34 protein-coding genes (2 of these 34 only partly in view) are annotated in these 57,671 nt (G+C 43.7%); 13 read left to right on the top strand and 21 right to left on the bottom strand.

All coding sequences use genetic code 11. The features are described 5' to 3' along the window. From FHW88_RS03095 to FHW88_RS03060, 8 genes are all read left to right on the top strand, one after another. Positions 1-173, top strand: the 3' portion of a protein-coding gene (locus FHW88_RS03095) for a PleD family two-component system response regulator (protein WP_090531434.1). Its footprint begins 205 nt before the window's first position; 173 of the gene's 378 nt are visible here — the last part of the coding sequence; its start codon lies off the left edge, out of view; the stop codon is at positions 171-173. Between the two features lie 72 nt (positions 174-245). After that, entirely contained in the window at positions 246-488 is a 243-nt protein-coding gene (locus FHW88_RS03090; protein WP_176623085.1) for a PqqD family protein, read from the top strand. 2 nt (positions 489-490) lie between these two features. Then, complete coding sequence (locus FHW88_RS03085; protein WP_176623083.1) at positions 491-1,546, top strand: ATP-grasp domain-containing protein; 1,056 nt, start codon at positions 491-493, stop codon at positions 1,544-1,546. A 9-nt stretch (positions 1,547-1,555) separates the two neighbouring features. Next, positions 1,556-2,911, top strand: a complete 1,356-nt coding sequence (locus FHW88_RS03080) for a diaminopimelate decarboxylase (protein WP_176623081.1) — start codon at positions 1,556-1,558, stop codon at positions 2,909-2,911. Then, complete coding sequence (locus FHW88_RS30310) at positions 2,908-5,064, top strand: urea transporter (RefSeq protein WP_176623079.1); 2,157 nt, start codon at positions 2,908-2,910, stop codon at positions 5,062-5,064. The genes FHW88_RS03080 and FHW88_RS30310 overlap by 4 nt, the downstream gene beginning before the upstream one ends. Beyond that, positions 5,046-6,224, top strand: a complete 1,179-nt coding sequence (locus FHW88_RS03070; RefSeq protein WP_090531423.1) for a tetratricopeptide repeat protein — start codon at positions 5,046-5,048, stop codon at positions 6,222-6,224. Before FHW88_RS30310 ends, FHW88_RS03070 begins: the two co-directional genes overlap by 19 nt. Then, complete coding sequence (locus FHW88_RS03065) at positions 6,212-6,832, top strand: tetratricopeptide repeat protein (protein WP_090531421.1); 621 nt, start codon at positions 6,212-6,214, stop codon at positions 6,830-6,832. Before FHW88_RS03070 ends, FHW88_RS03065 begins: the two co-directional genes overlap by 13 nt. Before the next feature lie 246 nt (positions 6,833-7,078). Further along, complete coding sequence (locus FHW88_RS03060; RefSeq protein WP_175490047.1) at positions 7,079-7,984, top strand: PepSY-like domain-containing protein; 906 nt, start codon at positions 7,079-7,081, stop codon at positions 7,982-7,984. 94 nt (positions 7,985-8,078) lie between these two features. On the opposite strand, the gene FHW88_RS03055 is transcribed toward FHW88_RS03060, so the two are convergent. The 13 genes from FHW88_RS03055 to FHW88_RS02995 form a co-directional block, all read right to left on the bottom strand. Then, positions 8,079-11,648, bottom strand: coding sequence for a family 43 glycosylhydrolase (locus tag FHW88_RS03055; protein WP_176623077.1), 3,570 nt, complete (start codon positions 11,646-11,648; stop codon positions 8,079-8,081). A gap of 21 nt (positions 11,649-11,669) precedes the next feature. Continuing rightward, positions 11,670-13,967 carry a S9 family peptidase gene (locus FHW88_RS03050; RefSeq protein WP_176623075.1) on the bottom strand — a complete coding sequence of 766 codons (2,298 nt, stop codon included), beginning with the start codon at positions 13,965-13,967 and terminating at the stop codon, positions 11,670-11,672. Positions 13,968-14,566: 599 nt separating this feature from the next. Next, the gene (locus FHW88_RS03045) at positions 14,567-15,970 is read right to left on the bottom strand and encodes an aminopeptidase P family protein (RefSeq protein WP_176623073.1); all 1,404 of its coding nucleotides are present in this window, start codon (positions 15,968-15,970) and stop codon (positions 14,567-14,569) included. Between the two features lie 90 nt (positions 15,971-16,060). Next, positions 16,061-17,545 (bottom strand): aldehyde dehydrogenase (NADP(+)), encoded by a 1,485-nt coding sequence (locus FHW88_RS03040; RefSeq protein WP_176623071.1) that lies wholly within the window; start codon positions 17,543-17,545, stop codon positions 16,061-16,063. A gap of 196 nt (positions 17,546-17,741) precedes the next feature. Further along, positions 17,742-19,964 (bottom strand): putative Ig domain-containing protein, encoded by a 2,223-nt coding sequence (locus FHW88_RS03035; RefSeq protein WP_176623069.1) that lies wholly within the window; start codon positions 19,962-19,964, stop codon positions 17,742-17,744. A 27-nt stretch (positions 19,965-19,991) separates the two neighbouring features. Then, a complete protein-coding gene (locus FHW88_RS03030) occupies positions 19,992-21,425 on the bottom strand; it encodes an APC family permease (protein ID WP_176623067.1) in 1,434 nt (477 codons plus the stop codon). A gap of 189 nt (positions 21,426-21,614) precedes the next feature. Beyond that, complete coding sequence (locus FHW88_RS03025; RefSeq protein ID WP_317171308.1) at positions 21,615-23,414, bottom strand: DUF885 family protein; 1,800 nt, start codon at positions 23,412-23,414, stop codon at positions 21,615-21,617. A gap of 39 nt (positions 23,415-23,453) precedes the next feature. Continuing rightward, positions 23,454-24,356, bottom strand: coding sequence for an AraC family transcriptional regulator (locus FHW88_RS03020; protein WP_176623065.1), 903 nt, complete (start codon positions 24,354-24,356; stop codon positions 23,454-23,456). 426 nt (positions 24,357-24,782) lie between these two features. Next, the gene (locus FHW88_RS03015) at positions 24,783-26,135 is read right to left on the bottom strand and encodes an NAD(P)/FAD-dependent oxidoreductase (protein ID WP_176623063.1); all 1,353 of its coding nucleotides are present in this window, start codon (positions 26,133-26,135) and stop codon (positions 24,783-24,785) included. Positions 26,136-26,237: 102 nt separating this feature from the next. Next, positions 26,238-27,239, bottom strand: coding sequence for a 4-hydroxyproline epimerase (locus tag FHW88_RS03010; protein WP_176623061.1), 1,002 nt, complete (start codon positions 27,237-27,239; stop codon positions 26,238-26,240). A gap of 6 nt (positions 27,240-27,245) precedes the next feature. Next, entirely contained in the window at positions 27,246-28,184 is a 939-nt protein-coding gene (locus tag FHW88_RS03005; RefSeq protein ID WP_176623059.1) for a dihydrodipicolinate synthase family protein, read from the bottom strand. Positions 28,185-28,306: 122 nt separating this feature from the next. Continuing rightward, positions 28,307-29,698, bottom strand: coding sequence for a SusD/RagB family nutrient-binding outer membrane lipoprotein (locus tag FHW88_RS03000; protein ID WP_176623057.1), 1,392 nt, complete (start codon positions 29,696-29,698; stop codon positions 28,307-28,309). 25 nt (positions 29,699-29,723) lie between these two features. After that, positions 29,724-32,750 (bottom strand): SusC/RagA family TonB-linked outer membrane protein, encoded by a 3,027-nt coding sequence (locus tag FHW88_RS02995; protein ID WP_176623055.1) that lies wholly within the window; start codon positions 32,748-32,750, stop codon positions 29,724-29,726. 347 nt (positions 32,751-33,097) lie between these two features. On the opposite strand from FHW88_RS02995, the gene FHW88_RS02990 reads away from it, so the two are divergent. The 5 genes from FHW88_RS02990 to FHW88_RS02970 all read left to right on the top strand — a co-directional run bounded on the left by FHW88_RS02990 (position 33,098) and on the right by FHW88_RS02970 (position 39,959). After that, positions 33,098-35,467, top strand: a complete 2,370-nt coding sequence (locus FHW88_RS02990; protein WP_176623053.1) for a glycoside hydrolase family 127 protein — start codon at positions 33,098-33,100, stop codon at positions 35,465-35,467. 27 nt (positions 35,468-35,494) lie between these two features. Beyond that, positions 35,495-37,897, top strand: coding sequence for a glycoside hydrolase family 127 protein (locus tag FHW88_RS02985; protein WP_176623051.1), 2,403 nt, complete (start codon positions 35,495-35,497; stop codon positions 37,895-37,897). Positions 37,898-38,051: 154 nt separating this feature from the next. Further along, the gene (locus FHW88_RS02980; RefSeq protein WP_090532015.1) at positions 38,052-38,231 is read left to right on the top strand and encodes a histone H1; all 180 of its coding nucleotides are present in this window, start codon (positions 38,052-38,054) and stop codon (positions 38,229-38,231) included. Positions 38,232-38,513: 282 nt separating this feature from the next. Continuing rightward, a complete protein-coding gene (locus tag FHW88_RS02975; RefSeq protein ID WP_176623049.1) occupies positions 38,514-39,095 on the top strand; it encodes a cupin domain-containing protein in 582 nt (193 codons plus the stop codon). A gap of 21 nt (positions 39,096-39,116) precedes the next feature. Beyond that, the gene (locus FHW88_RS02970; RefSeq protein WP_176623047.1) at positions 39,117-39,959 is read left to right on the top strand and encodes a hypothetical protein; all 843 of its coding nucleotides are present in this window, start codon (positions 39,117-39,119) and stop codon (positions 39,957-39,959) included. Between the two features lie 82 nt (positions 39,960-40,041). Here the strand turns inward: FHW88_RS02970 and FHW88_RS02965 are convergent, their stop codons facing one another. The 8 genes from FHW88_RS02965 to idi all read right to left on the bottom strand — a co-directional run. Further along, complete coding sequence (locus FHW88_RS02965) at positions 40,042-41,880, bottom strand: glycoside hydrolase family 35 protein (RefSeq protein ID WP_176623045.1); 1,839 nt, start codon at positions 41,878-41,880, stop codon at positions 40,042-40,044. 49 nt (positions 41,881-41,929) lie between these two features. Then, positions 41,930-44,362: a glycoside hydrolase family 2 TIM barrel-domain containing protein gene (locus FHW88_RS02960; protein ID WP_176623043.1), complete on the bottom strand. Its 2,433-nt coding sequence runs from the start codon at positions 44,360-44,362 to the stop codon at positions 41,930-41,932. A gap of 22 nt (positions 44,363-44,384) precedes the next feature. Then, positions 44,385-45,920, bottom strand: a complete 1,536-nt coding sequence (locus FHW88_RS02955) for a glycoside hydrolase (protein WP_176623041.1) — start codon at positions 45,918-45,920, stop codon at positions 44,385-44,387. A 54-nt stretch (positions 45,921-45,974) separates the two neighbouring features. Further along, positions 45,975-47,477 carry an RICIN domain-containing protein gene (locus FHW88_RS02950; RefSeq protein ID WP_176623039.1) on the bottom strand — a complete coding sequence of 501 codons (1,503 nt, stop codon included), beginning with the start codon at positions 47,475-47,477 and terminating at the stop codon, positions 45,975-45,977. Between the two features lie 68 nt (positions 47,478-47,545). Next, entirely contained in the window at positions 47,546-49,249 is a 1,704-nt protein-coding gene (locus tag FHW88_RS02945) for a RagB/SusD family nutrient uptake outer membrane protein (protein ID WP_090531381.1), read from the bottom strand. Positions 49,250-49,263: 14 nt separating this feature from the next. Beyond that, entirely contained in the window at positions 49,264-52,446 is a 3,183-nt protein-coding gene (locus FHW88_RS02940) for a SusC/RagA family TonB-linked outer membrane protein (protein WP_218117121.1), read from the bottom strand. Positions 52,447-52,915: 469 nt separating this feature from the next. Continuing rightward, complete coding sequence (locus FHW88_RS02935; protein WP_176623037.1) at positions 52,916-57,103, bottom strand: two-component regulator propeller domain-containing protein; 4,188 nt, start codon at positions 57,101-57,103, stop codon at positions 52,916-52,918. Between the two features lie 173 nt (positions 57,104-57,276). Next, positions 57,277-57,671, bottom strand: the 3' portion of a protein-coding gene (idi, locus tag FHW88_RS02930; RefSeq protein ID WP_317171306.1) for an isopentenyl-diphosphate Delta-isomerase. It continues 148 nt past the right edge of the window; only the last 395 of its 543 coding nucleotides appear in the window; its start codon lies beyond the right edge, outside the window; the stop codon is at positions 57,277-57,279.

Genomic DNA, 57,671 nt, shown 5'->3' with positions numbered 1-57,671 from the left:
TTTGCCGGGACTTTAAGGATGATAAGCAGCTATGCAACGTACCTATCATTATTGTAACCGCTTTTAAAACAAAAAAAGCACAGGCCGACTCCTATAAATGCGATGCCTTGTTTGTAAAACCGCTGGATATGGAAGTGCTTGCATCAAGGATAGAATACCTGATGGCATCCTGAAGCTGGTTTTGTAAACTCATATAAACCTGCTAAGTTTAGCTTTTATTAATTAAACAACTCTGCACTTATAAAATGAAACTCAAGAGCAACATAGCCACCAGCGAAAACGGGTTTATTTTTAACCCTGCCACCGGCGATTCATTTTCCGGTAACGGTATGGCGGCAAAACTGCTTGAGGCTATGAAAAGCGGCAAAACCGAAGATGATATCAAGCAGGATATTCTGAGCAGGTATGAAGTGAGCGAAAGCCAGCTTAACTTGGATTGGGATAATTGGATGCTGCAGCTAAAAGAAGCAAACCTGCTCGAAATTTAAGGATGATGCCAAACAAGTACGCTAATTTATGTATTGCCGTCACCGGGCTTAATGCCAATGACAATCCGGGTCCTGGGATGGCGGTCATCCGTTCTTTAAAAGAGTGTTTTGGAGATGGCTTGCGCATAATTGGCCTATCGTATGAGTCGCTGGAGCCCGGGATTTATCTGCGGGGGTGGGTAAATAAAACTTACCAGGTCCCCTATCCAACCGAAGGTACGGCAGCCCTCGTTGAACGTTTGACATATATCAACGAACAGGACAAACTTGATCTCATTATCCCCAACTTTGATTCGGAGCTGTTCAATTTTATAAAGATAGCGCCTCAATTGCAGCAAATGGGCATAGCAACTTATCTCCCAACACACCAGCAACTGGCGTTAAGAGATAAGGTGAACCTAAAAAATTTCGGCACAAAAAATGGCTTTTATGTGCCTGCCGATCATAAGCTTTACACTACCGACGATATTAAAAAAGCGGCTGATGAGTTCAACTTTCCTATGGTAATAAAAGGTAAGTTTTATGATGCTTATGTTGTATATACGATGGATCAGGCATTGAAAGCCTTTCATCAATTATATGCAGCCTGGGGCATACCGGTAATAGCTCAGCAATACATTAAGGGCAACGAAATCAACATTGCGGCACTTGGCGACGGTAATGGCAACAACATCGGCTTGGTGGCTATGCGCAAGCTTTATATTACCGATAAAGGGAAGGCCTGGGCGGGCGTTACCATTAAAGATGATAAGCTTACCCAACTGGCCGACAACTTTGCCCGCGTAAGCAACTGGAAAGGCGGTTACGAAATGGAGGTCATGAGCAATGCCGACGGACATTTATACATATTGGAAATTAACCCCCGGTTTCCGGCATGGGTTTATTTAACTGCCGCCGCCGGCCAAAACCAGCCTGCGGCATTGGCCAAAATAGCGATGGGTGAAACCGTTGAGCCCTATGCCGATTACCAGGCCGGCAAACTGTTTGTCCGCTATTCGTGGGACCATATTGCCGACATCGCCGATTTTCAGCAGATCTCGGCGTTTGGCGAATTATAATTTATAACGATGGAAAAGCTGCCATACGAGAAACCATATATAAAAAAACTACAGGCCGGTGCCCTTAATAAATTCGGCTCCCGCACCGGTGTGCAGCCCGTTAAAAGCATCGATGGCGTTTCGGTTAAAAGCCTGATCGAAAACTACGGTTCGCCGGTGTTTGTATTGTCCGAAAAACAAATCCGCAAAAACTACCGGGCAGCATACCGCGCTTTTAGCACCCGCTACCCAAAGGTACAATTTGCATGGAGCTATAAAACCAATTACCTCAATGCTGTTTGTCAGATTTTTCACCAGGAAGGCAGTTGGGCGGAGGTTGTTTCGGGCTTTGAATACCGTAAAGCATTGGGCAATGGCGTACCGGGCAACAAGATCATTTTTAACGGACCGGGCAAATCTCTCAACGATCTGCAGTTGGCCATCGAGCATGATTCGCTGATCCATATTGATCATTTTGATGAGCTTAACCTGCTGCTTACCTTAAGTAAAAACATGGCCAATAAGCCACGTGTGGCCATCCGTATAAATATGGATACCGGCGTTTACCCACTTTGGGACCGCTTTGGTTTTAACTATGAAAATGGAGAAGCCTGGTCGGCGGTTACAAAGATCACAGGCTCGGGAAGTCTGCAATTGGTGGGCCTGCATTGCCATATCGGTACCTATATGCTCTCTGCCGATGCTTATGGTATAGCAGCTAATAAACTGGCCGAACTGGCTGTTCGCTGCCAGACCGAACTTAATCATAAAATAGAATATCTTGACCTGGGAGGCGGTTTCCCCTCAACTAATACACTAAAAGGTGCTTACCTGCCGGGGAATGATACCGTGCCGACGGTTGACGACTTTGCTGAAGTCATAACTTCGGCTTTGCTCAATTTTGGCTTTGCCAATGATGACCTGCCGCTGCTGATATTGGAAAGCGGGCGCGTTTTAATAGATGATGCCGGTTACCTGCTGGGCACTGTTATTGCCAACAAACGTTTAGCCAATGGCAAAGGCGCCACCATTGTTGATTTTGGGGTCAATATCCTGTTCACATCTTTTTGGTATGAACACCAGGTAAGCCCTGCTCAGGATTTTGCTGCACATACCGAAAACATGGTGATATATGGGCCGCTTTGCATGAACATTGATGTGATCAGGGAAAGCATTAACCTGCCACTGCTAAATCCCGGCGACCAGGTTGTAGTACACAAGGTTGGCGCTTATAACATGACCCAATGGATGCAGTTCATTACCCTGAGGCCTGCTGTTGTTTTGATAGATGAAAAGTTGCGCACCCACCTCATTCGCCAAAACGAAACATTGGAATATACTGCCGAACCAGAGTTAGTACCCGCTCATTTAAATAACAACAAGTGAAGCAAATTCCGGCATTTATAAAAACCATTATCAATTCTTATTCAGTGCTGTTTTTTTCGCAGAACCGGGTATTGGGGATTATTTTGCTGCTGGTATCTTTCTTCAACCCGGTGTCTGGCTTTGCAGGGTTGAGTTGTGTCATTTTCTCTTTGCTGATAATAAAACTGTTAAAACAGGATAACGAAGATTACCTGGCCGGAATCTACAGCTTTAACTGTTTATTATTAGGGATAGCATTTGGTACTTTTTTCCAGGTTAACGTCATGTTTGTGACCTGGCTGGCGGTTGCCTGTTGCCTTGTAGTGCTTGCTACTATTATTATGTCAAAGCGCATGAGTAAACCGGGTTTACCTATACTTTCACTGCCATTTATCCTGGTTTTCTGGCTTGTACTGCTGGCATCCAACAGCATCTTCAACACTGGATTATCACAAAAAAGCAGCTCCCTGCTCGAAGAAATTTACACTGGCCCGGGTAACCTGGCCGGCGCCGAAGGTTATCTTGCCACAACGTTACCAAAACTGATGAGCTTATTTTTCCGTTCATTGAGCGCAATTCTATTTCAGCATAATATCATAACCGGAATGCTTATTGCTATAGGGATACTTGTGCATTCGCGCATTGCATTCAGCCTGCTTATCATTAGCTTTTTAACGGCCTGCGGGTTTAACAACATCACAAATACCTACCCAGAGGGTATCAGCTATTACCACCTTGGTGCCAATTTAATGATGGCTTCAATGGCCATCAGCAGCTTTTTCACCATCCCATCGTTACGCTCTTACCTGCTGGCAATTCTTTGCATCCCCTTGGGTTTCATACTCATTAATGCCCTTACCACACTCATGGCCCTGCATGCGTTGCCTATATTTTCGTTACCGTTTTGTGTGCTTAATATCAGCCTGCTTTATTTTTTAAAGCTAACCGGTCATCACCCCAAATTGCAGTTAACCATAGCACAGCATTACTCGCCCGAAAAAAATCTTTATCATGTTTTAAACCTGCAAAACAGGCTGAACGATCTGAAATACATGAGGCTCAATTTGCCGTTTATGGGCTATTGGACGGTTTCGCAGGGTTATAATGGTAGCATTACCCACAAAGGCGAATGGGGCCAGGCGCTTGATTTTGTGATTACGGATGATGAACAAAAAACATTTCAGCATCCCGGTACCCTTCCTGAACATTTTTATTGTTTCAATAAGCCGGTACTGGCCTGCGGCGACGGCATTGTAGAACAGGTTGTAAACCATGTAGAAGATAACGACATAGGCGAGGAAAACCTGAAGGAAAACTGGGGGAACACCGTAGTGATACGCCACGCCGAAGGGCTTTATTCCAAACTCTCGCACCTCAAAAAAAACTCTGTAAAAGTTAAACCCGGCGATATCGTAAAACAAGGTGATCTGCTGGGTTTCTGCGGTAATTCGGGTCGGTCGCCCGAGCCGCATTTGCATTTCCAGTTGCAGGCTACGCCTTATATAGGATCTAAAACACTGCCTTATCCGCTCGCCTATTATTTTACCAAAAAAGCTGATCAAACCATCTTTGTAAGCTACAATATCCCAAATGAAAACGAATTAATAAGCAACCCCGAAATCAATACGCCACTCAAAAAAGCATTCGACCTGCAACCGGGCTTCGTATCTAAATTAGTTAACGGAAACGGCTCAACCGAAGAATGGGAAGTTTTTAAAGATGAATTAGGACAGTCATACATCTACTGCAAAACAACAGGTGCCGTTGCTTATTTTATTAACAATGGAACTATGTTTTACTTCACCAGCTTTTATGGCGATAAAACGTCGCTCCTCCACTATTTTTACCTTGCCGCATATAAAGTTATTTTTAACGATGCCGGGTATAGCCCGGCTAATGATGAGTTCCCGGTACCGCTTACCCATAACAAAACATTGCTTTGGCTGCAGGATTTTATTGCGCCTTTTTACCGGTTCATCAGCATAAAATATAAAAGCGGGATACAGTTAAAAAAAACAGGGTTAAACATTGTATCCAAACAATACCAGGAAATTGCAGGTAGAACATTGTCCCTTACAGAGGCAACCATTTTTGTAGATCATAGCAGCCTGCAAGCCCTCATTATAAATACAAACGGTCAGCATATTGAAGCACAATGGAGTACAGAAAATTAACCATACTTTTTGCCTTGCTATTTGCTGCTCTTGTAACCCGTGCACAAGATAATAAACTTGCCACGGCCGATAGTACCGCCGAACAATTGTACAATGCCGGCAACTGGAAACAACTTATCAGGTTTGTAAATCAATCGGTTGCTAAAAGTGTAGACTCTCCTACCTTGCGCTTTAAGGCCGGGTATGCTTATATGCTTACCGGTAACTATAAAGCGGCCATCTATCAGTTTAACCGGGTTTTACTTAAAGAGCCCCAAAATGTCACTGCATATTTGTATGCTTACTACTGCAACACCTATATCAACAACAATAACACCGCGTTTTACAATGCATCGCATTTAGACACAGCAACCCTGCGTGCTATCAAGTTATCACCCTTTGGTTTAACTGATGCGGTTTTAGAAAGCGGCATAAAATTGCCGAATAACCACGAACGCGACAACGGCTTTTTTGAACGCGCGGGTATCGGTTTAAGATTATCGTGGCGTTTGCAGTTGGATCAATCATTTATGTTTTTCAAACAGAATATATTCAGATCGGGCTATATTGATTACATTAACCAAACAGGCAAAACCGACCGCCAGTTTGAATATTATGCTAAAGCGAAATATTCTTTGACTAAAAACATCAATTTACTTGGCGCGTACCATTATTTACACACCAGCTACCGGAGCAATATTTACCAAAGTAACCTTGGGCTGTTAGGAATAAAATATGATACCCGCTACATTGATTTGCAGGGCGATGTTAATTTGGGCAAACTCATTAATAAAACCTTAAAACAATATGATGCCAAAGTGGATTTTTATCCACTGGGAAACTTGAATTTATACACCACAAGCAGGGCATCGGTACTGAATTTAAGCGGAGTAACGCATTTCATTTATAGCCAGTCGGTGGGATTTAAAGTGTTAAACAAAACGTGGCTGGAAACAGCCGCTACTTTTGGCAACCAGGATGATTACCTGGATGCAGACGGGCTTTATGTGTATAACGCCATCGATCCTACAAAATTTAAATGCGGTGAAAGCGTTTTTTATCAGTTAGGTAACCATGCCTTATTGAATTTAAATTACTTTTATGAAAAGAAAACAGACATTTACCGTGCTGTTAACTATAACCAAAACTCTGTTACGTTAGGTATAACATGGAAATTTTAAAGAAGACCTTTATTCCCATTTTTTTATTTGTATTTGCAGCACAATTGCAGGCACAGACAAATGTGGTGCTTCAAAAAGCTTTTCACAACAGTTATACCAATGAATTAAACAAAAACTACGTTGCTGCCATTGCCGATATTTACCCCTACTATTCGGAAAATAATTATGAGATAGCCATCAGGCTGGGTTGGCTTCATTACCTCAATAAAAACTACACTGCTTCGCAAACCTATTATCAAAAAGCAGTTAACCTGAAGCCCGGCGCTATTGAGGCTAAGTTTGGCTATATAAAGCCGCTCTCCTTTTTGCAAAACTGGGATAAAGTGCTGGAACAATATCTTGCTATCCTGAAAATAGACCCTCAAAACACACAGGCCAATTATTGGGCCGGCGTAATTTATTATAACCGTAAGCAATACGAACCCGCTATTAAGCTTTTCAGGGTAGTAGTAACGCTTTATCCTTTTGATTATGACGGCAACCATATGCTGGCCTGGTCGATGCTTATGGCTGGAAAAAAATCGGAAGCAAAACCTTTTTTTGAAAAAGCGCTGATCATCAAACCTGCTGATGCTTCCAGCACCGATGGCTTAGCCAGATGTAATTAGCCCGGTTTAAATTTTTCGTAGAGACGCATCACATGCGTCTCCGACAGCAAATTTGCGCATTAAATACCTTCATGCGCAAGACGCATGTGATGCGTCTCTACAACAAAAAACATATTCTTCATACGTCGATTTAAATCACTCATTTGTCGACACATTTCCCGACGGCCCGATTTTCCAAATTAATTTTAATTAAACCTGTCCGAAAAAAGGCAGCGCTAATTATCAATTTAAATTAATTCTATGAAAATGAAATCATTTTACGCCTCACTATTGATGGTCGGCACAATAATCGGCCTGGCATCATGTAAAAAGGAAAACGCTTCAAAATCAGCTTCGGCCGGCAGCGTTTCGTCATCAGCCGTCACATCAACCGGCGCCATCGCTATTAGCCTTGCGTCGTCCGGAACTACTACCGACAGCGTTTATATGGTTGGCTGCTATGGCAAGCATGATACCAAAGACTCCGTTGCTTTTAGCACATTACCTACAGCTATCGGCACTTACCTTACAGCTAATTACAGCGGTTATACATTCAAAAAAGCATACTCCATTACTGATAGTACTAAAACAGTTATCAACTACATTGTAGTTATCAAATATAACAGCGCTTTGGTTGGCCTCAAATTCACTGCTGCTGGTACGTTTGTAAGCATCCTTGAGCAACGCGAAGGTGTTGACCTTAAAGGACCAGGATGGCACTTAGGCGGATTCTTTGATAATCGTGACAGTAAACACCGCGATACCATTGCTATTTCGGCCCTTCCTGCTGCTGTAAGCAGCTATTTTTCAACAACCTATCCAACAGATACTTTGTTGCATGCCTCTATCGCACCTGATAACGTATACATTTTGATAAGCCAGAACGGGGTACTTTACTCAACAACGGTAACCGCGGCAGGCAAACTTGTAAAACGTATTCAGATAGAAAAACACGATTTAAAACATGCTGTAGTAGCTGAAGCTAACTTACCGGCTGCTATTACCACTTATCTTACTGCTACTTATCCGGGCTACGTATTTGATAAAGCATTTTCTGAAAGCCCCGGCGGAACCCTGCAAGGTTACGTTGTGTTGATTACATCAAACAATACCAAATACGCTTTAATTTTTAATGCGTCTGGTACATTTGTCAGAGTCCTGCCTATCCACTAAACAATCAAGATTATAGCGCTGTTGGTAAGCCATGTTTTTAATTAAACATGGCTTACTTGCTTAGTTTCAGAGCTCCAAACAGTGGATCACATATTTATTTCCTGCTGATGAGCTTAAAATTAGAGAATTTAACATATGAACGGTATGGCCCGTAGGTGCTATGGTAAAGGCCGATTTGCAGATCAGCACCGTTTAAATCAGGCCTTAATACCGGACTTCCGGGCAGATCAGTCCAATGTATGCCGTCACTACTGCTCCTGATGTAAAACACATCACCCGATTTTTGGATCTGCAGATAACGGTTATAATTCCAGCCGGTTTGGGTATTGGTTTGCATCCGGTCGCCGGCTTTAAAATTGGTGAGCATGTTGCCGCAATTCCAGGCCGGGAAAATACTGTTCTGAATGAGGTTTTCGCTGCCTTCAGTACCGGGTTGTTTTGCTTTATGTACCATCAAGCCCATATCACTGTTACCGGCTATCTTTTTTTCCTTAAGACCACTTACTTCAGTTACTTCCACCTCGGCCACAAAATCGCCCAAAACATTACGGTATAAAAATGGTCCATAAGGCAGGTTACCGTCCCAGTTAGAGCCTTTTGATTCCAGGGTTAACACGCTGTCACCGGTAAATACTTTATTCTCCGGCTTATCTCCACCTATCAAACCATCCCACATAGTGCCGGTTGTGCCATTAGTTACAAAGTCATTGTTGAATGCAAACCCATCCGCAACAACATTAAATAAGGTCGAAGTTGTACTTACAGGCAATGCCGCGGTTTTTGGGCTTACATTACCATAATTGTCTTTAACTTTAAAAGAGTAGCTATAATTTTTACCGGCTGCAAGCCCATAACTCACATAATGCGGATCGGCCTGCCAACCGCTTGATTTGCTGCTGTCTGCCTCGTTAATAAAATCATACTGAAGATTTGATTTTACAGAAGCATATTCCGGCGCCTCCATTTCAACCATACCGGGCGTCACAGCCTTCGGAATAGTTTTGAACGCAAGTGAACCCGCTACAGGCGCATGATAGTTCTGTTTCCAGCCGAGGCATAACTGCTTAATTTCGGCTGGTGATAAACCATGTTTAAAAAACACGAGATTAGATACTGCACCATTAAAACCATCGCCCAGTACAAGATCACCGGCAAGCCTGCCTGTATTTGCCTTTGCTGAAATCAAGGCACCATCTACATATAATTTAGCGGCATTTCCGCTAATAGTTTTTATGACGTAATGCCATTGGCCTGCGTTTAAATATTTACCGGCAGGGACAAGAACCTCCGTTGAAGATTGTAATTTCAATATCGAACCCTTTTGCGTTGATCCCTTTTGGTAAATACTTAATGCTATGCTGTAACTTTCTTTACTATTGACAGCAACACCATTATTAAAAACAAGCCGGCCTTTGCCATTAAAGCTAACTGCTATTTTCCCTTTTATATCTCTTACTTCTGCGCCTTGCCCACCAGCAGCTTGGAAAGCTCCGCCTGCATCACCGTTATTTGTCCATTTTTGAAGCGGCCCGTAATTTAGTTTGCAAGCATCGAGGTAAACAGCGATATCTGACTTTGCAGGATGTAAAGCCCATCGCTTTATCACACTATCTGCAAGCGGTCGATTGTAAATTTTAACTGATGAAATACCGCCCGAAAAATAGGCCGAGCGGTTTGTTTTAGCACCAATAATGAACTTATCTGCCAACTGCAAAAACAGCATCTTGTTTTCTGTATTGTTCAGCTCGCCATCCACAAATAGCTTTTCAAATGAGCCATCAAAAGTAACAACCACCTGATGCCATTTTCCGGCGGCAGGCATGCTTTTGTATTGAAAGTCAGAAACGCCAAAATGTTGTACGGCACCGGCTGTTTTATTGCTTCCGTAGCCAAAAGTAGCGGTGCGATGATCCGATTCGCCGTTTGTCCAGCTTAATACCGGGTTTTCGTCTTCGATCTGGTCGGTGTAAACCTCATACGATACAGTATAGCTGTTATTACCCGCAAGTGAACGGGGTACGGTCACCGTTGATTCGAGTGATTGCGTACCATTAAACACCAAAGCTTTTTTTCCCGCAATAATATCGATAACCGGAGGTTTACCAGTTGCAGTAAAATTACCACCCAACACACCTTTATTAGCCCACTGAGATACTGCTTCGCCGGCCTGAAAATTATCGGCATTTAGGTTTACCAATAAGCCTTCTCTCTCCTTTGGAGCTACCGCTTTTGATATTTCTTTTTTATCGGCAGAAGTAACGTCTCCGGTTACTACCCGTTCGCCGTAAATTTTCACGTTCCAAATTGCTTTGTATAACCCCGGATATTCCGTCCCGGTAATTGTTAAGCGGATAAAGCGGGCCTGGGCATTTCCTAAATCTACCATCGGCGAACCATGCTGTTTGTTCTCCCTCCTGTCGGCAAACAACTTCCAGGTTTTACCATCTACCGATGATTCTACCAGGTATTGATAGTACCATGTTGCATATTCAAATTGAGTTAATACCTGCTGTACTGTTTTCACCGAGCCCAGATCAATAGTTAACCATGCCGGCTGGCGACTGTTATCCGCGGGCTTCCATAAGGTGCCGTTATTGTTATCAACCGCAAATAAGGGTTTATAATTCTCGTTGTAAAAAGATGAAGCTGTCACCTTTTTTTGATAAGCTTCGTTGGGAGCATTAATGGTACTTTTTCCTAATAGCCCAACTCCAAGATGGGTAGGAACAATCTTTTCAATATTGCCTTCGGCATCAAACACGATCTTATCCGCGCAAACCTGCCGGTGATAGCCCCCGTTGGAGTGCGGGTTATTATGGCGATGATACACCATATAAAAATCATCCCCAACCTGCACTACCGACTCATGGCCCGGTCCGTGAATAGTTCCATCAGCATTGGTACTCAGCACTGGGCTGTTTTTGCCGAACTCAAATGGCCCCATCGGCCCGGTTTTGCTAATGGCGTATTGTACCCGATAAGTAGAATCCTCACAAAGACCGGATGAATAGGTAAAGTAGTAGATGCCCTTGCGTTTAAACATAAAAGGCGCTTCAAAAAAATCTTTGGCAATAGTATTGGGAATCTTTGCCGTTTTGGCAAAGGTGTGCATATCCGGGTTTAACAAACCTACGCCGCAACCATGATCAGGATAGATGCCCCAGGTACCCCAAAACATATAGATCTTTCCGTCATCATCTTTAAAGGTTTGTCCATCCAGCGTAATCACCCCGGGGATAAAGTAATTGGGGATCATTGATTTGCCATCGGGCAGTAAGGGCGTCCACGGCCCGGTAGGGCTTGCTGACGATGCGCCATAAATGTCAACCGGCTGGCAGTAGTACATGTAATACTTGCCATCGTTACCATTGATAACATCCGGGGCCCAATAGTAATTGGAGGTTGGCCAGTTCATATCATGCATGGTCCAGTTCACAAAATCTTTGGATGTCCAAACCTGTGATGGGCCGTGCCCGCCGCCGTTGCCATCGGTGGTAGCATAAATGTAGTAGGTATCGCCAAACTTGCGAACGGTTGGGTCGGCAAAGTAGCCGGGAATAATGGGATTGCCATTACCCGGCTCTGTTGCCGATTGTTGCTGTGCAGAACTGTTTAAAACAGCCAGACACAAGGAAAAGAAAACTATCAACTGAAATTTTCGCATTGTGTTACCTACCCAGCAAAATTAATTATGTGCTAACTCATCGGTGTTTCTTGCAGGCGGCTCTGTATTAAGCAGGTGCTTTACAAAAAAGTCGCGTTTCTTTTTACGGCCGTAAGGGCCGCCATCGCTATGACCCATGCCCGGCACCACCAGCAGGTCGAACATTTTATTGTTTTTGATCAACGCATCCGCAAAACGGAAGGTTGACTCAGGCGGAACATTATTATCAGCTTCACCTACTATCAGCATCAAATCGCCCTGCAATTTACCGGCGTTAGTGATGTTTGATTGCTGCTCATAATGCGGCCCAACAGGGTAGCCCATCCACTGCTCGTTCCACCATTGTTTATCTATTCGATTATCATGACAGCCACAGGCAGATACCGCAGCTTTATAAAATTCAGGGTGGAACAGCAATGCCCCTGCCGAATTTTGCCCGCCTGCAGATGTGCCGTAAACGCCTATCCTGCTGATATCAACCTGCGGATATTTAGCAGCAAGCGCCTGCATCCATAAAATACGGTCGGCGAAACCGGCATCAGCGAGGTTATGCCAGCATACATCATGAAAAGCCTTTGAGCGGTTGGCCGTACCCATGCCATCCATTTGTACCACAATAAAACCCAGTTGGGCTATGCTTTGCATCTCATTCACAGCGGAAAAACTTTTAGGCACAAATGAGTCCTGCGGGCCGGCATAAATATTTTCAATTACCGGGTAGCTTTTATTGGGATCCATATTGGCCGGACGATATACCACGCCCCAGATATCGGTTTTGCCATCCCTCGCCTTGGCGACAAACACTTCAGGAAGTTTAACACCTGTGGCCAAAAGACCGGTCAAATCGGCATGTTCAAGCTCCATAACCGTTTTCAGGTCGGCTGTGTTTTTTATTACAATGCGGGGAGCTATATTAACTTCCGAATACGTATCGATGTAATATTTTCTATCGGGCGAAAAGCTTAGGCTATGGTTGCCTTTTTCGGGCGTAAGGTCAACAAGATTTTTACCATCAAAGCCAATACGGTAATAGTGCATGAAGTAAGGGTCTTCACCGGTATTTTTACCGCTTCCTTTAAACCAGATCTGCCTTTTCTTAACATCAACGCTATCAATATCGCGTATTACCCAATCGCCTTTGGTCACCAATTTTTCTTTACCACTCAATTCATCAACCAGGTAAATATGACGCCATCCATCTTTCTCGGTGATCCACACTATCTCATGCGTTTTGGAGGCGTAATAAGTAAAGATTCTTTGCTCGTAAATAAAAGTGTTTGTTTTTTCATCAATGATGTTTCGGGTTTTATCGGTGGTAACATCTACCTCAATAACCCTGAAACGCTGGTGGCCCCGATCTGCTTTTTCATAGGTAAAATAACGGCTGTCGCCATCGTGCCAATGCAATCGCGGCGCACCAAAAAAGTCGATCTTTTCAGCATCGGTTTTTATCGCGCTTTTATCAGCGATGTTAAATATATATTGCTGATACGAGGTAAATTCATCGCCCGGCTGATCATACTCATGTGATTTCAATACCGCCCGCGTGGTACCGGGTACCGAACTAAGCAAGTAATAAACTTCTTTTGTTTTCTTAGGGTCAATGCGATAACCAACAATGTGCTTACTATCCGGCGACCATGTAAGCTCGCCGTAAGGTTTATCTAAATTACCATCGGTGGTTAACTTGATCTCCGTTGAGTTTTTTAACGATTTAATGATGATGTTTCCGCCTTTTACAAAAGCAGCCCATTGTTTGTCGGGCGATACAGAATCGGCGCTAACACCTTCCCAACGGTAATGGCGTTCCTGTAGTGGTTTCTCGTTATCATAACTTTGATGTACCGTATCGATAGTTTTAATGCATTGCAATGTGCCCAAATCACACTTGAGCCAGGTACCGCCTGTTTTAAATGTTGCCTGCTTTTTATCGGCACTAAAAAACATATCTTCAATACGGAAGCCGCCATCTTTCACAGGTTTGCCTGTTGCTTTGCTTACCTCATTACTTAACTGACTGCTTTCAAAAATGGTTTTCTTTGTTCCCTTTTCAGGATCAACCAAAATATAAGCTGTTTGGTTGTTAGCAGTTTTTTTACCGTACCAGAATTCATTCCCCCCAGCCTGCCAGTTGGGCCTGACGCCGGTGATAATCGGAATCTTCTTTAAGGCTGAATCAAGGGCATCGGCTGTTTTATAATTTTGCAGCACTTCTGCGTGAGTGGGGTAATACGGAGTAGCTTTTTGCTGGGCCTTGGCTGATTGACCTGCAGCTGCTAAAAAAACTGTTAACAGTAAATATTGGTGGTATCTTGTCATAAGTTATAGTGTTGCGTAAAGTTACCTAACACCACCAGTTTATATTTACATAAATTAACACATCATAGCAGGCATTTAACAAATCGGCCCGCATCTTTTTGATACGGGCCGACTTGCCTGGCAAATGTCTTATGAAATTTCACGCAAGTCCAAGCGTGCTTCGCTTGAATTATAAAATCAGGAAGTGTCTACGCCAGAGCGGCAAGGCAGTCGAGGGGGTTAACAGGGTTAACAGAAATTCAATTTTTAATATATAAACAACTAATAATCAATTAATTAAACAAGATACAGGGTTACGTATGAATCCACTATTCAGTTAAAGCTAAGTGGCCGTTAGCTCAAGAAATTAAACGAACAAAGGATTTAAAAAATCATCTCTTTAGAACAATAACCCATGATTGGACGCGAGTAAAGAATTAAACGCCGTATCGACTCACCCTGACTTCGCTGCGCTCGTCACCCCTCTCTACGCAAGCGTAAAGAGGGGGTTTTACTCTTCTTTCCTTTACCCTCTTTCCGCCAAAGGCGAAGAGAGGGTTGGTCCAGCATAGCGCAGACCGGGTGAGTCAACTATGCGCCATATCACTCTTATTTATCCGCTATCCTCTCAAAGCCTCAATCTCCTGACGAGTTTTAGGCAAATATTTACCTAATAACTGGCTACCTGTATCGGTTATTAAAAAGTTATCCTCGATACGGATGCCGCCGAAATCACGATAGGTATTCAACACATCGTAATTAATAAACTCAGCGAATTTCTTTTCGGCCTGCCAGCGGTCTATCAGTTCCGGAATAATATAGATACCCGGCTCAACAGTAAGCACATAACCAGCTTCCAGTTCGCGGCCTAACCTCAATGATTTTAGACCGAAGACAGCAGTTTCTTTTTTCAAGGCATCGGTATAGCCAACATATTGCTCACCTAAATCTTCCATATCATGGGTATCCATGCCCAGCATGTGGCCTAAGCCGCATTGAAAAAACATGGCGTGTGCTCCGGCTGCAACCGCCTCGGCCGGGTCACCTTTCATCAGGTTTACCGCTTTCAGGCCTTCGGCCAGTTTCTGGCAGGCTTGCAGGTGTACATCTTTGTAGCGTACGCCGGGTTTCAGCATACTAATAGCATGATCCATCGAGTTCAAAACCACATCATACAACTCCCTTTGACGGGTGCTAAACTGCTTGCCTACCGGGAAGGTACGGGTCAAATCACCGCCGTAGTGCATGGCGTTTTCGGCGCCGATATCGCTCAGTACCATATCGCCCTCTTCCAGGATATTGCCGTAATAGCGCGTGTGCAGTGTTTGACCATGTTTGGTGATGATTGCCGGATAACCTAAGCGCGAATCATTGGCAATGGCCACTTCATGCGCTTTGGCTACCAGTTCGTATTCCCTGATACCCGGACGGGCATATTTCATTACCGCCAGTTCCATATCAACGCTTATGGATACGGCTTTCTCTATCTCGGCAACCTCCAACGGAGTTTTGATAACCCTTTGGGCTATAACCGCTTTTACCAGTTGCAATGAAACGCCACCAGCCACATCTTCCAGACTGGTGTTTAACCAATCGGCCAGTTTGATTTTATTTTCGGGGCGATAAGGCGGCAGGATATGAACCTGGCGGCTACCGGTTACCGCCTTGTGGATATAATGCTTTACATCGGCATAAGGCCTTGTTTGCGAAACGCCAACCAGCTCGGCCATCTCACTTACAGATGGTAAGGTGCCTGTCCAAACGATATCATCAATGGTAAGGTCGTTTCCAAATATCACTTCCTCACCGGTATCGGTGTCAATGATAGCTGCCAAACCTGCTACATCAAGTCCGAAATAATATAAAAAACTGCTATCCTGCCTAAACAGGTAGCTATTGTCTTTATAGTTCATGCTGCTATCCTCGTTCCCTAACAAAACGATGATACCGTTGGCGCCCATACTCTGTTTTAAAACATTGCGGCGCTGTACGTAAACCTGCTGATCAAAAAGTTGAAGTTTCATAATGCAAAATTAAACATGCCGGCTCTGTTGAGGAACCGGCATGTGCAAGTATAATTTATATTTGATTATCTGATGATGATTAACGGCTCACTATTTCTTCCATTCGCCGTCAAACAAACGCCAAATATTTGCTGGATTGGCCTGTTGCAAAGCTAAAGGCAACAAAGCATCCGGGCAGTTTTGGTAGCAAACCGGGCGTACCCAGCGTTTAGCTGCATTAACACCTACCGCTGTAAAACGACTATCGGTAGTGGCCGGAAACGGGCCGCCATGCACCATACTGGCACAAACCTCAACACCAGTCGGCACACCGTTGAACAATACCCTGCCTGCTATGGTCGGCAATAATTGCAACAGGTTGGAATGGCCCGCAAAATCCTCGTCGGTACCCATTACTGTAGTAGTGAGTTGTCCCGATACCGATTTTAAAACTTTGATTAGTTCCTGCTCGTCTTTACAGCTTACCATTAATGAGTATGGGCCAAACACCTCTTCATGTAACAGGTGGTTTTCAAGGAAAGTTTCGGCACTTACCAGGGCGATGGTTGGTTGAGCTTCAATGTCAACAGCTTCGGTAGCTGATTTAACAACGCTGCTTACGCCACTTTGCTCCAAAGCTGCGTGGCTCTTTTTTTCATAAGCCGAATGGATGCCGGCATGCAACATTTTGGCCGGTTTAATAGCTTCAATACCATTACCCAAAAGTTTATAGAAATTATCAAGGCCTTCACCTTCAATAGCAAGCATTAAGCCCGGATTGGTACAAAACTGACCAACACCTAAAGTAATGGAACCTGCATATTGTGCAGCCAGGTCGGCTGCGTTTTTGTTTAAAGTATCCGGTAAAAATATAACCGGGTTGATACTGCCCATTTCTGAAAATACAGGGATAGGCTTTTTACGCTCAGACGAATATTGCAGCAGGGCTAAACCGCCAACAGTTGAACCGGTGAAGCCAACTGCAGCGGTATCATCTGCCTGAACCAATGCTTTACCGCTTTCAAAGGATGTACCATGTACATGTTGAAAAACATGCTCAGGCATATTGCTACTTACAATAGCTTTTTTGATAGCCTGATAAACCATTTCAGAAGTTTCGGCATGGGCAGGGTGTGCTTTTACTACTACCGAACAGCCTGCACCCAAAGCACTTGCAGTATCGCCACCTGCGGTTGAATACGCAAATGGGAAATTGCTTGCGCCAAAAACAACTACCGGCCCCAGTGGAACAAGCATTTTGCGGAGATCCGGGCGAGGTAACGGTTTCCTGTCGGGCAAAGCGGTATCGATACTGGCCTCAACCCAGCTGCCTTCGCGCAGCATCCCTGCAAACATGCGCAGCTGACCGGTGGTACGGGCACGCTCGCCGGTTAAACGGGGTAAAGGAAGGTTAGTTTCTTCAGCTGCTTTATGCAACAGGGCATCGCCTACTGCTTCTATTTCATCAGCAATAGCTTCTAAAAACAGGGCCTTTTGTTCGGCGCTTGTTTTTTGGTAAGCCTCAAACGCGCTTTGCGATTGCTGCATAATGATATTTATTTCTTCGGTGCTTTCCTCTTTAAAGTTGTTAGCCATAGCAGATATTTTGATAAAAAATGAACGGCTTACGCCATTAATATGCAAGAGCAAATATATTTAACCTTTTATGATACGCACTGAAGATTCCTAACCAGTTATAGCAGGATTTTATCTTATTTAAACAGCGCAATCTTAAAACAGATTAAAAAACGGTCAAGATATCTTATACCCAACAGGCAAATAACAGTCTTGTTTACATCAATTTATAAAACCTTACCCCATGCGGCGGGATGTTACAGGAAACCGAAGAGGCATTTTTTGCCAGATCTTTTTGCTGCCAGATATCACGTACTGTTTTGGCCTTACCCAGTTTTATACTTTTAAACTGCAGATTATACTTCGCGTATTTTTCACCAAGATTAAAAATCCCTATCGCTTTACTGCCACCTGCCAATTGTTTAACCCAAACCTGGATTTGCTTATCATTGATCATCCGCTCGGCCTGCTTGCCTGCTACATCCTGATCAATCGCAATTACTTCACGGTTTTTTAACAGGTTGAGGGTAAAATCATCAAGCTTATCCATATCACAACCGATAAGCAGCGGGGCCGATAAAAGGCTCCATAAGCTCATATGTGTGTATTGCTCATAAAGCGTTAGATTGGTTTGGTGAAGATTTTCGCCCCAGCCTACCCTGCCTAAAATAAGCATATCCGGGTCGTTCCAGCCTCCGGGGCCGGCATAGGCGGCATTATTGGTTTGGCTGAAACCGATCCCATACAAACTTTCCCAGGTATCGGTTATATCTTCGGTTGTGCGCCACAGGTTACCATTCATTTTTGCGCCCCACTTCCAAACATCTTTGATACCGTACTGGCAAATGCTGTAAATAATATCCCGTGGTTGCTTTGCCAGTTCATAGCGCATGACCATGTATGGCTTTTGCTGGGCGAACAGCGTTGTGTCGCCTGCCGTTTGGTCGGAATAGCTGCACAGGTCGTACTTCAAATAATCAACGCCCCAGTTAAAATAGGTAGCTGCATCCTGCCCTTCATGCCCTAACGAGCCCAGGTATCCGCCACAGGTCTTAGCCCCCGGCGATGAATAAATACCAAACTTTAATCCTTGCTGATGCAGGTGCGCACCAAGGGCTTTCATGTCCGGAAACTTTTCGTTCGCTGCTATTTCTCCATCTTGTTGCCTTGCGGGTGCCTGCCAGCCATCATCCACGTTAATATAATTCCAGCCGTAATCGGTGAGGCCTTTATCAACCATGGCTTTGGCCGAAAGCCTTACTTTTTCGTCGCTTACGTTTAATCCCCAGCAATTCCAACTGTTCCAGCCCATGGGCGGCGTAAGCGCTAATAGCTTACCCGACTTAATGGTAAGGACTCTTTCATCTTTTCCTAAAGTATTACTAACGGAAACAGATATTTTGTAATCTCCCGCTTTAGGAGCTTCCCCTGTTATAATGCCTGTTTTATGATCAAGGACTAAACCATCTGGCAAATTCTTAACCGCATATTTCAGCGGCTTTTGCCCGCTTGCTGCAATTTTGTAAAGTACAGGTGAACCGGGATGAACTCCTAAAACCACTGCTCCGTTGATCATCGGTTTAAACGATGCTTTAGGAGTAAGCAAATACGGCGCTATCTCCGAAAATGATTTGGTCTCGCCCGATGCTGTTTCGGTAAATTCGTAAAGCAGTTTAATGCCTTCCCGGTGCGGGAAGGTAAGCGTATAAGTTTCTTTGCCCAGGGATGGAAGGTTAGCAGCGATTGTTTTTTCGGCGATTGTCTTTTCGGTCACTTCGTCAACTATCCTGTAATGAAACTTACCACTGATATTACTTTTAAAGCTATTGCCTACAGTTAATTTCCGGACAGACTGCGCGTTGGATAGAAAGCTGATATCGGTTTGGGTAAAAACGATGCCGTCAAATTTCTCCAACATATCAATATAAGGGCTTCCCATAAAAATACCGCCCGAGCCACCGCCATCATACACTTTTATGGCGATGATATTTTCCGCGTCCCATTTAATGGCCGGATCATTTGCGGCTACGCAATAATTGCGCACGGCAGGCCATTTGCTTATATAACCTGCCCTATCTTCAGGAAAAGCGCCTGTTTTACCGATGAGTTTGCCGTTAAAATAAGTTTCATCAACGTCATTAACATGTGCAAGAAATACCCGCAAGCTATCGCCCCAAACTGCTTGCTTTTTTAATGACGATGGAATAAGTACATGGATGCGGTACCAGGCAAAGCCATGATAATCCGGGTAGCCCTGCTCCTGCCATACATCGCCAACTTTGATGCTTTTCCACTGCGTATCGTTGAAAGCTGCGTCTTTCCAGGCAGCATCATTCCCGGTAGAGAATTTTGCAGTGCTCAGCTTTATAAAATTTTCGTTTTGAGCGAAAGCTGCTATGGCGATAGTCATAAGCCATAGCAGCAATAAGATCTTTTTCATGAATTGAGATAATGGAATGTCCCCGGTCTATAAACTTTCAACCGGGAGTTCAGCAACCTTGCGTTGCTTGCTGCCGCCTATCAGGTAATATACCGGGATGCCTGTTAAAGTAATGATCAAACCTGGGTAAGTATAAGCAGGTTTATATTTAATAAGTAACAGACAAAAAGCAATGCCCATAATGATATAAATAACCGGCAGTACCGGGTAACCAAAGGCTTTATAAGGTCGCTCGGCATTGGGCATTTTTTTGCGGAGGATAAAGATCCCGATGATGGTAAGCACATAAAAAACTACTACCACAAACGAGATCATATCCAGTAGATCGCCATATTTACCACTCAGGCTCCAAAGACATGCAAACACACATTGCAACCACAAACCAAAACCCGGTACCGAATTTTTATTCAGCGTTCCTACTTTTTTAAAGAAGAGCCTGTCTTTAGCCATCGAATAATAAACCCTCGCACCCGACATGATAAGCCCGTTATTACAGCCAAAGGTTGATACCATGATGAGCAAAGCAATGATCACCGTGCCCGAACTGCCAAAAATATGCTGTGATGCAACTACACCCACCCTATCTTTATCGGCACTGGCAATATCATGCAGGGAAAGTACGCCGGTATACATTACATTGGTTAATATGTAAATCACCGTCACGATCAAGGTACCCAGCGCCAGACTTAAACCGATATTCCTTTTAGGGTTTTTAATCTCACCGGCAATAAAAGTTACGTTATTCCAGGAATCGCTGCTGAATATGGAGCCAACCATAGCCGATGCTATCGCGCCTAAAGCCGCAATAGTAGTATAAGATGCTATCGTACCATCACTGCTGAGATGGTGCATACTCCAGGCGTTTTTCCAATTCTCATTCCATACCGAAGTTTTTAAAGCAAATAAGCCAAAAACAATTAAACCCAGCAAGCTCAGCAGCTTGGCCATGGTGAAAATAGTCTGCACAATTTTGCCGCTGTTTACGCCGCGTGTGTTGATGTAAGTTAAAAACACGATCACCAAAATTGAAAGCAGTTGCGCCGGCGATATGGTAACGAAACCCAGATCAATAGCAACAAGGCTTTCACTTAATTGGGGGATGAGGTAAGCTGTAAACTTAGCGAAGGCCACGCCCACGGCCGCTATGGTAGCCGTTTGTATTACTGTAAAAAAGCTCCATCCGTATAAAAAGCCCACCAAAGGACTGTAAGCTTCCTTCAGGTAAACATATTGGCCTCCCGCCCTTGGAAACATGGCGCTCAGTTCGCCATAACTTAAGGCAGCAGTAAGGGTCATAAAACCGGTGATTAGCCACACAAACAGCAGCCAGCCTGCGCTGCCCACATTGCGGGTAATATCCGCGCTCACAATAAAAATACCGGAGCCAATCATACTGCCCGCCACCAGCATGGTGGCATCCATCAACCGCAACGAAGGCTTAAAAGAAGTGCTGTTCTCCATAAAAATGTTTTATATAAAAGCTTAAAGCAGATAGCTTTGCTTTTCAGTGCTATTTAATATTAGATTTTATTTAGTGCCATATTAATCATGTAATGACGGATAGTCATTAGTCGAAAGTCTTAAGTTCTAAGTCAAAAAGGATGAACTTAACTTTTCACTTAAGACTTAGTACTATTAACTTAACAACAGTTACTTACTCCCGAAATCATAGAACTTCCAGCTTGTTATAAAATCTTTAGTTAATGCCTGATTGGTTAACGTTGCCCTAAGCATTTCAACCGGGATCAGGTTTTCTTTGATGGCGGCATCGTGGAATTGCTTATAGGTCATTTTTCCACTGTCAACCAGTTCTTTCCTCAATTCTGTCAACTGCAAACCACCTAACAGGTATGCCACCTGGTAAAGCGGACTATAGCCTCCCTCAAATGAGCGTCTAACTTCACCCTCGGCGTTGGCTTTTTCATGACCTACACGGTCAACCAAAAAGTCGATACATTGCTGTGGAGTCCAGTTACCTAAATGATAGTTAAGTGAAAATATGATGCGGGCGCAACGGTGCATACGCCAGAACAGCATACCTACACGTTCTTCAGGTGTTTTGGCAAAGCCTTTATCGTAGAGTAAAAGTTCCCAGTACAAAGCCCAGCCTTCAACCGCGAATGGGGTACCGAAATCCTGACGATAAGCTTTGTAACGGCTGTTCATAAAATATTGCAGGTTATGACCGGGAATCAATTCGTGCTGCACCGTCCCCCTTGAAAAGTAAGGGTTGTTGCCGCGCATGCTCATCAGTCGGTCTTCATACTGCATGGTATTGGTTGGGTACGAGATGCTGATTTCCTTGCCACCGGTAAAAAATGGGTTAACCAATTGCCTTTGCGGCGACATCATTACCATGCCCCAGGTTTCCTCGGCCAGTGGCGGTATCGTGATCAGGTCGCGCTCTTTGATAAAGCTTAGCGCATCGTTATATAATTTAACAATCAGTTCGGGCTGATGACCTACCGGCACGTAGCTGTTTTTTACTTTCTCCAACGCTTTTTTCCAGTCGCTGCCAAAACCCATTTCCTGCGATGCCTTCAGCATTTCCTTATCGCACCAGGCAAACTCTTTGTTGGCAAGCTTGATAAGCTCTTCGGGCGTGTAAGGGATCATTTCGGCTTGCAGCTGATTGATCAACTCTTCCCTGCCGATGGGCACACCTTTTATACCGCTGCTATCGCTTTTCTGGCTGGTGTTCAACTTTCCTTTGCTTATAGCCAGCTCACTGTACCTGTTCAGCGCATTATCAAGGGCTTTATAAGGTTCAGGTACCCACCAGGTAAATGAAGGGTCGTATTTATTATAGAACCCAAAAAAGTCCTTTAAACGACCTTTTAAACCAACTAATGCAGCTTTGGTAACTTTTGCTACAGGCATATCTACCGACGGAAGCTTACGATATGCCGTCGTATCTGCTTTAAGTTCTTTCAGGATCTTGTTCAGGTCGCCAGCAACTTTTTCGCCATCAACAAACGTTCCGCGGCGGCGCTTTTGTTCAAGCGCGTAAATCTCATCGGCAAATGAAATGTATTTAGCAGCCTGGCTATACAGGCCTTCTTCTTTCTTCAGATCTTTCAGATCAAAGTTGATGCGTTTCTTCAACAGGATATAATCAACCTTGCCGTAAATACTCAGGGCATTAAAGTCGGTTTGCTCCAGCTGTTTCAGATAATCATTGTCAACCTCAATTAATCTTTTACGTTGTTCTGGCGAGTTAATGACATCCTGTTTGTATTGTTCTTCGGCACGATCATTAACGTTATACGGCGAATAAAAGTCATGGATAGCGTTCATATCCTGCCCGTATCTGATAGTGGTACCCGCTACTTCGCTGCTTTGCTCATACAAATTGCCGGCAGGAGCGGTCTGCGCTTTAACGGTTAGGGTACCAATAGTAAGGGCGTAAAGAGCCAAACCTTTTATGGTTGTTTTAGTATTAATTAGCACGATATATTTTGGTTTGAGGTAAGAAAATTAAAGTAGCTATTAGCTTGCAGCCCTGTTCAGGCTTATCAGATTGTTGTTGTATGAGTCGAGATAGCCACGTGGCGAATTACCTATTACGCATTTGAATACCCGGTTAAAGTTAGTAATACTCTTGAAACCGCACTTGTAAGCTACGGTGTTAATACTTTCAAATTTATGGGCAATCAATTTTTTGCAGGCCTCGTTGATCCTGATCTCGTTCAGGAACGAAATAAAAGTATGACCGGTATGCTTTTTGAAATATCTGCAAAACGACTCCGGCGTCATATAGGCCACCTTAGCAACGTCCTCAAGCGTAATAGGCTCACTATAGTGCTGCATAATGTAATTATAGATATTACCAATCCTGATCCCTTCATTTTCGGTTATCCCCGGCAGGTTGCCATAGGTTGATAAAGGATCCAATTTGCTTTTGATATTGGTAAGCCCTTTAAGCAGATGAAAAAACTGGATCAACTGGTCGGGGCCGGAAGCTTTTTGCAATGCGATCATGATCTGCGATATTTTGTCAACAACAGAATGCGGTAATTTAAAACCCTGTTGATGCTGCTGCATAAATATGAGGCTCGGTTTAAGCTCAGGTAAATTAAACAGCGGTGCCAAAGCCCCTTCCGGGTTAAAAAATATTGTAAGCGCCTCTATCTGCTTGTTGGCATTGGGCGCAAAATATTCGGGGTTACTTTTAAACACATGCGGCAGGTTGGCGCCTATTAAAAACAAATCGCCTGCAGAGTAATCATGCATATTATTTCCTGCAATCAAAGTCCCCTCACCCTGCTGGATCCAGGTAAGCTGAATTTCTTTATGACGATGCAGGTATGGGTAATGATAAGGCAAACAAACCTTTTCTGCAATCACACTTTTATCGTGCGGAACCGGGATAGTAAATTGTAAAACTTTCATCTGCTACTTGATTATCACTTGTTGAATTTACAATTACTTAACTTAATTTGCCAACAATTGAAGTTAAAAGGATAAAATACGGGCAATATTTGATAATTTATGGTTGATACAGGTGCCTAAATTGACCGAAAAACCCTTCTTTATCCAACAAACATGAAGTAAATTAAATGTTATATAAACAATTAAAATCAAAATTATAGGCACCACAGCCACTATTTGGCCGAATAAAATATTTTTAATTGTACAGAATACAACTATTGTATATTTTACACTTACCATGCATTTTACGCAGAAAACCCATTTTCAACCTGTTTTTTATGATGCAGGTAATAAAACAAACTCCTGTTAACGCAAAAAAACCGTTCATCAGGGGTGAATGAGCGGTTCCGTTTTCCGGCATGCCGGAAGGGTAGTCAATTGTTTAAATTAAGATCTTTCAGGAGCAAATTCTTTAATATCAATAGAGGTTGGTTTGCCCGATATAATTTCACTTGCCAACAAACCGGTTGCTGCGCCCAGACTAAGCCCCATCATACCATGACCGGTAGCCACGGTAAGGTTGCTATATTGTTTGCTCCTGCCGATGTATGGCAATCCGTCTGCAGATGAAGGCCGGAAGCCGAACCAGATATCCTTTTGTTCAGGAACAGCAGGTTTTAAACCCGGGAAGTATTTTGGCACGGATTCTACAATACCTTTTACACGGTTCATGTTGATACGATCGTTGATCTTGTCAAGCTCCATAGTACCACCATAGCGTAAACCACCATTCATTGGCGTAATGGCAACCCTTGCTTCGGCCAGCAATGCAGGGATGTGCATGGTGTCGCTATCATCTTTTACATTGAATGAATATCCTTTACCCGGCATCAGCAAGATTTTTAAACCTAACAATCTGCCAATAGCCGGCGACCATGAACCACCAGCAATAATGTATTCATCAGCAGTAAACTCTTCATTGCCTGCCAATACCCTGCTCACTTTACCGCCTTTAGTTTCAATTTTTGTAACCTCTTTATTGGTAAGCAATTTTACACCGGCAGCTTTCAGGTACCTGATCAATGCGGCCATCAGCTTATTTGGCGAAAGGTGTGCATCGCAACGGTAATGTACCGCGCCCAACACGTCAAGCTCAAGCTTTGGCTGTAGCCTTTTACAATCATCAACACTAAGCACCGCCATATCCAAACCTAATTCCCTGCCTTTTTCGGCCATGTGCGCCTCTTCTTCGCCTGCCTTTTCGGTTTTGTAAAACATCAGGATACCTTTTTCAACCAGGTCAAAATCAAAGCCTGGCTCTTTGCTCAGATCTTCATAAAGCTTTTTACTGAGCAGGGAAAGCTCCGTTAAAGGAACAGCCGATTTTTCAACGTGCGCGGCATTCGCTTTCTTTAAAAATTTTAGTCCCCATGAAATCAGTTCGGGGTTTAAGGATGGCTTTACGTAAAACGGGCTTTTGCTGTTAAACATCCATTTAATCCCCTGCGAAACCATCCCCGGCGTTGCCAGCGGGATAAAATGGCTTGGCACTATCATGCCCGCATTGCCATATGAGCAGCTATCGGTCATATCACCTTTATCCAGCACAGTAACCTCATGCCCGGCTTTTTGTAAATAATAAGCCGAACTAAGCCCTACTATCCCACCTCCTATTATCAGCACTTTTGCCATTTTTATTTTAAGCTGAAAGCTTAGGGCGGAAAGCCGAAAGCTTGTTAATAATTCTTTTTTAAACGTCCCATCAGGGTCTCTCGCAGAGGACCCTGATGCATACGCCATGCAGATTCGCCGTTCCGAGCATTTATTAGATATTTAGAATGCGGAAACCTCAGGGCCCTCTACGAGAGACCCTGAGGGAACATGAACCTTTTATTTACTACTTCAAATTACCTGGAAACCGTGAGCATATGGATCATCATCGTCTATCTTGATGGTGTTGTAACCGTAAACTTTAGCCCAACCCTCAACGCTTGGAATAATGGCGTCGATATCATTGATCTTAACCAGATCCTCAACCCTGCCTGTAAATTTACTGCCGATGATACTTTCGTGAACAAAAGACTCACCCACTTTCAACTTACCTTTGGCAAACCACTGCGCCATACGGGCCGAAGTACCGGTTCCGCAAGGCGACCTGTCGATAGCTTTATCACCGTAAAACACGGCGTTACGTGCAGTAGCATCTTCAGATAGTGTAGCACCCGCCCAAAGGATATGTGTACAGGTATTAATTGTAGGATCCTGTGGGTGTACAAACTGGTACTTTTCGTTAATCCGTTTGCGCAACACCTGGCTCCAGGCTATCAGCTGACCTGCTGTGTAATTCTCTATCCCCTTAAAATTAGGCTGAGGATCAACAATGGCGTAATAGTTACCGCCATATGAAACGTCGATAGTAAGTGTGCCAAGGTCAGGACATTCAACCTCTAAATCAGTCGCGGCAAGATATGCGGCAACATTCCTTAACTTTACAGAGGTTACTTTTTTGCCCTCCTGTTTATACTCGATCAATACAAGACCGGCAGGAGCTTCCATGCGCACAATACCCGGAGTTTTAGGCTGGATCAACCCTTCCTCAATGGCTATTGTTATGGTGCCGATGGTTCCATGACCGCACATGGGTAAACAACCGCTGGTTTCGATAAACAAAACAGCAACATCGTTTTCCGGGTCATGTGGTGGATACAGGATACTTCCCGACATCATATCATGACCGCGGGGTTCAAACATCAGGCCGGTCCTGATCCAATCATACTCTTTTAAAAAGTGCTGACGTTTCTGGCTCATGTTGTCGCCTTTAAGCGCAGGACCACCGCCTGCAACCAGCCTTACCGGATTGCCGCAGGTATGGGCATCAACACAAAAGAAAGTTTTACTTGCCATATGTTATTATAACGCTACCTCAGTCAATTTACCCCAGCTGCCTACAGGCAATTCTGGCCTTGCAACAAGCGCGTCGTTTATGATTTTCTGAACTTTTTCGCGCTCAGCACCAATTAATGGTAAGCGTGGCGCACGTACATTTTCGGTACCTATACCGGTTGCAACCTCAGCCAGTTTAATGTATTGTACCAATTTAGGATGGATATCCAGCTCAAGTACCGGCAAAAACCAACGGTAAATAGCCAAAGCCTCGTCGTAACGTTTTGCTTTAACCAAACGGTAAATAGCCACGGTTTCTTTAGGGAAGGCATCAACCAAACCGGCAACCCAGCCATCTGCACCCATCACAAGGCTTTCCATAGCCAGCGGATCAACACCGGTAAAGATCTTGAACCTTTCACCAAAACGGTTGATCATGCGGGTAACGTTTGATATATCACGGGTTGATTCTTTTACTGCCTGGATATTATCATAAGCAGCAAGCTGTTCAAACATATCTAAAGTAACCTCAACCTTATAATCAACAGGGTTATTGTAGATCATGATTGGCAATTCGGTACTTTTTGCAATAGTAGTAAGGTAAGCCACCGTTTCGCGGGCTTCACTATTATAACGCATTGGCGGCAATAACATCAGGCCATCCGCACCTTTATCAAACGCTTTTTGTGCATATGCAACAGCAGCTTTGGTAGTTTGCTCGGCAATGTTCAGTACAACAGGTACTTTTCCTTTTACAAACTCAACAGTATGGGTAAGCAGCGCGAATTTTTCATCATCGCTTAAAACGCTTGCTTCGCCTAATGAGCCGCCTAATATAAATCCGTCAACACCGGCCTCAAGCTGGGCATTCAGGTTTATATCAAAAGCTTCAAAATCAAGTTCGTCATTATCTGTAAATTTAGTAGTTACTGCAGGGAGTACGCCTTTCCAATCAAAAGTTATCATTGTATATTATTTTTCACAAAACTAAAAATAGTATTAAATATGTTTATTTAACAATTTAGCAGACACTAACCGTATTTTAACCTATAATGTTACTTACCGGCAATGCGCCTGCTAAATAACGCCTATTGCGCATCCCACCAAACCCTGTCGGTAAGCTTAGCGTTTTGCTGCGGCTGCGGGTTTGAAGTCATTTCCGACTGAGGATACAACACCCTGCGCGGAATATCCGACAGCGCATTCTTAACCTTGGTTAATGCAGGGAAGCCTGTACGCCTCCAATCGGTATAGTTCTCCATCGACAGGAAATTAGCAACAACCTTTTCCTCAATAATAAGCTTCATGGCGTTGGCGCTGGTAAGCGTTCCCCTTGAAGTTAAATAATTATCCGCAACGGCATCAGCAATACCCAATTTTGACATATGCGATTTAACAGCCAGCATATATACCGGCTGCGCAGCAGTAGCCCCGGATATTATAAACGTAGCTTCGGCTTTTAAAAATAGCGCTTCCGAATAAGTAACAATATAGTTATTTGAGCTCGTACTTGCATAAAAAATGCCTCCTAATGAGTACGACTCTAAGCTGCCAATGTCGTCCGAGCCGATCACCCGTCCGGTATACAACCCGGTTTCAATTGCAGGCGCTACCATTTTTGATTTGCGCGGGTCTTTCCTGGCTTCAAAACCGTCAACAAATGTTGATGCCAATACCAGCGTTGAACCAGGCAAAAAGTTTTGCTGCCATGGGTTTTCGGCTCCGGCCCCGCCGGCGAAAGGCATTTTCATATCATCGTCATTACTTGCCATGCCATTTTGAAGGGCAGTGAGTGCCAACTGCGCCTGTGCTGCTGCCGTATGACCGGGTGCTTTAGTAAGGTGCATGTAATAACGTGCCTTTAGCGTATAAGCCGCCTTTTTCCATTTGCCCATATCACCGGTATAATAGAAATCATCGCCCGATGGCACCGTGATGCTATTTTTGGCAATATCGGCAATGGCATTATCAAGCAGGGTTTGTATTTGCCCATAAACAGATTCCTGGCTGTCATAGGTTGGTGTAACGTTGGCGATACCCTGAAAACCTTTTGAAAAGGGAACATCGCCCCAAACATCAGTAGCCGAGCCAAGTGTATAAGCCAGCAAGATCTTTGATATGGCTGCGTAATTCGCATTACCATCGGCCTCGGCTTTTTTATTTAGCAGAACCAGGTTGTTCATTACCTGCGTATAAAAGTTATACCAATCGGTATCCATATCCTGGTGGTACATGAGGTATGTGCCAAAATTTGGTGGCACCTGGTTTAAGGCTATGACCTGCAGGTATTGCTGTAACACTATCGGAAGGTTACCGCCGGCAGTGATATTTTGTGATATGGCAGCTTCAACCGGGGCCAGGATCAGTGATTCTTTAACATCTATAGGTCTGTTGGGATCGTGATTTACATCAATGTATTTTTTACAGCCCGTAAAGCTTACCAACGCGCATGTTATTAACGTGATATATTTATTTTTCATGACAATTTCTTATTAGTGATTTAAATTATAGGGTAACTTTCAAGCTAAAATCAACTGATTTTGAGGTTGGGGTTGAGAATGAATAGATCCCCTGTGAACCATTTGATGAACCAAATGAGCTAACTTCCGGGTCGCCGCCGGTAAAGTGCGGTGCATGGATCCATAGGTTGCGGCCCGTTACACTAAATGTTGCCGATTTGAAAGGACTTTTGCTTAACCATGATGGTTTTAACGTGTAACCCAAACTCACATTACGCAGTTTAACATAGCTGCCATCCTGGATAACAGACTCCAGTACACCGTTTGCGCGCTGATAATACGCCTGACCGTTAACTGCTACTGTGTTTGGTTGCCCGGTAGTTGCATTTACACCATCAACTACTCTTAAACCACGGTTTTCAGTAACTTTTGGCGTGCCATAGAAATAGCCATAACCATCAACATTATTTTGGATATCGCCACCACGTTTGATATCAAAGAAGAAACTGAAGTTGAATTGTTTATACCTAAAGTTGTTATTGATACCACCAAGCCAGTTAGGGTTAATATTGCCTACTATGCCCTGATTATCATCTGCATATGGCAAACCCGAATCGTCAATCAATAACTTACCCGCGGCGTTACGGGCGTAACGGGTGCCATAAATAACACCATAGGGCTGCCCAACTATCACATTAGTGAAGCCATTGCTAATCAATGACAGGTCTTTATAAATAGATAACACCTTATTCCTGTTACGAGTAAAATTTAAAGTAAGGTCCCAGTTAAAATCGCGGCTTTTTATTGGGTTTACATTTAACAATACTTCAATACCCCTGTTACGCATTACTGCAGAGTTTACACTAGTTGCAGAATACCCTGTTGAGGGCGGAAGCGCCACAGTAGGTATGATACCACCATTTGTTTTTTTATTGTAGAATGAAGCCTCAAGACTGATCCTGTTATTAAAGAAACCCGCCTCAAACCCTGCTTCAAACTCGTTGATACGCTCGTTTTTAAGATTAGGATTGCCCAGTACATCGTTGATTAAAAAACCAGCCTGCTGGTTATAAGGGAAAGAGAGGTTCCGGATAGTTGCTTTGTTATAAGGCGTTAACAAACCATACGCGCCAATGTTGCCGTCATTACCCACAGTACCATATGAAACCCTTACCTTACCCAGGTTCATGACCTTTGAAAATTCGGGGCTAAAAAACTCCGAGAATATGAAGCTACCGGCGGCAGAACCATATGGATAAAAGCTGTGGTCTATCGAAAGTACAGAGTTACCATCGTACCGTCCGGTTAATGACAATAGCAGGAAGCGTTTATATTCGATATTTGATTGCAGATAGAAACCCACTTTGCGCTGCAATGATGAGCCTTCACTATAATTAACTGTTGATGCGGAAGCCATATTATACAAACCGGGTACAGTTAAGCCAACACCATTTGCGTATGTACTTTCACCATAGGTAGAGATCAGGTTATTACCCAGCACAACATCTACATTGAAATTGCCAAACTGCTTGTTAGCACTGATTAATAAATCATTATTGTACTGGCGGTAAGTAAGGTTCTGATCAACCAACCTGCCGTTGGGGTTCGACACCGACTGGGTTGATTCATGGTACCTGTCCATTTCACTATAAACATCGGCGCCAAACCTTTCAGTAATAGTTAACCATGAAAACGGTTTATAATCGGCAGTAAAAGTTGGTAAAAACCTGTTAACACCAGAGTGATTTGTGATGTTATCCAATACCCAATAAGGGTTGTTTCTGGAGAAACGATACAACCGCTGTGTACCATCCGGATTTAAATAAGGCTGCAGGTTGTATGAAACCGGCGCTGTAAAAATTGTCCAAACCGGGCTTTCCAGCGCATAACCTTCCGGCAACCTGTCATTTTGTGAATTGGAGTAATTTAGCTGAAATGTAGTAGTCAGGTTTTTAAGCACTTGTGCACTGTATTTAGCGAAGAATGTATTACGCAAAAATTTAGTTGTTGGCACGGTACCTTGCTGGTTAAAATTAGAGTACGAAACCAGGTAAGTAGAATTGTTACCGCCACCGCCGATGTTAACAGTATTATTATACGTGTGGCCGGTTTTAAAAAACAGATCAGACTGGTTATAAACTTTCGCGGGTTGCCCATTTATTTTCAGGGTGTCCATGCGCGCACCCCATGATGTACTTGTTTTTTGATTTACACCATCATAATAAATACCGTTTGTACCTTGCGAATACTTATTTTGAATTTGAGGCAACAACGGGTTTTCAAAAGAAAAGTCGGACGAAAAAGTGATAAGCGGCTTTTGATTCAAAGCGCCGTTTTTAGTGGTAATAATAACAACACCATTCGCACCCTTTGAACCATAAAGGGCCGTTGCTGCAGCACCTTTCAACACGTTCATACTGGCAATAATAGAGGGATCAATATCAGCCAGTCTATTTGTGCCCGGACCGGAGTTAAGGTTACCTGTTTCAGCATTATCAACAGGAACCCCGTCAATAACCATTAGGGGTCCATTTTCGCCATAAAATGAAGTTGCGCCTCTGATCACGATCCTTGCGGAGCTACCCGGCGTACCCGATGAGCTTGTAACCTGCACGCCTGATACCTTACCGGCAAGAGCATTTACCAGGTTGGGCTCTTTTGATTGCACAATCGATTCGGCTTTTACCTCCTGGGAGCTGTAAGTTAAGATCCTTTTGTCGCGTTTTATCCCCAGAGCGGTAACAACAACTTCGTTCAGCTGTTTATTATCCTCAGCTAAAGCTACATTAACCTGAGCTTGTCCTGTTAACTTAATTTCCTGGGTTGCAAAACCAATAGCGGTTACCATAAGTGTACCCTGTCCGGTATAGTTAAGGCTAAACATACCACTACCGTTGGTAACAGAGCCGGCGCTTGTATTTTTTATTTTAACGGAAGCGCCAACTATGGGCTCGCCCTTCTCGTCGGTTACCTTTCCTTTTAATGTTACTGTTTGCGCGTAGGTGCTGTAACAAAACACAAACACACTTAGTAAAGGCAAAATGAACCTCTTTAGTAATTGTTTAAACTTCATAAATTAAATTTTGGGGTTAAAAACTATATATTACATGCTGTATTTCAGACACGTAAAACTATCTGCGAGCCGCCCCTTGTTTTTTTATGAAATTTGCCAATACTGCCCGTATCTTAACATTACTGTTACAATAGCATTAATTTGATATTATATTTATATAAAAACCAGTTAAAACGTTAATATATTGATAGTTAATTCGCAATATCGTTAATAAACTCACTGTAAATAACCTGCACGTTAAAAAAACGGATAAAATCCTGCTATCAACTGCAAAATATTATTCAAAATAATTGTGCAAAGCACACTAATTTAGTTGAAAGTTATTCTTACCGTTACACAAACATATCATGCTAATAAAAAAGTGGTTTAAATTGAACTTATGCCTCGTAGCCTGCTTAGCAGGGGCACAAACTATCCAGGCACAATCCTACGTACCCGAATTGAACGATACCCGGGTAAAGATAAAACCGGTAGTTCCGGTTAAAGCCTATTCTTTTAATTTAAAGGACGTTCAATTATTGGAAAGCCCTTTTAAAACGGCAATGGATGCTGATGTTAAATATCTGCTATCTATAGAGCCTGACAGATTACTTTCGGCTTTCCGTTCACACTCGGGCCTTAAACCTAAAGGTAAGATGTATGAAGGCTGGGAGTCATCAGGTTTGGCAGGGCATACATTAGGACATTACCTGTCGGCCATTTCCATGCACTACGCATCAACCCGCGACCCTGAATTTTTAAAGCGCGTAAATTATATAGTCAAAGAACTTGCCGAATGCCAGGTAGCCCGTAAAACAGGTTACGTGGGCGCAATCCCCAAAGAAGACACCATCTGGGCCGAGGTTGCCAAAGGCGAGATCCGCTCCCGTGGCTTCGATTTAAACGGTGGCTGGTCGCCATGGTATACTGTGCATAAAATTATGGCCGGTTTACTTGATGCCTATTTATATTGCAATAATGCCGAAGCCTTAAAAGTATGCAAAGGTATGGCCAACTGGACAGGGGAAACCATCAAAACCCTTGATGACGAAAAGCTTCAAAAGATGTTATTGTGCGAATACGGAGGTATGGCCGAAACGCTTGCTAACCTGTATGCTGTTACTGGTGATAAAAAATACCTCGAACTGTCATATAAGTTTTATGATAAAAAGATTCTCGATCCGCTATCACAAAAACAGGATATACTGCCCGGCAAACATTCCAACACCCAGATCCCTAAGATAATAGCCAGTGCACGCAGATATGAGCTTACCGGCGATAAAAAAGATAAGGCCATAGCCGATTTTTTTTGGGAAACCATTGTTAACCACCATTCCTATGCAACAGGAGGTAACAGCAATTATGAATACCTAAGCGACGCAGACAAGCTTAATGATAAACTAACAGAAAACACTACTGAAACCTGCAATACCTACAACATGCTGAAATTAACCCGGCATTTGTTTGCGGTTGAGCCTTCGGCCATGCTGATGGATTACTACGAGAAAGCGCTATATAACCACATCCTCTCCTCGCAAAACCACACTGATGGAATGATGTGTTACTTTGTACCACTGCGTATGGGTGGCACCAAGCATTACAGCACTCCGTTTGATGATTTTACCTGCTGCGTTGGTTCGGGCATGGAAAACCATGTTAAATACAATGAAAGTATCTATTTTAAAGGTGCCGATGGCAGCTTATATGTAAACCTGTTTATCCCCTCAGTACTTAACTGGGCATCAAAAGGTTTATCGGTGAAGCAGCAAAGCAGTTTCCCTAATGATGATCATATTTCATTTACGGTAAACACTAAAAAGCCGCTTATGATGGCTATCCGCATCCGTAAACCAAAATGGACTGCCAACCCAACCATCAGCATTAACGGGAAAACTCAAAATGCTGCCACTGATGACCAGGGATATATTGTGCTAAACCGCAAATGGAGCAACAACGATAAAATTGAATTTACAACACCCGAAAAGCTTTATACCGAAGCCATGCCCGACAATGCCAACAGGCGCGCGGTATTTTACGGCCCGGTATTATTGGCTGGTGTTTTAGGCAATACAGAGCCCGATCCGTTGAAAGGTGTTCCGGTTTTTGTAACCAGCGAAACTGACCCTAACCAATGGCTGCAAATGGTTGACAAGAAACAATTGAGCTTCCGTACGGTGAATATTTCAAAACCTGAAGAAGTTACACTAATCCCTTTTAATCAAACCCAAAATCAATACTATTCTGTTTACTGGGACGTATTTACACCACAGGCCTGGATTGTGCAGCAAAAAGCGTATGACGAGCAAAGGAAAAAACAACAGGAGTTAGAAGCCCGCACCATGGACATTTTACGTGTAGGCGAAATGCAGCCCGAGCGCGATCATAACTTCAGCAGTGAAAACGCCACTACCGGCGAAGATCACCAAAAGAAATGGCGGTCGACAGAGAACGGAGGCTTTCTGCAATACGAAATGAAAGTTGACGCCAATGCACAAAATACGCTGATTAACAGCTACTGGGGCATGGACAACCGCGGCAGAAAATTTGATATCCTAATTGATGGCGTGAAATTGGCTTCTGAAGATTTGAACCAATATAAAGAGAGCCGTTTTTACGATATCAGCTACAACTTGCCTATTGAACTGACAAAAGGCAAACAAAAAGTAACTGTAAAACTGCTGCCGCAAAAAGAAAACAGTGCAGGCCCGGTTTACGGCAGCCGGATGGTTAAAAACTAATTTTAAAAGTAAAAGAACTTGAATATCATGATCAATAAACAAAAAGCCGCCGGTGTGCTTGCCCTTTCATGGGCAGCACTTACAAGCCCGGTATTGGCACAGCAAAAAGATTACCCCATCCAACCGGTTGCCTTTACCAGCGTACACGTGAACGACAACTTCTGGCAGCCCAAGATGGAAGTAAATGCCACCGTTACCATTCCGTATGTACTGGCGCAATGCAAAGCCAATGGGCGTATGGATAACTTTTTACGTGCGGCAAAAAAACTGGATGGTGACAAGTTAAGTGAATTTCCGTTTGATGATACAGACGTATATAAGGCCATTGAAGGTGCATCCTATTCTATGCAGAATAAAAGGAACCCGCAGCTTGATAAATCCATTGATAGCCTCATCTCCATTATCGGCGCGGCCCAGGAGCCGGATGGGTACCTGTATACTTTCAGGACAGTTAACGCTAAAAAGCCTCATGAGTGGATAGGTTCCAAACGCTGGGAAAAGGAAGAGGACCTTAGCCACGAACTATATAACGCGGGCCACCTTTACGAAGCCGCTGTAGCACATTACCAGGCAACCGGTAAACGCACACTGCTCAATATTGCCATAAAAAATGCTGACCTACTGGTTAAAACCTTCGGGCCGGGCAAAATTGAGGAGTATCCGGGGCATCAGATAGTGGAGATCGGTCTTTCAAAAATGTACCGGGTTACCGGCAACAAACAATACCTTGACCTGGCTAAATTCTTTTTAGATGTACGCGGACCAAAAGGAGATGCTTACAACCAGGCCGATAAAAAGGTAGTTGACCAGCATGAAGCCGAAGGGCACGCGGTACGGGCTGCTTACATGTACACCGGCATGGCCGATATTGCTGCATTGACAGGTAATACCAAATATTTGGCAGCCATAGATGATATCTGGAGCGATGTGGTAACCAAGAAATTATACATCACCGGCGGCATCGGTGCAACCGGGGCAGGTGAAGCTTTTGGCGAAGCATATCAATTGCCTAATATGTCGGCCTATGCAGAAACCTGTGCGGCCATTGGCAACGTTTACTGGAACAACAGGATGTTTTTGCTGCATGGCGATTCAAAATACATTGACGTACTGGAAAGAACCCTTTATAACGGTCTGTTGTCAGGCGTATCGCTAAGCGGTAACAGGTTCTTTTACCCCAACCCGCTGGCTTCTATGTTCCAGCATCAGCGCAGCGCATGGATCAGTTGTGCCTGCTGTATCAGCAACATGACCCGCTTTTTACCTTCATTACCGGGTTATGTGTATGCCAAAAACAAAAACGACCTGTACGTTAACCTGTTTATGAGCAACTCAAGTAACATCAAACTTGCTGAGGGTAATGTAAACATTGTACAGCAAACGGATTACCCATGGAAAGGTAGGGTTGACATTACCGTTAACCCCGATAAAGCCGGTGAATTTACATTAAGGGTGCGTATCCCGGGCTGGGCGAAGCAACAACCAGTACCGGGTGACCTGTATACCTTCATGGAAAAAAAGTCATTCCCGCTTACCCTGATGATCAACGGGCAGGCAAAATCATTTGAAACAGAAAAAGGCTACGCCATATTAAAACGCACCTGGAAAAAAGGCGATAAGGTTTCACTTTTATTACCGATGGAAACCGAAAAGGTATTGGCCAATCAACAGGTTAAAGACGACCGTGGCAGATTTGCTTTTGAGCGCGGCCCAATTGTTTATTGTCTTGAAGGCCCTGATAACAAGGACAGCCTGGTACAAAACATATTGATTGATAAAAATGCCATTGCCGATGCCAACTATCATGCCGACCTGCTCAATGGCGTCGATGTAATCAGTGCCGAAGGAAAAAGCGCCAAACGCCAACTAAAAACCGACAGCATTTTACAAACCGACCAAATGGTGAAGGCTATCCCCTACTATGCCTGGGCCAATCGCGGTCCGAGCGAAATGACCGTTTGGATCCCTTATGAAACTTCGGCAGTGCGGCCAAAACCGGCACCTACCATTGCCAGCACCAGCAAAGTAAGCGCGTCGTTAAAAAACGTAAGGATGTTTGCTGCAATAAAAGACCAGTATGAACCCGCCGATTCCAAAGATACCAACTACCCATACCTGCACTGGTGGCCTGCAAAAAACACCAATGAGTTTGTGCAGTATGATTTTGATACTGAACACACCGTTAGTGAATCAAAAGTTTACTGGTATGATGACGGCCCATGGGGTGGCTGCCGCATCCCGGTATCATACAAGATCCTGTATAAAAAAGACGGGCAGTGGGTTCCTGTAAAAAACACCACACCCTACGCCATAAGTAAAGATAGCTTTAACGTAGTTACTTTTGAGCCGGTTGCTACTACAGCCTTACGGATGGAAATTCAGTTGCCGGTTGACAATTCAACCGGGATCCATGAATGGGCGGTTAAATAACCTCATGTTATCCATAATAACAGTAAAGCCTTTCCGTTTATGCGAAAGGCTTTACTATTTTAATTACACCGCAACGGAATACTTTAAGTATAAAAAAGCCCATTTTACCTATAAACTTATATTCCCTACATTTGCGGCCTTAAAAAATAAAAAAATGATAAATTTCGAAAAAGTGAAAGAAGTAATCGCAGCAGCTGAAGCTGATGCGGCAAGCTTTTATGAAAAAGGCAACAAAGCTGCCGGTACAAGGTTGCGTAATGCTATGCAACAATTAAAAGTATTAGCTACGGATATCCGTAAAGAAGTTACTGAAAAGAAAAACGCAGCAGCTTAATCCCTGTTAAAAATGTTTTTAGATAAAGCGGGCCTGGTTTTCCATGTACCCGCTTTATTTTTTTTGATCCCGCTGCCATTTCAATGACTCGCTTTGGTTTTTCCACCCCGGCTAATTGCCTAAAGCGCAACAAGGCATAGCAAATACAACCGACTGCCCGACACACAGGTTTAAAATGTTACGAACCAGAAAGTATTTGCAACAAATCCAAAAGTATTTTCACTCCCGCTGATCTTTCTTTGTATACCTTCTGAAGCATGTTTATAATCAAAACAATCTGATATGAAACGGAATACATTTGTACGCGCTTTGATGGGCGCTGCCACATTTTTAGCCATTCCATTTGATGGAGTTGCCGATAACCTGTTCAAAACCAGGGAAAAGAAAGGCTATAAAGCTAATGCAGGAGCTGATCGCGCTGAAAATCCAATGCACTTATTTGATGGTGATACTTTCTATACCAAAGTTTCAACCAGGGATACTGATGGTGATATGTATGTTTATGAATCAACCCGGGTTAAAAAAGGCGGGCCTAACCTGCATGTACATTATGAACAGGACGAATGGTGGTATATTTTGGAAGGTGAATTTCAAATAAAAGTAGGCGATCAGCTATTTCATACCAAACCAGGCGACAGTGTATTTGGCCCAAGGGGCGTTCCGCATGCGTTTACGAAAATAGGCGATGATACGCCTGCCAAAATGATTACCACGTTTCAGCCGGCCGGTAAAATGGAAGCTTGTTTCCAGGCACTGAGCGATGGTTTGATGAAAGGTAAATCCGAAGCCGAGCTTGATGCATTCAGAAAGCAACATGGCTTTGAGCGGGTGGGCCCCCCGCTTGATGTTTATAAAAAATTTTAACTACCCGTTTAACTAACGATTATGAAGTCGCTTACTTTTAAACAGAAACTGAGCCTGGTTTACTTATGCCTGGTGCCATTAGTAGTTATGGCTATTGCCTTTGGCGTGGGCCATATAAGCTATAAGACTTATTTACCGGTTTGGATTGTTAACGCCTGTTTCATGATAACCGCGGTATGGAACCTGGGTGCGCGCAACTTTAGTAGTGATAACCGGGAAACAAAACACCAGGTAGTTACAGCTTTAATGTTGTTTATGCCCTGGCTATTCTTTTCCATTTTCGCGGGGATGGGGCCACCTCCTGCAACCTTGCAAGGTTGGGTTAATTCCGCTGCAGAGCAGCAGATCCGGTATACTATACTCATTGCAGGCGGTATTTTGTTTGCACTTGGTTCTGCATTATTGAAGGTAAAATTACAGGCGGCAGGCGAAAATCTATATTCGGTAATGGCCTCGGCAGCGATCAATCTTGCAGTGCCGCTCTTTATTATTAATATGGCATTTTGGGGATATTACTTCACAGACGCATTCAGGGTTTTCATAAAATTAGGCGGCACAAAACGCCCTGACTTGCATGGGCCAATAAAAAGTTTATTTTATGTGATCAGTATAGCCGAAGTATTACTGATGTACCTTGGCACCGTATTTTTTGCTGTCTCCCTTAAAGTCACCGGGCTTTTTAATCCGGTTGCCTGCCGGTATTATATCATCTTCGGTTTAATCGGCATGGTGCTGGTTTTATTACCATCCTACTGGCCCGAGCCATTCGGCACCGCCGGTTTTCTTGTTGCTATACCCGCCATTCCTTTTATAATGCCATACCTCATTGGTATACACCTGTTAAAGCATGCTAAAGCTGATTAGCTAAATTGTAATATAAAAAAGAGGGAGCTGCTACTTTTTCTTTAAAGTAACAGCCCCCTCCTTTTAATTGACTACCCTGGCCCTATTTCCCTAAAACATCCAGAATAGGGTGATCAATAGCATTCAATGTATTTTCTGATGGTTTTATCAGTTCAAGTACGGTAATTTCATTGTTACCTTTTTTGAGCCATTCAACCGGCACATACAGGGTTTGCTGAGGACCGCAATTCCAATAGCGGCCTAAGTTGTGTCCGTTGAGCCAAACAATACCCTTGCCCCATGTACTCATATCGAGATAGGTATCGGCCAATTTATCAACCTTGAAAACTGCTTTTTTCAATTGCGGTGTGTTGTTAGCTGCAACCTTTTTAATTGCCGGATTTGTATTCACTTTATTAATATCATCAAAAGGCAGTGAATACATTTTCCAGTTTTTTAGCTCAGTACCGGCAAAAAGTACTTTTTCGGTAATACCCTTTTTGTTTTTAAGCAGATAAGGCCCAAAATTGATGCGGCCAAGGTTTTCAACCAAAATATCCAGTGTCACCTTTCCTTTTGGTAAGCTGATCATCAAGCTGTCCTGGTATTTGCGCCTGTCGAGTATTCCTACACGTTTACCATTTACGAAGATCATGCCATAATCACGCAGGTCTTTAAGTTTAAGCAGACCAGATTTGCCGCCGTTAATGGTTGTACGATACAATACAAAACCGTATGCCTGGTTCAGGTTTTCAAAAGTAAGCGGAGTACTGTTGGTCTTCGCGAGCGGCAACACATTAAACAAACTGGTTGATTTGGTAAATTTAATCGCCGGCAGACCCATAGCAGGTTTAGCAGCCGGAACTTCGGGCAGGGTTACGCCTGCCGGAAGATGTTTACTAATCACCTCTCTAAACTTCATGAACTTATCGGTAGCGTTACCTGCCTCATCAAGCGGGGCATCATAATCATAACTACTGATTTGCGGTTCATATGGATTTTGATCATTATAGTTTGCACCGTTCATGAAGCCGCGTGTTGTACCGCCATGAAACATATACATGTTAATGGAGATACCTGCTGCCAATACCGAATCAAGCTTTGGTATAAATTTAGCCGCCGGTACAGTATGATGCGCAGTTCCCCACCAGTCGAACCAGGCCGGGTACCATTCGGCAATAAAATAAGGGCCCTTGCCATTATAATTTTCGCCAATCAATTTTTTAACTTTTGCCACATCATCAACGCCGTTTATAGCAGGCAGCAAGCCCGGTAAATGACCATCCTTTATAGCCGGTTCAGGATCGCAGGTGTAAAGCTGGCCATCAAAACCGGCGTCTATAAACATTTTGCGGTTAAGGGCCAGGTAATCTTTATCGCTGCCGTACGAGCCGTATTCATTCTCTATCTGTACCATTAAAATATTGCCGCCGTGGTTCACCAACAGTAGCGACAATTGCTTACCTACCTGGGTAAGATATTTTTTATAAGCTTCCAGGTATTTAGGCTCCTTGCTTCGCACCACTAAGCCCTGCTCTTTTTCAAGCCAGTATGGGTAGCCGCCAAACTCCCATTCGGCGCAAACGTATGGGCTTGGGCGCAGTATCACCCAAAGGCCTTCCTCCTTTGCTATTTTAACAAACTCAGCAATATCATGATTGCCTGTAAAATCATAATGCCCTTTTTGTGGCTCGTGAACATTCCAGAAAACATAGGTACCAATGGTATTTAAACCCATTGCTTTGGCCATTTTCATGCGCTGGCGCCAGGCCTCGCGCGGAACACGGGTATAGTGCATTTCGCCTGAAATGATCTGCAGCGGTTTACCATCAAGCAGAAATGTAGTATCGCCAAGAGCAAAAGTATGCTTGGCATTTTGCGCCTGCAGCTTTGCTGATGCAAACAGGATAACAAAGAGGAACAGTAGTTTTATAAGTTTCATAAATTGAAAAAATGCAGGGTTTTAGTTTTTATTTGTATAAGGGGGTTGACTATTTTACGGTTAATGGTATAGTTGATGATTTAAGGTTACTGGCACTAAACTGAACGTATATCACCCCAGGTTTACCTGTAGCTTGTACATAGGCCAATAAGCGCCCATGCAATGCTTTACGTTTGTTTGATTGATAGCTTTCATGGCTGCTGTTGCTGCCGCTTTCAAGGCCTAATAGTTTAGCCGCACCGTTAATTGTTACTGTTATCTCATCGGTAGCAGTAAATACAGGGTTACCGTTTTTATCGGCAATGTAAACCTCAATTTGGCTCAAACCTTTTGTGTTATGGCTAAACAGGGTATTATCAGCTGCCGCTTTAAGTTGATAAGCATCGCCAGCTGTTTTTATATTGTTAATGCATACTTCAATACCGTTGTTGTAACCTTTAACAACCAGCTCGCCGGGCTCATAGTCAACCTGCCATGATGGAACCTGCCCTCTTGCGGTGCTGCGTGTTTGTTTGCCAAGGGATTTGCCGTTCAGGAACAATTCTGTTTCCTGGCAATTGGTAAAGCAATCAACTTTTACTTTACTGCCAGATTGCCAATTCCAAACAGGCTCGGCAGTACGGTGGCTCCAGATCCCTCTGTCGTCAGTCCCGGCTATAGGGCGTGCGCCTATATAAGCCATGGGCTTGTCCGACCAAAGACTTTGCCTGAAGAAATATTCCGGCTTTTTAAAACCGGCCAGGTCAATAAGTCCTGCTCCATTGCTACGCTGCGGCCATTTACCGGCCTCACCCAGGTAATCTATACCAGTCCACAGGTATTGGGCCGAAATATATTCGTTACTGTCAACAGCGTTCCAGGCTTGTTTTTGCATACCGTTCTCACTGCCGTAAATGATACGGTTGGGATATTTTTTATGATCTTCGGGGTACCGGTATTCCTGGTAATTATAGCCCACAACATCCAATACATCAGGGTAGCCAACTTCGTTCGACATCACCACACCGGCCAGCGCGGCCGTTACCGGGCGGGTTTGATCAACGGCTTTTACTGCTTTAACCAGTTGTTTGGCTATCGGTGTTAGCCCGCTTGCCGCTGGATGATCAGGCAGGTAACCCTTACCATAGATCTGCGGGTTGCTGCCCGTGTTTAACACCTCATGGGTATATGGGTCGTTGGGGTAATCTATTTCGTTACCAATGCTCCACATAATGATAGATGGATGGTTACGCGCTCGCAGTACCATATCAGCTACATCCCGGTCTGCCCATTCTTTAAAATATTCGTGGTATCCGTTTTTGGATGGCGTACCAACATTCCAGCCTGCTACCCATTTGTTTTTTCCTACCTCCCATTCATCAAAAGCTTCGTCCATTACTAAAAAGCCCATCTTATCGCACAAATCGTATAAATAATCTGCATGAGGGTTATGGCTTAACCTGAGTGAGTTTACTCCCGCATCCTTTAATAATTTCAACCTGCGTACCCAAACCTCCTGTGGAACAGCTACACCCAGGGCACCGGCATCATCATGGATACATACGCCTTTGAGCTTGGTGCTTTTGTCATTCAAAAAGAAACCTTTATCCTTGTCAAAACGGATACTGCGGATCCCTACAGATTGCGTTACCTCGTCAAATGCTTTACCATTGCGGCTAAGTGAAACCTGTAATTTATAGAGCTCGGGCTTTTCGGTATCCCATAGTTTGGGGGACGATAATTCTTTCTCAAACTCAACCTCGTGTACTCCCGGTTTTGCTTTTATTTGTTTTTGGAGGGCAATAGCCGCTTTTCCTTTCCCATCAAGCAGGTTTACTTTCACTAATACAGAAGCATCAACTTTGTCGCTGTTGGTAACACTCACCTTAATTTTTGCTGTAGCTTTAGCTGCCGAAACATCGGGCGTGGAAAAGGCCACATCCCAGGGGGCTATGTGTACCTGGTCTTTAACGATGAGGTATACATTACGATAGATACCAGAACCGGTATACCACCTCGAATCAGCAAATTCGCTATGATCTGCCCTTACAGCTATCGTATTTTTTCCAGTTAAATTTAGATACTTGGTCAGCTCATACTGAAACGAAATAAAACCGTTTGGACGTTTACCTAAATAATGCCCGTTGACCCATACCTCGCTATCTTTATATACGCCATCAAAGTAAATATAAACCTGCTTCCCCTTCCATGCATTATTACCGGCGAAGCTCTTTTTGTACCAGCCAATCCCCCCGGGCAAATAACCGGTAGCACTTGCCCATTCGTCGCTAAAAGGACCTTCAATACTCCAGTCATGCGGCAGATCGACAGTTCTCCATTGCGTTTCGGAAGCGATCCCGCTGATCCCCGTGCTGATATCGCCCTTGTGGAAAGACCATGCCGCATTAAATAAAACCGGTTTGCCAATGCCCTGGGCCTTAAGTAGGCCAGGCAGCATTAACATGCCAAGTACAAAAAGAAGCAGATGTTTTTTATTTTTCATTTGATGATAGAGAGATAAAATGCTATTTGATGACACCTGTAAACGTGACAATAGAACGTGCCGGAACAACATTCTTATCACCGGTTATTTTACCGGCTTTAAGCTCATTAACCTGCGATGTTAAATAGGATGATGTAAACTGAACTTTAGCATTATCTATATGGAATGTCGCGCTTACCTCATTGGCACCCTGGTTAACTACAACCACGGTTAAGTTTTTTCCATTTTTAAATGCCGATACCAGCAAGGGTTTTCCCTCGGCTACTGATGAAACTTCGGCATCAACCCTCACAGCTCCGGGTTTAACAAATCTGCTGTAGTTACCCATGGCCCAAAGCATTTTACTGCCGTAAAAATTGCCGTCGGTTTTATTTTTGTCGATGTAGATGAGGCCATCCTTATAATCATAGGCCGAAATGGCTGTCCACCATTGCCAGGCCGACGCGTTGGCCGCTGTAAGATCTGTATGGATCACCGATGCTAAATATAGCGCGGCATCAATACCCAGATCACGCTTGTTACCGTCTATCTCACCCACATTATCGCCTAAGATGCAATACTCCGATTGCCAGAAATCAAGACCATTAATAGTCGCAACACTATCGGCCAATGCCCTGCGAGCTTTTACTGACGATGCCATTGGCGACGTAGTGAAATAGCTGTGCGCCACGATAGTTTTGGCTACCGAAGGCAGGTCGCCTACGTAATTGGCCGATCCCGGTTTAAAAAAATCGGTTATCTGACTGCCTTTACCCGGCTTATCACCTTTAGTAAATAAATAGTTGATACTCCCGGCCTCGCCAACCAAAATCTTTGAGCTAATCTTATTACTTACGAATTCTTTATTGATGGCCCGTATCAATCCTGCTACCTCGGCATTATTATATGGGGCACCTTCCTGACCGCCATCGCTCCAATCCCACTGGGGTTCGTTTACCGGGCTTATGTAATCAAATTTTACTTTACTTACCTGCTCAACTCCCTTTACAACTTTAGCCAGGAACACGGCATAAGCATCATATTTATCGGGTGCTATATTAACTTTGCCTCCACTGGCGTACGCTTTTCCATTAATGGTAAACTGCACCGGCGGACTATTATTAAAACCTAAAAATTGTTTAACTCCGCGTTGTTTGGCGGCTTTCAGGAACCAAACCTGCCCGACCTGGTTTTGCCAGTTATAGCTGCCATCGCCGTTTAAAAACGATTCAGCACGGCGCCACTCGTCTTTAATGCCACTTTCGTTTCCCTGCTGGGCACTGCCCGCACCAATGTTAAACCTCCATAACGACAAGCCTATGCCTTTAGGCGAGCCATCGGCATAAGTATCCCGGCTAAAAAGCAGGTCGGCAATTTTATTGCGCTTATCATCAGGCCAGTTACCCACAAACTGGCAAGCCCACGCATCCGAAGCACCAAAATTGCTAATGGTTTGGTGCGTTTTTGAAAAATTGATATCAATAGTTACCTCTTTGCCCTGGCCGCTTACAAAAGGAATATTAATCCCCAAAACGGCCGCAGCCAGCAGTATTTTTTTTATAGTAGTTTTTATTATCATCGTGTTTAAATCAACAAATAAAACAGCACTGTTTAGCGCTGTTTTATTGCAATATTATTGTTGCACTATTTGCCATTGCTGGTTAGTAGCGCCGCCATAAGGCCACTGAATGATGCCTGCACCATTTGTGGTTGATGCGCCGTTAACATCAAGCGCAAGCCCGCTGTTACGGTTAAGTACTTTATAAATGCCATCGCTGGTAGCAGTAAGCTGCCATTGCTGGTTGTTGCCGCCGTTCCACGGCCATTGTATAATGCCCGCGCCATTGGCTGTTGAACTCATATTAACATCAAGCGCCTGCGTGCTGTTGCGGTTAGTTATTTTGTAATAGCCACCGCCATTGGCAGCAATAACCCATTGCTGGTTATTGCCCCCGTTTTGAGGCCATTGTATGATGCCGGCGCCGTTGGTGGTTGAGCCGCCATTAACATCAAGCGCCTGGCCGCTGTTAACATTTAAAAACCTGTAGTATGCACCGGTATAAAATGTATCGGTACCACCGGCACCTACGCCCCAGGCATATTTAATGCGACTTAACCCCGATGCATTTGTGGTTGATACAGTAAGGCCGGTGCCAGTCCCGTTTAGTTGTTGAATAGCATAGCTATCGCCCGTACGTACGCCTGGCCAGTAAACCGCGCCCATGCCGTAGGCACGTGCCTGGTTGGTTAATCCCTGCAGGTACGCAATTTCCTGGTCACCGCCAATAGCGCCGGTGTAATTTTTACCACCTGTCATCGGGATACCGAACTCGGTAAGTACCGCGCGGCTACTATAGGCACCGATATTGCCTTTTAAGCGATTTTCCCATTGCAAAGCGGTTGTCAGTGTGCCGTTGCTAAAAAAAGTATAATCATGTATCGACAATAAACAACCCGAAAAACGGCTGTCGGCCCCTACCCCGGTTATATCCTGCGAATAGGACGTACCGCTGATCAAAATCCTTCCCTGCGGAACAGAAGGATAGTTACTTAACCACTGGGCACAGATGGTTGTCCAGTCGGTTAAAGTATACCCATGTGGCTCGTTAAAAATTTCAAAGTACACGTGGGCATTGCTGCCATATTTGGTAACAATGGTTTGCCACATCGACCAAAATTCGGTGGTATTATCTATCTTCCCATCTTCGGATGATTTGGCTTCCCAGTAGCCCAATATCACATTCATTCCTTTACTCAATGCTTTATCAATAACCCCGGTGTAGGAGTTCCACCAGGTTTGTGATACGGTTGAATAATTTACTGGCAGCCTTACCGTGTTTGCACCTGTATTGGCTTGGATCCCTGTTAATACAGCATCTGCTTTAGCCGATACCGTGGCGTAACTATCGGCGGATGTTAAGCCGCTTAATACCAGTATTCCATCACTAAAGTTATCACCATCGGCAGCCCAGTTCACGCCTTTCAGCGCGCTTGCCGGTGTTGAATCTGTAGTTACTGTTTTATCTCCTGTTTTTACTTCATCCTGGTTTGATGATTTTTTTACTGATACGATATCCTTTTTACACCCGGCCGCCAAACAACACATCGCTAATAATGCAATACTTAAGTTCTTCATAATTTGTTATAGGTTAGAATTGGGAGAAAAAAGGGGGAAGAAAGAAGCTCTTCCCCCGGAATATTTTATTAGTAACCAGCGTTTTGTTGCAATTGGCCACCAGACGCCTGGATCTCGGCCCTTGGTATCGGCAACCAGTAATGTTTGGTTGCAAAAGAACGGCCATCCAAGGCTACTTTTGGTGTATAAGCAAAGCTGCCATCAGCGTTTTTGGTGATGATCACCCCACCCGCCGGTTTATTTTCGGTAACGTCAGCAATTTTCCAGCGGCGTACATCGTAAAAACGGTGTTCTTCAAATGCCAGCTCAACACGACGCTCGTAACGTACGGCATCACGCATCTGTGATTGCGACATACCTGAAGCCAAAGCCGGCATATTAACACTTGGACGAGAACGGATCAGATTAATCGCTGTACGTGCAGATAAGGTTGAACCCGAAGGGATCACATCCGGTCCGTAAGCTTCGTTAGCCGCTTCAGCAAAGTTCAACAGGATCTCAGCATAACGGAAATAGATCCATGGCTGGAAGCCCGCGTTACCCCACGGATTTTGAAGCGGATATGCATCATTCATATATTTTTTGAGGTAATAACCTGTTTTGGTAGTATTCCAGTTATCTGCTCCGTCTTTGCTATCCTTACCACCTGGAATAAAAGATTCAATAGCCCGGCCCCTGTACATCGCACCATTGTATAATACAGTAGCTGCAAACCTTGGGTCGCGGTGATCATAAGGGTGTGTCGGATCATAACCTGATGTTGGATCGGTAATAGCTTTACCATTATCCATTTCGTAATCATCAACCAAATTTTGCAGCGGTGTATTACCTGCCCAGCCGCCATAGCCGTTCGGCCCGTTGGCTATTTCAAGGTGCGTATGGTTTGCATTTTTAGTATATAAACGTTCAAAAATGGTTTCGTTGGTTTCGTTAACTAAAAACAGATTATTATAGCCACCAGTGTAGATACCATATTTATTCAAACTGATAACTGCCTGTGCGGCGGTAACCGCATCGGCCCAGGTACCTGCAGCATATAATGGGCTTGCAGCATATAATTTTAGTCTTGACTTTAAAGCCAGCGCCGCACCTTTTGTAGCACGGCCTAACAGCCAGCTACCATCGTTGTTTAGCGGCAACTTAGCAGCGGCATCATCAAGCTGAGCAGATACGTAATCGATACACTCTTTAATGGAGGCACGCTTGAATAGTGAAGGGTCCTGTAGGTTATCATTAAGGTTGGTTACCTTATCGCCCACTAAAACAACTCCGCCGTAATTACGGATCAGATCCTGATAACGGAAAGCCCTGATAAATTTCAGCTCGCCTTCAAGATGCATTTTGTGCCCGGCACTGAACGGCATGTTTGGCAAAAGCGCTAATGCCGAATTAACCTCGCGGATGCTGCGATAACTACGTCCCCAAAGCACACCTGCGCCACCTAAATTTTCGGGAGCAAGCTGGCCCCTTTGTATCAGCCAGGTAGCATCATCATTGTTATAGATCGATTCGTCTGTAAGTGAGCTCCACATGCTATATTCGAAGCCACGGCCGAAGCCTGGGTTTGAGCCATCGCCCTCTTTATCTTGCAATTTAGCACCGATATAACGGTTGGTAACATAAGCTTCATACACCGCGGTATCCGAAGCAATGGCCGATGATGCGATCCTATCCGTAGGGGTTACATCAAGTAAATTCTTTTTACATGCTGTGATGCCCAGCATACCGCCCATCATTAAAAATAAAAGCGGAGTTTTATATTGTAGTTTCATTATCGTCTTCTTGATTAAAATTTCACGTTAGCACCTAAGTTTATAATTCGCTGTTGCGGATAAAACTGACCGCTGCCACTGGTTCCTTCAGGATCGTAATCCTTCACTTTGGTAATGGTGAATAAGTTGAACGCACTTGCGTAAACCCTTAAACCACCTATTTTAAGTTTTGACAGGAACGGCGCATTGAAATTATAGCCTAATTGCACATTCTTTAACCGAAGGAAAGAAGCATCATTAAGCCAAAAAGTATTGTTATATAAACCACCACTGATAGCGTTCGATGCTCGGTCTGTTACACGTGGATAAGTTCCATTGGTGTTTGAGGGGCTAAACCTGTTATCGGCCCAGCTGCTGTAAAAGTTACCTACACTACCTGCTTCGGGCAATACATACTGGCTAACCTGCGCCTGGCCTGCAAATAGTACCGAAAGATCGAAGTTTTTGTATGCTGCGTTTAAACTAAAGCCATAAGTAATTTGCGGGATATTGCCGTATTTGCTACGGGTTTGGTCATCGGCATTTATTTGCTTGTCATTATTAACATCACGGTATATCAAGTCGCCAACTTTAGCGCCGGTTACGTGCGGCGTTGCATCAAGCTCGGCCTGGGTACGGAATATACCTATCGCGTTGTAAAGTAATGACGTACCTATCGGTAAACCTGTTTGGCGCTGATAAGATAAAGCACCGGGTGCCTCATCAATGAAAACAATTTTGCTTTTGGCATAAGTAATATTACCGCTTACACCCCACGTAAATTCATGGCCGGTATGGTTATAACCTAAAGTTGCCTCAAAACCATCACTGTTAAACTTACCTATATTTTCAAGTGGCACCAGAGGATCTGAGCCATAAGGGTTAACTATACCTGATGATCCGGGAATCGACGCATTCCTGGCTGTAAGTACATTACGCCTTCTTTGCTGGAAATAGATGGCCTCCACTGTAAAATTATGCAAAAAAGTGGCATTGATACCGATATCGAGCTTTTTAGAGGATTCCCATGTAATGCCGGGGTTTGCCAATTTAACAAGATTAATGTTTGGCTGAATAACGTTCGAGCCGCTACCCGGATTGCTTGCCACAAAACCATTGGGAACTAAAGTATAGTTATTAAAATACTGGAACGGGCCAACAGCGTCATTACCTAACGAACCATAAGAAGCCCTGATTTTCAGATCATCAAAAAATCCTACACTGTTTTTAAACCAATCTTCTTTAGTAATTCTCCAACCTACCGAAGCAGAAGGAAAATAGCCCCATTGTTTTGCGCCCGGAAAAATTGATGTACCATCAGCGCGTAACTGGCCTTCAAACAAATACTTTTCATCATAAGCGTATGTTAAACGGCTGATATAGCTGGCTCGATTGTAATTTGAGCTCCAGCCCGAATTAAGGTAATCGGTAGCTGCGCTTCCGCCTTGCGACAGATCAGGCAATTGCGATGACAGGTAGTTAAAACGTGTAGCATCAAAGTACTCGATGTGGTTTTTGCTTTGTTCATAACCAACAAAAGCGCTCACATCATGCAAACCAAACTTATGCGCGTAGTTTAATTTAATATTCGAGGTAAGCAAAATATCGTTCCTTTGCGACTCGAATAAAGTTGCCGCATTGTTATTGCCGCCTACTGTAACCTTATTATAAGTATTTGAACTCTGAACATAGCTATACAGAACATACGGCTTACTGAAGTTTTTATTCAAGTTATACGATTTATCAACAGAAAAGAAACCATCAACTGATAAACCTTCAATACCAGGGATAGCGTAGCTACCTTTTAAAATACCGTTAAAAACCTGTTTAGGATTGTTGGCATTACCACCAAGACTCGTTACCTGTACTGCCGGGTTATTATTTTCGATACCTGTAGTTGGCAAGCCATTTGGATAATAAGCGGCTACAATAGGTTTAGCACGGTAAACAGAACGGAACAGATCGCCCGCACCGGTTATCGGAAATTGCCTGTCTTCTTCACGGCCCGAAAGTGATAAACCTACTTTTAAGCGTTTAGTAACGTTAGCATCAATATTTGAGCGGAAATTATATTGGTGATATTTGGTCGCACCATTTTTATAAATACCATCCTGGTAAAGCGTACCTAATGATACAAAGTATTTGATATCATCACTACCACCGGCAATAGAAAGGCTATGCTGGTTTTGCAAAGCCGAACCTTTAAGCGTTTGCTTTTCCCAATCGGTATTTGGATAATTTAACGGGTCAGAACCATCCCTAAACTTTTGGATCTGCTCGGCAGTATACGATTGGTTTAAACCGCCGGCCGGGTTCGAGTCGTAATTAATCTCGTTCATGATCTGGGCATAAGTTGCCGCGTCGGCCATTTTTGGCAAGCGGGTTGGCGAACTGAAGCCCTGGTTGAAACTATAGTTGATAGTTGGTTTACCGGTTTTACCGCGTTTTGTAGTAATGAGGATAACACCGTTAGCAGCACGGTTACCATAAATTGCAGCTGAAGCGTCTTTTAGTACCGACATGCTTTCAATGTCATTAGGATCAAGCCTTTCCAAACCGCCTATCTGAGCCGGAATACCGTCAACAACAATTAATACATCGTTGCTGCCGCTGGTGGCCAAACCACGTACAGTAATACCTGAACCATCATAACCAGGTTCACCGCTGCGGTTATTAACCACTACCCCCGAAAAACGACCGGCAATACCGTTTGAAAGATTTGGCTGAGGGCTTTTTACCAGCTCAGAGCCTTTAACCTGCGAAATTGAACCCGTTAAAGTGGCTTTTTTCTGTGTACCGTAACCTACAACCACAACCTCGTTCAATGATTTAGAATCGGCCTGTAATTGAACGTTAAGAGTAGCTTGCCCGTTAAGGATAATTTCCTGCGTGTTGTAGCCAATATAGCTAAACACTAAAATGCCTGATGAAGCACTGGGCACGTTAAGGCTGAACTTACCGTTAACATCGGTAACAACCCCGGTTGATGTGCCTTTTAAGGCAACGCTTACACCTGGCAGGGTCTGGCCTTTTTCGTCGGTAACCTGGCCCGTTATTCTGGCATCAGGTAAGCGCTGTTCATTAATGGTACCCGCAAAAGCCATTACCGGCATTTGGACTGTAGCGAAACAAGCAACGGCCATGCCGGCCGCAACTACGAAAAAGCGGGGTGATCTTTTCCGATGGGGAGAATCCTTTACATGTAAATTTAGTTTCATATGGTTTTAAAAAATTGGTTTTTTAATCGGCTCAAACCTTGCAAAGCGAGGTGCATAAAAACAAGAAAGTGGATTCGGCATCGATAAACTACCGCCCCATTTTGACCTTATTATTTATACACGGTACAAAAGTTTGGTTTAAACCTTGGTTATTGGTAGGGCTAAATTGCGTTTTAAAGCAAAAATGAGTGAGGGGTAAATTCTGAATAAGACAGGGGGTATTTCATAAAAAAGCGCTTAAAAACAGCATTTTGGGCGCTTTTTAAAGAGGGGGTAAATCAATACTGGCAGGGGGACAAAAATAAGTTGTAGTATTTAGCCCCCAAACATTGCTGCGCTTGTCGTCCGCTCATCACTTTGTAAAGAAGGGCCACAAAAACCACTCTTAGCTTAGCTGTGAAACTGAAGCCGAAGGGAAGTTGGTCCGGCGAGGTATGAACCAGGTGAATCAACCAACCGATAAACACGATTAATTCTCCTTAATCACATCCCGGTTCACGTTGTAATTGTTGTGAAATGGCTTACGATATTTCTTAATGTAATCGGACGGATTTATACCGAACAGCTTGTTGAATTGTTCTCTAAAGTATTTGAGGTCATTTAAGCCCACTTTATAGGCCGTTTCGTAAACTGTGCTATCGGTTGTCAGCAAGATCTCGGCCGCCTTACGCAAGCGGATAAAACGGATAAAACTATTTGCAGATTGCCCGGAAATAGATTTGATCCGCTTGTATAAGTTAGAGTGGCTCATGCCTATTTCGGCAGCCAGTGTTTTGATGCTGAAATCCGGGTCGGTTAAGTGCTGCTCAACTATCTGCAAACATTTTTCTAAAAATTCCTTGTACTCCTGCGAAATCTTGAGATCATTTGATTTGTTAAGGGTTATTTCATTATAGAAATACTTCTGCAGGTTGTTCCTGCTTTTCAGGATCCCGTTAACACGGGCCACCAGGATCTCTTTTTCAAAAGGCTTGCTGATATAATCATCCGCCCCCCCTTCAATACCTTTAAGCTTTATTTCGGGCGAGGAACTGGCGGTAAGCAATATCACGGGGATGTGGTTCAGCACAGGATCTTCCTTAATACGGCTACATACCTCAATACCGCTTAACCCCTGCATCATTACGTCGCTTATTACAATATCGGGCACCAGGTGATAAGCAAGTTCAAGTCCATCTGTACCATTATCGGCTTCAAAAACCTCAAATTCGCCTGTAAAAATTTGTTTAAGGTAAGTACGGATCTGTTGATTGTCATCAATCAGCAGCATGGTTTTGGTATCGGAGCTTAAAGCCTCAGAATTTTTGGCTGCGACGGCGTTTTCAGCCTCAACGGCGGCTAATTCACCCTTATTCTCCATTAGCTCATCCAGGAACACCGAAGTTTCGGCAACGTCTTCAAACACAAACTGCTGCCCAAAATGCTCCCTGCCTTTTAACAACGATACATGAAACACCGTGCCCTGCCCCTGCTGGCTGGTATAACCGATGCTGCCTTTATGGTTTTCAATAAACGCTTTAACCAGGTATAGCCCAATGCCAAACCCGCCTGCCATTGGCGCCGAATTTTGCAACTGGTAAAACTTGCCGAATAACTGATCGCCGGTACCCTCGGCTATTCCACAGCCGCTATCCTTTATCTCGATGGTAATTTTATCGTTAAAATCGGCTATTGTACAAGTTACTATGCCATACTCCGGTGTAAACTTCAACGCATTCGAGATGAGGTTAAACAGGGCTATTTCCATTTTTTCCCTGTCGGCATAAATCTCTATCGCATCCCTTTGACTTACAAAATCAAACTGAATATGTTTGGTACGTGCCTGGTGATTAAAACATAAAAACACCTCATGACAAAGCGATACGATATTGAGCCTTACTATTTTAAGCTTATCGGTATCGCTTTCGGCTTTCCTGAACAGTAAAAGCTGGTCAACCAAGCTTAACAAACGGCGCGCATTCCTGTAAATCAGGTGCAGGTTCCCCGAGTAGTCGGTAGCCTCTCCTTTACCAAATAACATATCCTTTACCGGATTAATGATCAGCGTTAGCGGCGTGCGGAACTCATGCGAAATATTGGTAAAAAAAGAAAGTTTACGCTCGTTAAGCTCCTTATCTTTTTCGGCCGAAAGCTGGGCTACTTTAACCTCGTATTTAAGCCTGGTTTGGCGGTTTCTGTAAAGTATATAGTAATAAGTTACAACCCCTGCTGCCGCTATATAAATTAAATAAGCCCACCAGGTTTTATACCAGGGCGGCAGGATCTTAACCTGTAAGGTGGCATAATTATCAAACCACAAGCCATCCTGGTTGGATGCTTTTACCCTGAACGTATATTCCCCGGGTTCAAGGTAGCGGTAAGTTGCAAGCCGCTGATCGCCAACATAGTTCCAGGTTTTATCAAGACCATCCAGTTTATAAGCAAAGCCCCCCTTATCCGGGTAAGTATAATTCAACGAGGCGTACTGGATAGAAAACACCGACTGATCAGGCTGTAATGTGATCTGCCTTGCCTGGTTAATGGCTTCGGGCAATACGGTGCGGTCCTTGTCAAGCCCGCCAACTTCAACCTGCTTACCAAAAATCTGCAAACCTGTTATAATAACTTTTGGTTTATAATCGCTTTGATTTACTTTTTCAGGGTCAAAAAAGTTAAGCCCTTCTGTTCCCCCAAAATACATCAATCTATTAGCAGAATCAAACAAAACTGACCCCGCGTTAAACTGCCCGGCCTGTAACCCATCCGACTGATCATAATTTAAGATCTTGTTATTCTGTACATCAAGGTTTGATAAGCCTTTATTGGTACTTAGCCATAATGAACCATCGGATGATTCGGTAATGGCCGATACCGTATTATTAGCGAGACCATTAGTTTCATTAAACTTTTTAAAAACCCGGTTTTGAAGATCGTATGAAATTAATCCATCGCCCTCGGTTCCTATCCATAACCTGTGTTGTTTGTCGGGATGAAGTGAAAATATCACTTGGCCGGGTAAATTGTTTTTTTCATCAACAGGTTTAAAATACCTGCTGAATTTCTTTTGTCCGGCGTTATAAAAATCAAGTCCCCCGCCATAAGTACCAACCCATAAATTACCATTACTGTCTTCGGCAATTGATCTTACATCGTATGAAGTAAGGCCGCTATTCGCTGGTGTATAGTTGGTGAAAGACTTTGTAACGGCATTAAACAGGCACAAGCCGCCGCCATTGGTGCCAATCCATAAATTTTTATGCTTGTCCTGGTAGATAACCCGTACGTCGTTACCCCCTAGGCTTTTGTTATTTGCCTGGCTGTGTACGTAGTTGACAAACGAATCCGTTTTCTTGTTATATTGCAAAAGCCCCTTTGCATAAGTACCAAACCATAAATCACCATCCTGATCGGTATAGCCGAATAAAATGGCATTGTCGGTAATGCTGCCGGGCTGCCCATCTGCTTTGTATTGCTTTATAAGGGTGCCATTGTGGCTGGTTTTGTAAATCCCCTCGCCATCAGTGCCCAGCCATAAAAAGCCGTCGCGATCCTGGCACAGGCCATAAAACCTTACCAAACTTTCGCCGCTGGCCCCATATCGCTTTTTAGCAATCTTTGAAAATTTCTCCTTAATGCTGCTCACCATGTAAATGCCATCGCCATAGGTACCTACCCAAACATTTTTATCCTTATCTATATAAAGCGTTTGAACAGAGCGCTGTGTAAGGTAATACCCGTCATCGCCGGTTACCGGCTGAAGAAAAAAGTTATTAATGTTGTAGTTGGGGCTTGTACCGATGTTAACTTTAAACAGCCCACCATCCTGCAGACCTACAAGCAATTGCTTATCGCTATCTTCAATAACTGATATGTATCGTTTACTTTTAATACCCTGCTGACCGGTTTGCAGCAAGGTAAATTTATTTGATTGCCTGTTGTAGTAGCCGAGCCCGCTTCCGGTTGCTATCCACATGTTGTGAAAATGATCTTCAAAAATATCATTGATCCGGGTACCCGGCAGGTTGGCTATTGGAGGGCCTATGCCCGCAAGGTTGGCTATTACACCATCCTTATGACTAAAAACATTGATGCTGCCTTCCTGTGTACCCACCCATACCAGGCCCCTTGAATCTTCGTACAAACAGAGCACCCTGTTACTTGACAGCCGGGACAAATTGGCTTGGGTGTAATTAACAACCTTTACTGACTTGGTATTGAAATAAGAAAATCCCTGCCCATAAGATGTGATCCATAAATTACCATCATGGCTTTGGATGATATTACTGATATCGTTTTTGACGGCCTTGTTAGAGGTGAATTTATAATGGATAAACTTTTCTGTACGGCTATCAAATTTGCTGAGGCCGTTTCTTGACGACACCCAGATACTGCCATGAACATCGCACAAAACCTTTTGTACATAGTTACTGGCCAGCGCAGTTGAATCGCCCAGGCGCGATTTAAAAATCTTAAAAGTTGTACCGTCAAAACGATTGAGCCCATCATTGGTGGCAAACCACATAAAACCCTTATCATCCTGTGTAATGCTATTTACAATACCAAAAGAAAGACCATTTTTTAAAGAATAATTGAGGATCTTATTTTTGATGGGCGACTGGGCATGGGCCGAGGAAATGATCAAACAAAGAACAATGCAGCAGAAGGATCCCTTTTTCATTAACAAGTTGCAGGCTGTGAATTACACAAATAATTGGAAGATTAAAGCTACCTAATTAATTGTAAAGTAAACAATAATATTACAAAAATGTAAAATACCCGTTACAATAAGGGAAGATTTGCTTATTCGGGCTACATAGCAAATTATCAGTCCGGCGTTATTTACGACGACGATCACAGCCCATCAGCGATCTGTAATTGCTGATAATGATTCATTACCTCGTCGAAGCATATGGCGAGCCACCTGGTATAATCGCCCGGGTTTTCTTTCAGGTCGACTGCCAGCCGGGCCATCGTTATGTATTTAAATGAGGAGACCTCGTCATGGTCAGGGATCGGCAAAGCATCAGTGATGCCAAAAAACACATGATCGTATTCATTTTCAACCAGGTCGTCCTGGATAGCTGCACAGTAAACAAAAGAAAATACAAAGTTAAGTTCGGCGGCCATTCCCATCTCTTCCTGTAACCTGCGATGTGCTGCTGCAAGTGTGGGTTCTCCTGGCCTTGGATGACTGCAGCAAGTGTTTGTCCATTTACCACCCGAGTGGTATTTGCCTTCGGCGCGTT

Origin of the sequence: Mucilaginibacter sp. SG538B (assembly GCF_013376065.1) — a bacterium.
GTDB lineage: Bacteria > Bacteroidota > Bacteroidia > Sphingobacteriales > Sphingobacteriaceae > Mucilaginibacter > Mucilaginibacter rubeus.
This window is presented reverse-complemented; position numbering and strand designations above follow the sequence as displayed.

What these genes read in the sequence shown, in the direction of transcription:
- FHW88_RS02965 (WP_176623045.1), bottom strand. Translation starts at nt 41,880, where the DNA reads ATGAAACTTATAAAACTACTGTTCCTCTTTGTTATCCTGTTTGCATCA.
- FHW88_RS03060 (WP_175490047.1), top strand. Translation starts at nt 7,079, where the DNA reads ATGAAATCATTTTACGCCTCACTATTGATGGTCGGCACAATAATCGGC.
- FHW88_RS02970 (WP_176623047.1), top strand. Translation starts at nt 39,117, where the DNA reads ATGAAGTCGCTTACTTTTAAACAGAAACTGAGCCTGGTTTACTTATGC.
- FHW88_RS03045 (WP_176623073.1), bottom strand. Translation starts at nt 15,970, where the DNA reads ATGAAACTTCAACTTTTTGATCAGCAGGTTTACGTACAGCGCCGCAAT.
- FHW88_RS03090 (WP_176623085.1), top strand. Translation starts at nt 246, where the DNA reads ATGAAACTCAAGAGCAACATAGCCACCAGCGAAAACGGGTTTATTTTT.
- FHW88_RS03030 (WP_176623067.1), bottom strand. Translation starts at nt 21,425, where the DNA reads ATGGAGAACAGCACTTCTTTTAAGCCTTCGTTGCGGTTGATGGATGCC.
- FHW88_RS03010 (WP_176623061.1), bottom strand. Translation starts at nt 27,239, where the DNA reads ATGGCAAGTAAAACTTTCTTTTGTGTTGATGCCCATACCTGCGGCAAT.
- FHW88_RS03050 (WP_176623075.1), bottom strand. Translation starts at nt 13,967, where the DNA reads ATGACAAGATACCACCAATATTTACTGTTAACAGTTTTTTTAGCAGCT.
- FHW88_RS03055 (WP_176623077.1), bottom strand. Translation starts at nt 11,648, where the DNA reads ATGCGAAAATTTCAGTTGATAGTTTTCTTTTCCTTGTGTCTGGCTGTT.
- FHW88_RS02950 (WP_176623039.1), bottom strand. Translation starts at nt 47,477, where the DNA reads ATGAAGAACTTAAGTATTGCATTATTAGCGATGTGTTGTTTGGCGGCC.
- FHW88_RS03035 (WP_176623069.1), bottom strand. Translation starts at nt 19,964, where the DNA reads ATGAAAAAGATCTTATTGCTGCTATGGCTTATGACTATCGCCATAGCA.
- FHW88_RS02985 (WP_176623051.1), top strand. Translation starts at nt 35,495, where the DNA reads ATGATCAATAAACAAAAAGCCGCCGGTGTGCTTGCCCTTTCATGGGCA.
- FHW88_RS02935 (WP_176623037.1), bottom strand. Translation starts at nt 57,103, where the DNA reads ATGAAAAAGGGATCCTTCTGCTGCATTGTTCTTTGTTTGATCATTTCC.
- FHW88_RS02995 (WP_176623055.1), bottom strand. Translation starts at nt 32,750, where the DNA reads ATGAAGTTTAAACAATTACTAAAGAGGTTCATTTTGCCTTTACTAAGT.
- FHW88_RS03005 (WP_176623059.1), bottom strand. Translation starts at nt 28,184, where the DNA reads ATGATAACTTTTGATTGGAAAGGCGTACTCCCTGCAGTAACTACTAAA.
- FHW88_RS02955 (WP_176623041.1), bottom strand. Translation starts at nt 45,920, where the DNA reads ATGATAATAAAAACTACTATAAAAAAAATACTGCTGGCTGCGGCCGTT.
- FHW88_RS02990 (WP_176623053.1), top strand. Translation starts at nt 33,098, where the DNA reads ATGCTAATAAAAAAGTGGTTTAAATTGAACTTATGCCTCGTAGCCTGC.
- FHW88_RS02960 (WP_176623043.1), bottom strand. Translation starts at nt 44,362, where the DNA reads ATGAAAAATAAAAAACATCTGCTTCTTTTTGTACTTGGCATGTTAATG.
- FHW88_RS03040 (WP_176623071.1), bottom strand. Translation starts at nt 17,545, where the DNA reads ATGGCTAACAACTTTAAAGAGGAAAGCACCGAAGAAATAAATATCATT.
- FHW88_RS03065 (WP_090531421.1), top strand. Translation starts at nt 6,212, where the DNA reads ATGGAAATTTTAAAGAAGACCTTTATTCCCATTTTTTTATTTGTATTT.
- FHW88_RS03020 (WP_176623065.1), bottom strand. Translation starts at nt 24,356, where the DNA reads ATGAAAGTTTTACAATTTACTATCCCGGTTCCGCACGATAAAAGTGTG.
- FHW88_RS02945 (WP_090531381.1), bottom strand. Translation starts at nt 49,249, where the DNA reads ATGAAACTACAATATAAAACTCCGCTTTTATTTTTAATGATGGGCGGT.
- FHW88_RS02980 (WP_090532015.1), top strand. Translation starts at nt 38,052, where the DNA reads ATGATAAATTTCGAAAAAGTGAAAGAAGTAATCGCAGCAGCTGAAGCT.
- FHW88_RS02940 (WP_218117121.1), bottom strand. Translation starts at nt 52,446, where the DNA reads ATGAAACTAAATTTACATGTAAAGGATTCTCCCCATCGGAAAAGATCA.
- FHW88_RS03085 (WP_176623083.1), top strand. Translation starts at nt 491, where the DNA reads ATGATGCCAAACAAGTACGCTAATTTATGTATTGCCGTCACCGGGCTT.
- FHW88_RS03000 (WP_176623057.1), bottom strand. Translation starts at nt 29,698, where the DNA reads ATGAAAAATAAATATATCACGTTAATAACATGCGCGTTGGTAAGCTTT.
- FHW88_RS03080 (WP_176623081.1), top strand. Translation starts at nt 1,556, where the DNA reads ATGGAAAAGCTGCCATACGAGAAACCATATATAAAAAAACTACAGGCC.
- FHW88_RS03015 (WP_176623063.1), bottom strand. Translation starts at nt 26,135, where the DNA reads ATGGCGTATGCATCAGGGTCCTCTGCGAGAGACCCTGATGGGACGTTT.
- FHW88_RS03070 (WP_090531423.1), top strand. Translation starts at nt 5,046, where the DNA reads ATGGAGTACAGAAAATTAACCATACTTTTTGCCTTGCTATTTGCTGCT.
- FHW88_RS02975 (WP_176623049.1), top strand. Translation starts at nt 38,514, where the DNA reads ATGAAACGGAATACATTTGTACGCGCTTTGATGGGCGCTGCCACATTT.